Raw genomic sequence first — 57,671 nt, 5'->3', positions numbered from 1 at the left:
GTAGGGCCGCACCACGCTGGCCTGGTCGAAGGGCTCCTGCACGAAGTGCACATAGGTGTCGCGCCCGCCCTCCACCTGGTTGAAGGTGGTGGCGGGCGCGCGACCGGCCATCAGCAGCACCGGCACGCGCGCGCGAAACAGGTTGTGCATGGCCATGGCCGAGTTGGCCGTGCCGGCATCCACATGCACCAGCACGGCCTGGCCACGGCCGGTGGCGATGGCGTAGCCGCCCGCCATGTGCAGGGCCGTGTTCTCGTGCGGACAGAGCACCACCTGGGGCAACGCGCGCCCTTGCTCCCGCCACCGGGCCATCTCTTCGATGAGGGGCGCGTGGTCCGTCCCGAGGTTGCAGAACAGGTATTCGACGCCATGGTCCAGCAGCGCCTGCAGCAGATGGTGCGACGCCGTGTGGGTGGGGGTGTGGTCGGGGGAGCGTTGGAGTTCCATGAGGGCGAGTTCAGTTGTTCTGCGCGGCCAGGCCCGCGGCCCGCACGGCCGGGGCAAAGGCGCTCTGCTCGGCCTGGATGCGTTGGCGCACGGCATCGGGCGCGGCGTAGTCGGCCTCGTGGCCCAGGCGCACGAAGGCCTCGCGCGTGGCGGTGTTGGAAAGCACCTTGTTCAGCTCGGCCGAGAGCTTGTCGAGCACGGCGCGCGGCGTCTTGGCCGGTGCGTAGAGCGCGAGCCACACCTCGAACTCGGTGCCCGGGAAGCCGGCCTCGGCCAGCGTCGGCACATCCGGCAGGAAGGGCGAGCGCTTCTCGGAGGCGACGGCCAAGGGGCGCAGCTTGCCGTCCTGGATCTGCGCGTTGAGCGGCGCCAAGTCGGCCATCACCATCACCGTCCGTCCGGTCACCAGATCGGCGATGGCGGGCGTGAAGCCGTTGTAGGGCACGTGGATCATCTTGGCGCCCGCGCGCTGGATCAGCGCCTCGGTGCCGATGTGCGCCATCGAGCCGATGCCGTTGCTGGCATAGGCCAGCGAGCCGTCCCGCGCCTTCGGGTCGGCGAGCAGGTCCTTCGCGGACTTGTAGGGCTGGGTGGCCGAGACCGCGAGGAAGTAGGGCAGGCGCGACACCTGGCCCACCGGCGCGAAGTCGTTGAGCGGCACGAAGGGCAGCTTGGCCTGCGTGAGCGGCAGCAGCGTCATGGTGGAGCCGCCCGTCAGCAGCAGCGTGTAGCCGTCCGGCGCTGCGCGCGCCACGGCCTCGGCCGCGATCACGGTGTTGCCGCCGGGCTTGGACTCCACGACGAAGTTCTGGCCCATCGCCGTACCCAGCGACTGGGCCACGAGGCGGGCCGCGGCGTCCACACCGCCGCCCGGGGCGTAGGGAATGAGGATGCGAACGGGCTTGGACGGGTAGGCCTCCTGGGCCAGGCCGGCCCCCGCGACCACGGACAGCGCGGCCGCGAGGACGCAACGAAAGAGCTTCATCATGTCTGTCTCCTGAGTCGTGACTGCCTGGGGCGTCGCTCGGGGGGCAGATCACTAATATGTGAGCGATTTGGGGATGCTAGGGGGGAAGGGGGGGAGGGGGGTCAGCAGTTACCCGCAGAGCCCGACGTGCGGCGGCTGAGCCGGCGGCGTTGGTTCTCGCTGTCGTGAACGAGGACGCGGCGCGGTCACGGGGTTAGAGCCTTGGCAGGGGTGTGAGGCGTGCTGTGGGCGTGACTGGCGATTGAGCCGAAACGTTACGAGTTGGGTCGCCAGCTTCGGCATCAATGGCGTCACTCCACTGCTGGAGCCAAGGTGGGCGTGCGGCAAAGCGTCGGTGCCTGGTTCCGAGACTAAGTGATGATGAAAATCATCAAACGCAGCGAAAAATCTACATAATGCCTTCCCGCCTACCGTTAGGCTTTTTGCGTCGGCCGGAGATCCCAGCCAACCGCTCTCTCGGAGCATCGCGTGATTCGGTTCAAGCTTGCTGAGCAGATTGAAAAGAAGCAGTTCAACGAGGCTCGCCGCATCACTATTCAAGAGGTGGCTGAGGCGTCTGGCGTCAATCGAATGACGCTCTCAAAGATCCTGAACCAGAAGGGCTACAGCACGGGGACGGACATTGTCGACAAGCTCTGTACCTACTTCTGCTGCCCCGTATCCGAACTGCTTGAGCACGTCGCCAGTAAGGGCTGATTTTTTCCCTAGCAAGTCTGGTCGAGTGACCAGCATCAACAACGAGCATGCCTCATGCCAAGCTGACGCTAGCGCGTCTTGAAAACCTATTGCTGACTGCGTGCGACGATCTTCGCGGCAACATGGACGCGAGCGAGTACAAGGAGTACATCTTTGGCATGCTGTTTCTCAAACGTGCGAGCGATCTGTTCGATCAGCGGCGCGGCGAAATTCGGCGCCAAGGGCAAGTGGAGGGTCTATCGGACAAGGACGTGAGCAATCTGCTGGAGGATCCTGATCAGTACTCCGGCAAGTACTTCTTCGTTCCTCCCCGCGCCCGCTGGAATGAGCCTTGGATTGAATGGGTGAACGGAGAACCCCAGTTGCGCCCGGCACTGAAGCACGTGAAGGAGAACGTCGGCTCCGCACTGAACAAGGCGCTCGCCGCGCTGGAAGAGGCCAACTCCGACGCGCTGGAAGACGTGTTGAAGGAGACCATCAACTTCAACCGCAAGATCGGCCAGAACACGCTGGATGACGACACGCTGGTCGACTTCATCCAGAACTTCGAGAAGATCCCGCTGCACGATGACGACTTCGAGTTCCCCGACCTGCTGGGTGCGGCCTATGAATGGCTGATCAAGCACTTCGCCGATTCGGCCGGCAAAAAGGCCGGTGAGTTCTACACACCGGCCGAAGTGGTGCGGGTGTGCGTGGAGATCTGCGACCCGACCGACAACATGCGGGTGTATGACCCAACGGTCGGCTCTGGCGGCATGCTGATCCAGGCGCGCGACTACGTGCGCGAGTGCGGTGGAGACTCCCAAAACCTCTCGCTGTTCGGCCAGGAAAAGATGGGCACCGTGTGGTCCATCTGCAAGATGAACATGCTGCTGCATGGCATTTCGCACGCCGACATCCGCAACGCCGACACGCTGGCTGACCCCCGACATCTGGACCCCACCACCGGCGAGCTGATGCGCTTTGACCGCGTGCTGGCCAACCCGCCCTTCAGCCAGAATTACGCCAAGACGAAGTTCAAAGACGATGGCAGCGGCGCCAAGAAGAAGGAGCCCATTGCCTTCCCCGGCCGCTTCCACGTGTGGATGCCGGAGAAGGGCAAGAAGGCCGACCTGATGTTCGTGCAGCACATGCTGGCCGTGCTGAAGAGCGACGGCCGCATGGCCACAGTGATGCCGCACGGCGTTCTGTTCCGCGGCGGCGAAGAACGCGAGGCGCGCCAATACATCATCGACAAGGGCTATCTGGAGGCGGTGATCGGCCTGCCTGCCAACCTGTTCTATGGCACAGGAATTCCCGCCTGCATCCTGGTGCTGAACAAGGCAGGCGCCCAGGATCGGAAGCACGTGCTCTTCATCAATGCCGATCGGGAGTACCGCGAAGGCAAGGCCCAGAACCACCTGAGGCCCGAAGACGTGGACAAGATCGTCAACGCCTACCGCACGGGCCAGCGCATCGAGCGCTACGCGGAGTTGGTGGCCGTCGAGCAGATTCGGGCCGAGGACTACAACTGCAACATCCGCCGCTATGTGGACAACGCACTACCGCCGGAACCGCATGACGTGCGGGCCCACCTGCACGGTGGCGTGCCCATGCCCGAGGTGGATGCCCTGGCCCACTACTGGGACAACTACAGCGGCCTGCGCGACGCCTGCTTCACGCCCCGCGCCGCGCCCGAGCACGGCACCTTGTATGCCGACTTCACCGCGGCCATCGCTCAAGACAAGCGCGCCATTGCCGAGCTGGTGAAGCAGCACCCCGGCGTGCAGCGGCGCCACGCCCAGTTCATGCGCGAGCTGGAAGTCTGGTGGCGACAGCACCTGCCGCTGGTGGAAGCACTTGCACCCGATGCCGACAACCAGCATGCCCGGCCACACAACGTGTACGAGCTCCGCGCCAAGCTGCTGGAGAGCATCGAGCGCACCTTCGCCCAGCAGCATCTGTTGAACCGCTTCCAGGTGCGCGGTGCATTCGCCAACTTCTACAACCTGCTGGCGTCAGACTTGAAGTCCATCTTCGCAAGCGGCTGGGGCCCGGAGCTGATTCCCGACGACGACATCCTGCAAAGCCAGTTCCCGCAGGTGCTGGCTGAGCTGGAGCAGCAGCATGCCCGCTTGGCTGAACTGCAGGGGCTGTTCGCCGCAGCCAGCGAAGAGGGCTACGACGACACCGACGACACGGGCGTGCTGCCGGCGGATGAGGTGAAGACGCTCAAGGACGAGCTGAAGGAAGCCACCGCCGAATGGAAGACCCAGCTCAAGACACTCAAGGGTGCCGTCACCGATCTGTTCACCGAGATCAAGGCGGCTGGCCTGCTGCCCAAAGGCACTGACAAGGCCCACCACTGCACCGACGGCTTCGCGGTCAAGGATGCACAGTTCGCCAATGGGCAGCGGGTGCTGAACCTAGCGCAAGAGGTAGGTCACTCATCGGGAATTGCCCTAGTGGTTGAAGCCGCGATGGCTGCAGGCCAAGTGGCCAAGGCAACGGCCAAGCGGCTGGAGGCCAAGCTGGAAGCCCATAAGACTCTCGAAGACGAGGCCAAGACGCTGAAGGCAGCCATCAAGTCCACGCAGGCCAAGAAGGACGAGTTGGTGGAGCAGGCGCGCCTGAAGATCAGTGCAGACGAGGCGCGGCAAGTGATCGTGTCGCGGCTGGGAAGTGTGCTGCTGAACAGCTATCAGCACTATCTCCGCGCCGATCAGCGCACTTGTGTCGCCGCTGTCGAGAACCTTTGGGACAAGTACGCAGTGACGGCGCGGCAGATCGAGGCCGAGCGCGATCAATCGGCGGCAGAGCTGCAACGGTTTCTGGTGGAGCTGGGGTATGAGTGATTGGCGCGAAAGCTCGGTTGCCGACCTCGCAGATATCGTTAGCGGAGGAACGCCGTCGCGTGATGTCTCAAGCTTCTGGAATGGAGGCATCCCGTGGGTTACGCCGACCGACATCACGGCAAGCGCCACCAACTACTTGTCAATTACGGCAAGCTCACTAAGCCGATTGGGTTTGCTGAGCTCGTCGGCCAAGATGCTGCCGTCGGGAGCCATCCTGTTCACGTCGCGGGCCTCTGTGGGTCTCGTGAAAATGGCTGCGATGCCTGTGTGCACGAATCAAGGCTTCAAGTCTTTGGTACCCGGCCGCAAGGTGGATGGACCCTTCCTCTTCTACCAAGTAGAGCGCTTGAGGGGACTGTTCCAGCGATATGCGGCGGGCAGCACGTTCCCGGAAATCAACAAGGGAGACACGGGCCGTGTTCAGATTCCGCACCCGGTCAGCCGGGATGAGCAGCGCCGAATAGCATCGGTACTGGAATCAGTCGACGCAGCCATTGAGTCGACGAGCGATCTGATCGCCAAACATCAGCAGATCAAGGCCGGGCTGATGCACGACTTGTTCACTCGCGGGGTGCTGCCCAACGGCCAACTCCGCCCACCGTTCAGTGAGGCGCCGGAGCTGTATCAGGAAACGGCTATGGGTTGGATTCCAAAGGATTGGCGTTTTACGACTTGCGAGTCCGTTTGCGAGAAAGTTATCGACTGCAAGAATCGTACGCCTCCCGAGACACCAGATGGCTACCCCGTGATTCGAACACCGAACGTTCGAGACGGCGAGTTTGTGGATGCCGAACTAGCGTTCACAGACGAAAAGTCATATGCCGTTTGGACCATGCGCGGCAAGCCGAAGGTAGGAGACATCGTGATCACGAGAGAAGCTCCGGTTGGCGAGATTTGCATGATTCCCGAGCGGCATCCGCATGCGTGCCTGGGTCAGCGGATGATGCTGTACCGCCCCAACCAAGATCTGATCTTCCCTCGGTACTTCCTGTATGCATTGCAGTCGCAGCAGATCAAGAACCGCCTTGAGCTCATATCAGGCGGCTCTACCGTCGGACATGTAAGGGTCGGGGATATCAGAACCTTGTGGATGTTCATGCCCGAGAGCGGCCGAGAGCAGAGACAAATCGCGGATGCTTTGGACGGGATAACGACTCGCCTGAAGCGGGAAACTGCTCAGCTGGAGAAGCTGCGGCAGCAAAAGCTTGGCCTCATGCAAGACCTGCTCACCGGCCGCGTCTCAGTCGACCATCTCGTCCCGGAGCCAGTAGATGCCTAGCCACTACGCCGAGCTCAACCCCGAGAAGGCGTTGATCTTCCGCATCATCCACCGCGACAACTTGCCGTGGGTGCTGGACAATGGCTTGTACTGCGGTAACAGCGACGTACGCGCGCCCAACTGGATCAGCATTGGCAACCCGGAGTTGATCAGCAAGCGCGCCACCCACCCGGTGCAACCTCCACCTGGCGGCCGGCTGAACGACTACGTGCCGTTCTATTTCACGCCGTTCTCGCCCATGCTGCTGAACATCAAGTCCGGCCGGGCGGGCATTACGCAGCGCCGCAATGACGAGATCGTGATCCTGGTCTCCAGCCTGCGTCGAGTGGCAGCTGATGCCAACCTGCGCTGGCTGTTCACCGACAGCCATGCCTACTACCAGTGGGCCAACTACTACGACAACCTGCAGCATCTGGACCAGATCGACTGGCCCATATTGCAGGCACGCGACTTCAAGCGCGATCCGGACGACCCGGCCAAGTTCGAGCGCTACCAGGCCGAGGCGCTCGTCCATCAGCACATGCCCGTCAGCGCCCTGCTGGGCGTCGTGTGCTACACCTCTGCTTTGAAGCAGAACATCGAACAACAAGTGGCGGCGCGTGGGTTGAACCTCGCGGTGCACGCCCGACCCGGCTGGTACTTCTGATGCCGAGGACCACACCATGATCACATTCACCGAAGGCAATCTGCTGGAGTCCGGCGCCGAGGCGCTGGTCAACACCGTCAACACCGTGGGGGTGATGGGCAAGGGCATCGCGCTGATGTTCAAGGAGCGCTTTGATGACAACTACCGCCAGTACGCCGCCGCTTGCAAGGCCAAGCAGGTGCGGGTGGGCAAGATGTTCGTCACGCCCGTCCATGAGTTGGGCGGACCGCGCTGGATCGTCAACTTCCCCACCAAGCAGCACTGGCGCAGCCCCTCCCGCATGGAGTGGGTGGTCGAAGGCCTGCAAGACCTGCGTCGCTTCTTGGTTGAAGAGCGGGTGAAGTCCATCGCCATTCCGCCGTTGGGTGCCGGCAACGGGGGGCTGGACTGGGCCATGGTGCGGCCGCAGATCGAAGCAGCCCTGGGCGACTTGGACATCGAGATCTTGGTGTACGAGCCCACGCGCCAGTACCAGAACGTGGCCAAGCGCGCCGGCGTGGAGAGGCTGACGCCCGCCCGCGCGTTGATCGCCGAGCTGGTGCGCCGCTATTGGGTGCTGGGTATGGAATGCAGCCTGCTGGAAATCCAGAAGCTGGCCTGGTTCCTGGAACGCTCCATCGAACGCGTGAGCCCCGAACACAACCGGTTGGACCTGAAGTTCGTGGCCCACAAGTACGGGCCTTATGCCAACCGCCTCGACCACCTGTTGAACAACCTGGACGGCAGCTACCTGCACAGCGACAAGCGCATCAGCGATGCGGATCCCTTCGACGTGATCTGGTTCGACGACAACCGAAAGACCCTGGTGCAGGCCTACCTGAAGAGCGAAGCCAAGGAGTACCTGCCTGCCCTCGAAGCCACGGCCAGCCTGATCGACGGGTTCGAGTCGCCCTTCGGCATGGAGCTGCTGGCCACCGTGGACTGGCTGCTTGCGCGTGACGGCGTGGAACCCACGGTGCCGGCACTACGTGAAGGCTTGCGCCACTGGGGCGGCGGTGCGGGTGCGGCTGCGCGCAAGGACAAGCTGTTCGATGACAAGGCGCTGGGTATTGCCCTGGACCGACTGACCCAGGCTCCCGCAGCCGTGCAGTGAAGGTCTGGCGCGGTGAGCGAATGCACCGAGGTTGAGCAGCCGTTCCTCGATCAATTGGCCCAACAGGGCTGGACGGTGATCGACCAGGGCAGCGGTGTGCCGCAACAGGCAGGCCCCAGCTTGCGGAACCACTTCCGAGAGTGGTTGCTGCCTGGGGTGTTTGACGAAGCGGTGCGAAGCCTCAACCGCACCAACGACGGCCAGACCTGGCTGACCGACGCTCAACTGGACGAGTTGCGCCACGAGCTGACACGGCACTCCAACCGGTCGCTGCTGGAGGCCAACGAGGCCGTGCAAGCGCTGTTGTTCAAGGCGCAGGTGGGCAGGAACGAACTGACCGGCGAATCAGACCCGGTCGTGCGGCTCATCGACTTCCACCGCCCCGAGAACAACCGCTTCCATGCCATCAACCAGTTCAGGGTGGACACGCCGGGCTGCGTGAAGGCCTTCATCATTCCGGACATCGTTCTGTTCGTGAATGGGATCCCCCTGGTGGTTGTGGAGTGCAAGAAGGGGTCTGAGGTCTGTGCCAACCCGATGCAGGAGGCTTTCGTCCAGCTGCAGCGCTACATGCGGCGCCGGGCGCAGACTGAGCTCGATGGACTCAAGGAGGGCGAACCACGGCTGTTCCACACCAATCTGTTCGTGGTGCGCAGCTGCGGCCTGGAGGCCGACTACGGAACCATCACCTCAGGCGAGGAGCACTTCTATGCCTGGAAGACCTTGTTCCCGCAGGATGACGCTGGCCTGAAGGGGATGAATGCGCAGCAGCTGTTGATTGGCGGCATGCTGACACGCTCAAATCTGCTGCAGATTCTTCGCACCAGCTCGGTGTTTATGGACACCGATGGTGGCCCACGCGTCAAGGTGGTCTGCCGCTACCAGCAGTACCGAGCAGCCGGCCGCATCATGACTTGTCTGCGCGAGGGCCAGACGGCTGCCGAGCGCAGCGGCGTGGTCTGGCACACCCAGGGTTCCGGCAAGTCTCTGACGATGGTGTTCCTCGCGCGAATGATGCGCGCCAGCCGCGACCTCAGCGACTACAAGATCGTCCTGGTCAATGACCGGCAGGACCTGGAAGAACAGCTGGGTGACACGGCCACCCTGATCGGCGGCCGCGTCAACGTCATCGAGAGCCGTGCCGGGCTGCGCAGCCACCTGGCTACCGACAGTTCCGATGTCAACATGGTGATGGTGCACAAGTTCCAGGACCGGAAGGAAGCGCTCAGCAATGCGGTGGCGGAGGCGCTGGGCACCTATCGCGCTATCCCGGCTGGCAAGACATTTGGGGTCGTCAACACCTCCGATCGCATCATCCTGATGATCGACGAGGCCCATCGGACCCAGAGCTCAGACCTGGGCGACAACCTCTTTGAGGCATTCCCCAACGCAGCGCGTATTGCCTTCACGGGAACGCCCTTGATCACCGAGCGCCACGGCGAGAAGAAGACCCACAAGCGCTTCGGCGAGTACATCGACACCTACCGCCTGATGGATGCGGTGAACGATGGCGCGACGCTGCAGATCCTCTACGAAGGCAAGACGGCCGACAGTGCGCTGAACGAGAAACATGCTTTCGACACGGCATTCGAGGATCTGTTCCGAGACCGGTCTGACGAGGAACTGCTGGCGATCAAGAAGAAGTACGGCGCCACGGGCGATATCCTGGAAGCCGAACAGCGCATCAACGCCATCGCGCGCGACCTGGTCGCGCACTACGTGGACAACATCCTGCCCAATGGTTTCAAGGCTCAGGTGGTGTGCCACAGCAAGCTGGCATGCGTGCGCTATCAGGCGGGTATCGAAGCCGCGCTGGCCGAGCGTGTGGCCAAGGAGGAGGCGCGCAACACGCCCGATGCCGACTTGATCAAGCGGCTACGCTTTCTCAAAACAGCCGTGGTGATCTCCAGCGATGGAACGAACGAACCGGCCTATGTGACGCATGCGCGCAAGCAGGCCCAGCGCATGAACGCGGTGGACAACTTCTGCCGCAGCTTCGACCTGGACGACCCTGACAAGGCTTACTCCGGCATCGCCTTCCTGATCGTGTGCGACATGCTGCTCACCGGCTTCGACGCGCCCATTGAGCAGGTGATGTACATCGACAAGAAGCTGCGCGAGCACACCCTCCTCCAAGCCATTGCGCGGACGAACCGTGTGAAGAAGGGCAAGAAGCGTGGCTACGTGGTGGACTACATCGGCTTGGCCAATCACCTGACCGAGGCCCTCACGGTTTACGCTGCCACCGAGGAACAGCAGGAGCTGACGGACGGCCTGAAGAACATCACGTCCGAGTTGCCGGTGCTCGAAGAGCGCTACCAGCGACTGCTGCAGCACTTTGCAGGAATGGGCGTGAAAGACATCGAGGCCTTTGCAACTGGTCGCCTGCCGACGCAAGAGGTTGATGCCGCGGTCGTACACCAAGCTGTCACCGCCCTCAAGGATGAACGACAGCGCGCCGACTTCGAGGTGTATCTCAGGAAGTTCTTGATCAGTCTGGACATCATCCTGCCCGGCGCCCAAGCGCAGCCCTATCGCGTGCCGGCACGGCGCTTCGGCTACATCCTGCAAGTGGCCAAGGAACGCTACAAGGACGAAAGCCTGAACCTGGGTGATGCCGGCGAGAAGGTGAAGGCGCTCATCAACGAGCACTTGGTCAGCCTGGGTATCAACCCCAAGGTGCCGCCGGTGGAACTGCTGTCTGCGGACTTCATGGAGCAGCTGAGTGCTCACGCTTGCGGCAGTGCGGAGGCCAAGGCAAGCGAGATGGAACATGCCATTCGCAAGCACTGCACCGTTCATCACGACGAGGATCCGGCGTTCTACAAGAGCCTCTCACAGAAGGTGGACGCGTTGATCGAGCGCCACAAGGATGAGTGGGACCTTCTGGTCGAGAAGCTTGCAGAGCTCAGGCATGAGGCCGTGGTCGGCCGCCAGCAAGGCCAACACGGCATGAGCAAGGAAGTTTCGGCATTCTTCGAGCACGTCGTGCAGGTCAGTTTCGCCGGCGGTGAGTTGCCTGATGCCGACCGCTCCGCGTTCAAGGCCTTCATGGAGGCCGTGGTGGAGCTGCTGCAGGACACGATTGGCAGCATCGACTTCTGGCAAAACCCAGACAAGCAAAAGCGTGTGCGAGCACTGATCAAGACCGAGATTGCCAAGACATCCATCGAGGAAATGAAGCAGAACCGCGAGCGAGTGGCGGTCGAGATCATGAAGCTGGCCAAGAACCGGCACGGCGAGCTGACCAAGGCGCCGCGAGCGGCCGCCAAGCAGGAGACCTGAATGCAAGTTCGCCAGGTCCACGACATCGAGTACCACCTGTTGCCCGGCACTGCCCGGATGACGACGGACATCGTCATCGAACGCGACGGCGTGGTGACGGTACGTCCACCCGCTCGAATGACACCCGAGCAGATTGACCAGACCGTGCTATCCAAGCGCATGTGGATCTACCGTAGCCTGGCGGAGTGGCGCGAGCTGAACGGCGGCCGCGTCAACCGCGAATGGGTCAGCGGCGAGTCGTTCATGTACTTGGGCAGCAGCTACCGGCTGGAGCTGGTGCCTGAACAAGACGAGCGACTGAAGTTGAAGGACGGCCGCTTCTGCCTACTGAAGAGTGTCGTCACCGAACTCGGAACTGATGGTGCCAGCAAGGCCTTCGCAACCTTCTATGCGGACAAAGGGCAGCCGCGTCTGACGCGCCGGGTGGACTACTTCGCCCCCAAGGTTGGTGTCGCGGCTGGCCGCGTGGAGGTCAAGGATCTGGGCTACCGCTGGGCCTCATGCCTGAAGAACGGCGACTTGCACTTTCACTGGAAGTGCCTGATGGCTCCCCTGACCATCATCGACTACATCGTCGTCCATGAGCTCTGCCACATGCGCCACCGAGACCACTCCAGCGCGTTCTGGAACGAGGTCGACAAGGTTTTGCCGGACTACCAGCGCCGGAAGGAATGGCTTAGATTGCGCGGCGTAGAGTTGGACCTCTGATTGGTGCCCAAGGCCGAGCACCTTGAATACCGACTCGGTTTTGCGCACTGCCCCTAGAATCGCCCCCGCTCCGGGGTGCACGTATGGCGTGCTGAGACGGCGGACCTGACCGCCGGAACCGCGAACTTGATCTGGTTAGTACCAGCGTAAGAAGAGCTGCAGCGCCAAGGCGCGTGTGTCCGTCCATCCGTCCGTGTATCCATCGGCGGGGCCGGGCCCACCCGCATCCCCTTGGCGCCGATGGCGGGGCATCCATCCACCCATGTGCTTTGGAGAGTCCGCCCCATGAACGCCCCCGACAAGTTCGCCCATCTGCTCGCGCTGACGCGTGAGCCCTTTCCCGCTTCCACCAAAGGCCGCATCGCTGGCAGCCGGCCCGACCTGCAGGTGCCGGTGCGCGATGTGCGCCTGACCAACGGCGAGACGGTGTCGCTCTACGACACCTCCGGCCCCTACACCGACCCCAACGCCGAGATCGACGTGCGCCGCGGCCTGGCCGGCCTGCGCTCGGCCTGGATCGACGAGCGCGGCGACACCGAAAGCTACGAAGGCCGCATCCGCCAGGCGCTGGACGATGGCGCCAAGCATGCCGAGCAGCAGGCCCCGCAGGAGCACGAGCGCATCACTCAGCTGCGCGCCGAAGCGGCAGCCTTGCAGCGCCAGCCGCGCCGCGCCAGAAGCGGCATGAACGTCACGCAGATGCACTACGCCCGCCGCGGCATCGTCACGCCCGAGATGGAGTACGTGGCCCTGCGCGAGAACGGCCGGCGCGAATGGATGGCCGAGTACCTGGCCGACGAGGAGCGCGCGCGCCGCGTGGCGGGCAACCCGCTCGGCGCGGCCATCCCCAAGATCATCACGCCCGAGTTCGTGCGCGACGAAGTGGCACGGGGCCGCGCCATCATCCCGGCCAACATCAACCACCCTGAAGTCGAGCCGATGGCCATCGGCCGCAACTTCAAGGTCAAGATCAACGCCAACATCGGCAACTCGGCCGTCACCTCCAGCATCGAAGAAGAGGTGGAAAAGCTGGTGTGGGCCATCCGCTGGGGCGCGGACAACGTGATGGACCTGAGCACCGGCAAGAACATCCACACCACGCGCGACTGGATCGTGCGCAACTCGCCGGTGCCCATCGGCACGGTGCCGATCTACCAGGCGCTCGAAAAGGTGGGAGGCGTGGCCGAAGACCTGACCTGGGCCATCTTCCGCGACACGCTGATCGAGCAGGCGGAGCAGGGCGTGGACTACTTCACCATCCACGCCGGGCTGCGGCTGCCCTTCATTCCGATGACGGCCAAGCGCATGACGGGCATCGTCTCGCGCGGCGGCTCGATCATGGCCAAGTGGTGCATCGCGCACCACCGCGAGAGCTTCCTCTACGAGCACTTCGAGGAGATCTGCGAAATCATGAAGGCCTACGACGTGAGCTTCTCGCTCGGCGACGGCCTGCGCCCTGGCTGCGGTGCCGACGCCAACGACGAGGCGCAGTTTGCCGAACTGCGCACGCTGGGCGAGCTGACGCAGATCGCCTGGAAGCACGACGTGCAGACCATGATCGAAGGCCCGGGCCACGTGCCGCTGCACATGATCCAGGCCAACATGGACGAGCAGCTCAAGCACTGCCACGAGGCGCCGTTCTACACGCTGGGCCCGCTGACCATCGACATCGCCCCCGGCTACGACCACATCGCCAGCGCCATCGGCGCGGCCATGATCGGCTGGATGGGGACGGCCATGCTCTGCTACGTGACGCCCAAGGAGCACCTGGGCCTGCCCGACCGCGACGACGTCAAGCAGGGGATCATTGCGTACAAGATCGCGGCCCACGCCGCCGACGTGGCCAAGGGCCACCCGGGCGCCCGCGCACGCGACGACGCGCTGAGCAAGGCGCGCTTCGAGTTCCGCTGGGAGGACCAGTTCAACCTGGGCCTGGACCCGGACACGGCCCGCGACTTCCACGACGAGACGCTGCCCAAGGATTCGAGCAAGGTGGCGCATTTCTGCTCGATGTGCGGGCCCAAGTTCTGCTCGATGAAGATCACGCAGGAAGTGCGCGAGTACGCCGCGCAGGGCATGGACCAGAAGTCGCGCGAGTTCCGCGAGGGCGGCGGCGAGTTCTACGTGCCGATCCAGCCGGCCAAGGGGTGAGGCCGCGGGGCGGCGGGCCCCGCGGCCCTGCCGCCCTGATTGCTGCAATGGCCGACAGTGGCGTAGGACGCGTCCCACGACATGCGGCCCGCAGTGAGGATCACGGTCGGTGCATGACACATCCCGCCCTCAAACTCATCGTGGAGGAGCCGCAACCCGGCGCCTTCGTCTGGAAGCTCCAGCAGACCGATGCCGACGGCCAGCCGACACGCACCGTGCGCGAAGGCGAAGCGCCGGCCGACAGCTACGAGGTGGCACTGGCCAGCGGCACGCGCGCGCTGCAGGCGGCCCTGCGCGAAGGCGAGACCTCGCACGCCTGACTTCAGTGCGGCGCCCGGTCGCGGAATGTCCTGACCGGGCGCGGCGCTCGCTGATGGGTTCACGTGCTGCGCGCCCCGAGAAGGGGCGCGAACTGCGACGGATTGTCCCCACGCGGGAGACAAAGTAGTTCCTTTTGCGGGATTTATCTGCGGACGGCTCTGCGGCACACTTTTGCATGCCCGCGCGCGGCCAGTTCCAGGCCGTTTCGTCGCCACGAAAGCGCGAGGCGTCACCGCCCGGGGCCCGTCCATGCACATCGCTTCTGTTTCCGTCTACGCCCGCCGTGGCAGCGGCCTGCTGCTCGGCGCTGGCCTGGCCCTCGCGCTTGCCACGCCGCATGCGCGGGCGCAGGAGCCGAATGCGCTCACGCCCTTCTCGGCCGCGGCCGGTGCCACGCCGCCGACGGCCTGGCACTTCAGCACGCTGCCCAACAAGACACCCACCCGCTTCGACGTGGTGTCCCAGGAGGGGCGCCGCGTCCTCAAGGTGGAGGCCGACGATTCCTATGGCCTGCTGTCGCACCGCGTGCAGATGCCGTTGAGCGAGTCCACGGTGCTGAGCTGGCGCTGGCGCGTCGACCAGTTCGTCGATGGCGCCGACCTGCACACGCGCACGGGTGACGACGGGGCGGCCAAGCTGTGCGTCTTCTTCGACTTCCCCGCCGACCGCCTGCCGCTGCTGGAGCGCACGCGCCTCGGGGTGGCCCGCAGCGTCTCGGGCGAGGACGTGCCCAGCGAAGCGCTGTGCTACGTGTGGGACGCCAAGGAGGGCAAGGGCCAGATGCTGGTCAACGCCTTCACCCACCGCATGCACATGGTGGTGCTGGAGTCCGGCCCCGCCGCGCAGCCCGGCACCTGGATGAGCGAGCGCCGCAACCTGCTGGCCGACTACCGCCGGGCCTTCGGCGACGAGGCGAAGGGCGCGACGCCCGGCGTGGCGGCGGTGGTCATCTCGGCCGACGCCGACAACACGCATGGCCACGGCCTGGCCTACTTCTCCGATCTGAGCCTCGTGGGCCCCGCCGGCGTGCGCCCCGAAGCGCGGCCAACGGCCAGCGGCCCGGCCGAATAGGGGGACTGCCATGAACGACCTCATCTCGCTGCTTGCCACCCAGGGCCCCGCCGTGGTGCTGGTGGTGACGCTGGCCGCCCGGCTCGGCGCACCCGTCCCGGCCGTGCCTTTCCTGGTGGTGGCGGGCGGCCTGGCGATGGGCGGCACGGTGCTGAATGCCGTGGCCATCGTCATCGCCTCGCTGCTGGGCAACATCCTGGGCGACGGCGCCTGGTTCCTGGCCGGCCGGCGCTGGGGCTATGCCGTGATGCGGCTGCTGTGCCGCGTCTCGCTCTCGGCCGACACCTGCGTGTCGCGCAGCGAAGCCATCCTCGGCCGGTGGGGCGGGCTGTCGCTGATCGCGGCCAAGTACGTGCCCGGCGTCTCGGTGGTGGCGCCGCCCATGGCCGGTGCATTGGGCATGTCGAATGCGCGCTTCCTGGCCTTCGAGACGGCCGGCGCCCTGGTCTGGACCCTGGGCTACCTGTTGCTGGGGGCCGTGTTCCACGCCGCCATCCGCGACGTGCTGGCCGTGCTGGCCAACATCGGGTTGGCCGCCACCGTGGTGGGCGGTGTGCTGCTGGTGGCCTTCCTGCTCTGGCGCTACCACCAGCGCCGGATGGCCCGCCGCGCCGACGACATCGTGACGATCAGCGTCGACGCCCTGCGCACGGCGCTGGCGCAGGGGCGTGCGCCGACGGTGCTCGACGTGCGTGGCGATCAGGTGCGGGCGATCGACCCGCGGGCCATCCCGGGCGCGGTGGGCTTCGCGCTGGCCGAGCTTCCGCATGCGCTCGGCCCCTTGGCCGATGGCCGCGACCTGGTGGTGTTCTGCGACTGCCCGGCCGATGCATCGGCCATCGCGGCGGCACGGGTGCTGATGGCGGCCGGGCTGCCGCGGGTGCGCGTGCTGGAAGGTGGCCTGTCGGCTTGGGCGGCCGCCGACATGGGCGATGGCGTGGCGGTCGAGGCGGCGCCGCCTGTTCCCGCATCGCTGGGCGCGACCGGCGCTGCTTGAGGCGTTGGCAAGGCGGCGAGGTTTTCGTGGCAACCTCGCCGGCTCATGCAAGCCCTTTTCGACGCCATCCATTCCTTGACGCCCGCCCCTGACGCGCGGCGGATCTTCCACGGCCGCGGTGGCCTGCACGCCGGCTGCGAGCACCTGGTGCTCGACGCCTATCCCCCGGTCTTCGTGCTCACCAGCTTCAAGTCGCTGGCCGATGAGGACCTGGCCCGCATCGGCGAGGCCCTGCAGGCGCGATGGGCCGAGGTGGCGCCCGGCGAGCCGCTGAACTGGGTCTACCAGTGCCGGCACGAGGGGCGCAGCGAAACGCAGCTCATGGCTGGCGCAGTGCCCGACCCGCATGTGGTGACCGAGGACGGCGCCCGCTACCGCGTGCATGTGCTGCGCGGCCAGAACCACGGCCTGTTCCTCGACATGGCCGGGGGCCGGCGCTGGGTGCGCGCGCATGTGGCCGCACGGCCGGGCGCGGCGGTGCTCAACCTCTTCGCCTATACCTGCGCCTTCTCGGTGGTGGCGCTGCAGGCGGGCGCGGGCCGCGTGGTCAACGTGGACATGAGCGCGGGCGCCATCGCCATCGGCCAGCAGAACCACCGGCTCAATGGCGTGGAAGGCGGCGCCAGCTTTCTGCCGCACGACCTGTTCAAGACCTGGGGCAAGGTCACGCGCGGTGGGCCCTACGAGCTGGTGGTGGTCGACCCGCCCAGCTACCAGAAGGGCAGCTTCGTGGCGACCAAGGACTATGCGCGGCTGATGCGCCGCCTGCCCGATCTGCTGGCGCCGGGCGGCCATGCGCTGCTGTGCCTCAATGCGCCGGAGCTGGGCGTGGCCTTTTTGCAGGACCAGATGCGCGAGCTGGCGCCGTCGCTGCAGTTCGTCGAGCGCGTGGCCAATCCGGCGGCGTTCGCGGACGTGTCGGACGAGCGGGCCTTGAAGGTGCTGGTGTACGCGGCGCCTGAGATCGAATAGCCCTCGGACGTTCAGCCTGCCACCGGATGAGGAGGGCAGGGGGCCCTGCGGCCTTCGATCAGGCCCCAGGCCCCGGCTGCGCCGCCGCGGCCCGGAACGCGCCCGGGCTCTGACCCGTCCATTCGCGAAAGGCCCGCGAAAAACTCTTCTCGTTGCGAAAGCCCACCGCCAGCGCCACCTGCTTGACCGGCCGCGCCGTGCGCTGCAGCAGCTCGATGGCCTGCTGCCGGCGCACCTCGTCCTTCAGACCCTGCAGGCTCAGCCCTTCGGCCAGCAGCTGCCGGTGCAGCGTGCGGCTGGAGATGTGCAGCAGCGCGGCGAGGCCCTCGGCGGTCGAGGCCTGGGCGCCATGCGTGCGCAGCACCTCACGCACGCGCTGGCCCAGCAGCCGGTCGCGCCGGTACTGCAGCACCGTCAGCGGCAGGGCGCGGCGCAGCATGGTGCGCAGGGCCGCCTCGTCGCGCAGCAGCGGCAGCGCCAGGTAGCGCGCGTCGAAGCGAAAGCCGGCCTGCGCGGCGCCGAAGTGCAGCCGCCCGCTGAACATCAGGCCGTAGGCATCGGCATGCGGCGGGGCCTCGAAAGGAAAGTGCGCCTCCTGCAGCCACAGCCGCGAGTCGATGGCCCAGCTGGCAAAGCCGTGCAGAAAGCGCAGGCTGGAGACCAGGCAGAACTCGCGGAAGCTGCCGAGCGGGCGCCGCTCCTCGATCCACACCGAGGCCACCTCGCCCGCCACCTCCAGCCGCAGCGCGATGTCGTCCACCAGCAGCCGGTGGTGGCGGCACCAGCGCTTGATGGCCACGCCCAGGTCGGGCGCCGTGATCGACGCGCGGCACAGCATGCCGTGGCTGCCCCAGGGCAGGCGGCGGCTGAACCAGCCCAGGGCCTCGTCGTCCAGCTCCTGCATCGCATGCTCGTTCAGCGCCTCGAACTGCGCCGCGGTGACGCGCGCCTCGGGCCGCCACAGCTCGCGCGGCGTGATCTGTGCCGCGCGCAGGGCCGCGCCCGGGTCCACGCCGTAGCGGGCATAGCCCTGCACGATGGCTCGCACGAAAGCCATCGGCGTGGCCGCGCGCTGGGGTTTGAGGAAGCGGGGAGAGGGCATCTAGTGGATAACCCGAGGCATCGGTCGATGGCGGGATTTGCAACCATTGTGTCGCCAAATGCGAATCCCCCGGGCGTAAGCTGGACCGGCTTTCGCACACCTTCCACGGAGACGACGCATGTCCGCACAACGCCTGCCCGGCCTGGACTTCGGCCTGGGCGACACCCTCGACGCCCTGCGCGAGGCCATCGCCGATTTCTGCGCCCACGAGATCACGCCGCGCGCCGCGGACATCGACCGCGAGAACCTCTTCCCCCGCGACCTGTGGGCCAAGCTCGGCAGCCTGGGCTTGCACGGCATGACGGTGAAGGAGGAATTCGGCGGCACCGAGCTGGGCTACCTGGCCCACATCGTCGCCATGGAAGAGGTGTCGCGCGCCTCGGCTTCGGTGGGCCTGTCGTACGGCGCGCATTCCAACCTGTGCGTCAACCAGATCCACCGCAATGGCAGCGAGGCGCAGAAGAAGAAGTACCTGCCCAAGCTGGTCAGCGGCGAGCATGTGGGCGCGCTGGCCATGAGCGAGCCCAACGCCGGCTCCGACGTGGTGAGCATGAAGCTGCGCGCCGACAAGAAGGACGGCTACTACGTCCTCAACGGCAGCAAGATGTGGATCACCAACGGCGGCGATGCCGACACGCTGGTCATCTACGCCAAGACCGAGCCCGAGATGGGCGCGCGCGGCATGACGGCCTTCCTGGTCGAGAAGGGCTTCAAGGGCTTTTCTGCCGGGACCAAGCTCGACAAGCTGGGCATGCGCGGCAGCAACACCTACCCGCTGTTCTTCGACAACTGCGAAGTGCCCGAAGAGAACGTCCTGGGCGGCGAAGGTAATGGCGCCAAGGTGCTGATGAGCGGTCTGGACTATGAGCGCGCGGTGCTCTCCGGCGGCCCGCTGGGCATCATGGCCGCCTGCATGGACGCGGTGCTGCCCTTCGTGCACGAGCGCCAGCAGTTCGGCCAGAGCATCGGCGAGTTCCAGCTCATGCAGGGCAAGATCGCCGACATGTACAGCACCTGGCAGGCCTGCCGTGCCTACGTGTACGCCGTGGGCCGCGCCTGCGACACGGCCGACCATGCGCGCACCTTCCGCAAGGACGCGGCCGGCGCCATCCTGTATTCCGCCGAGAAGGCCACCTGGATGGCCGGCGAGGCGATCCAGGCCCTGGGCGGCGTGGGCTACACCAAGGACTTCCCGGTCGAGCGCCTGTGGCGCGACGCCAAGCTCTACGAGATCGGCGCCGGCACCAGCGAGATCCGCCGCATGCTGATCGGCCGCGAGCTCTTTGCAGAGACGGCCTAGCCTTTTCTCCCTCCGCCTCTGGGGGAGGGCAGGGGTGGGGGCAGCGACATTCGAATGTGGCGCCGTGCTTGAAGTCGTGGCAGGCCCCCATCCCAACCTTCCCCCAGAGGGGGAAGGAGAAAGACACAAGGAGACCCGCAATGAATGACAGCTACGCCCGCGGCGCCACCGAGCCCGCCCTGATCGAGCAGACCATCGGTGACTTCTTCGACGCCATGGTCGCGCGCCAGCCCGAGGCATTGGCGCTGGTGAGCCGGCACGAGGGCGTGCGCCTGTCGTACGGCGAGCTGCAGGCGCAGGCGACGTGCCTGGCCAGCGCCCTGCTGCGCGCCGGCTTGCAGCCGGGCGAGCGCATCGGCATCTGGTCGCACAACAACCTGGCCTGGGTGTTGATGCAGATCGCCACCGCCAAGGCGGGCCTGGTGCTGGTCAACATCAACCCGGCCTACCGCACGTCCGAGGTCGAGTACGCGCTCAACAAGGTGGGCTGCAAGGCGCTGGTGACCATGCCGCGCTTCAAGACCAGCGAATACCTGGCCATGCTGCGCGAGCTGGGCGCGGCCCGGCTGCCCGACCTGAAGAACATCTGGTGGATCGACGCCCCCGGCACCGCCGACGAGGCGGGGCTGGACATCGCCACCGCACGCTTCTCGCAGCTGCTGGCGAGCGGCGACGCGGCCGACCCGCGCGTGGCCCAGGTGCAGGCCACGTTGAAGGCCACCGACCCCATCAACATCCAGTTCACGAGCGGCACCACGGGCTTTCCCAAAGGAGCCACGCTCACGCACCGCAACATCCTCAACAACGGCTACTTCATCGGCGAATGCATGAAGCTGGGCCCCGAGGACCGGCTGTGCATCCCCGTGCCCATGTACCACTGCTTCGGCATGGTGCTGGGCAACCTGGCCTGCCTGACGCACGGCAGCGCCATCGTGTACCCCAACGACGGCTTCGACCCGCTGCTCACGCTCGAAGCGGTACAGGCCGAACGGTGCACGGGCCTGCACGGCGTGCCCACCATGTTCATCGCCGAGCTGGACCATCCGCGCTTCGGCGAATTCGACCTCTCCAGCCTGCGCACCGGCATCATGGCCGGCACCGCCTGCCCCATCGAGGTGATGAAGCGGGTGGTGGACCGCATGCACCTGGGCGAGATCACCATCGCCTACGGCATGACCGAGACCAGCCCGGTGAGCTGCCAGAGCAGCACCGACACGCCGCTGGAGCGGCGCGTCTCCACCGTCGGCACGGTGCAGCCGCACCTGGAGGTGAAGATCGTCGACCCCGAATCGGGCGCCACCGTGCCGCGCGGCCAGCCGGGCGAGCTGTGCACCCGCGGCTACTCGGTGATGCACGGCTATTGGGGCGACGAGGCCAAGACCCGCGAGGCCATCGACACCGAGGGCTGGATGCACACCGGCGACCTGGCCACCATGGACGACGAGGGCTACGTCAACATCGTCGGCCGCATCAAGGACATGGTGATCCGCGGCGGCGAGAACATCTACCCGCGCGAGATCGAGGAGTTCCTGTACCGCCATCCGCAGGTGCAGGACGTGCAGGTGGTCGGCCTGCCCGACCGCAAGTACGGCGAGGAGCTGTGCGCCTGGATCATTCCCAAGCCCGGCCAGCAGCCCACCGAGGCCGACATCCGCGCCTTCTGCCAGGGCCAGATCGCCCACTACAAGGTGCCCAAGTACATCCGCTTCGTGGAGGCCTTCCCGATGACGGTGACGGGCAAGATCCAGAAGTACCGCATCCGCGACCAGATGGCCGACGAGCTGGGCCTCAAGGCCGAGAAGACGGCATGAGCCTGCCGCGGGTTGCAGGCAGGGCCGGTGCGTCAGTGGCGCCCTGCGCGTCAGTCGCGCGAGGCCGGGCCGTGCGGTGCCAGGCCCGCGGCCTGGCGCGCGGCGCGCAGGCGCTTGCGCAGCGACACCTCGGCCATGTCCAGCTCACCCACCAGTTCGCGCAGCGAGGCGTCGTTGATGCGGTGCACATGGCGCTCGGCATACAGCGCGTGCCGCTCGGCCTGCAGGCAGGACAGGCGCAGTTCCAGTTCGTGCACGAAGCCCTCCTTGCGCGCCCGTACCGCCTCGGCCTCCTCGGCGCGCGTCTCCGGGGTGGAGGCGGTGGCGCTGGCGTCGTCCAGCAGTTCCAGGCGGACCCGGTACTGCTGGGTGATGCGGCCGACCATCTCCTGGCGCTGGGCGGCGGTGTCGGCATCGAGGCCGTCCAGCGCCTTCTGGCTGCGCACCAGGCTGGCGATGGCGGCATGGCAGGCCGCGATGCGGGCCTCGCGTTCCTCGCGCACCTCGGGCGGTTCGGCCGGCTGGGGCAGCTTGCGCAGCACCAGCGGCAGGCCGATGCTGCCCACCAGCAGCGTCACGAGGATGGTGCCCGTGGCCAGGAAGACCAGCAGGTCGCGCGAGGGGAAGGGCGTGGTCTCGTCCACCATCAGCGGGATGGACAGCGCGCCGGCCAGCGTCACCGCGCCGCGGATGCCCGCCAGCGTGATGGCCAGGGTCAGCCGTCCGGAGGGGGCCTCGGGCATGCGGCCGTCGCGGTGCGCCCGGCGCAGGCCGCCGCGTATGGCCAGCTGCAGCCATACCCAGCGCAGCGCCAGCAGCGCGGCCGAGATCGCCAGCACATAGCCCACCAGCGTCCAAGCGCCGTGGTGCTTGCTCTCATCCACCGTGCGAAGGATCGAGGGCAACTGCAGCCCCAGCAGCAGGAAGATGGCGCCGTTGAAGGCCGACTCGATCATGGTCCAGGTGCCCTCGGCCTGCATGCGCTCGGCCACGAACTCGCTGCGCTCCAGGTCGGCGAAGTTGGTGGCGATGCCCGCCGCCACCGCGGCCAGGATGCCCGAGACGCCGATGCGCTCGCCCACGATGTAGGCCGCAAAGGGCAGCAGCACCAGCAGCAGCACCATCTGCGTGGCGGCCACGTCGCCCAGCCGGCGGGTGACGGCGGCGCGGGCATGGGCAAAGCCCCAGCCCAGCAGCGTGCCGGCGCCCACGCCGCCCAGGGCGATCCACAGGAACTCGCGCGTCACCTGCGCCCACGAGAACAGGCCGGTCAACGTGGCGGCCACGGCGAACTTGAGCGCCACCAGGCCCGACGCATCGTTCAGCAGCGATTCGCCCTCCAGCACATGCATGGTCTTGGCCGGCATGCCCAGCCGCCGCGTGATGGCCGAGACGGCCACGGCGTCCGTGGGCGAGACCACCGCGGCCAGGGCGAAGGCCACGGGCAGCGGCATCTCCGGAATCATCCAGTGCACCAGCCAGCCCAGGCCGAACACGGTGAAGGCCACCAGGCCGAAGGCCAGTTTGAGGATCGGCCGGTGCAGCGCGAAGAACTCCCGCTTCGGGATTCGCCAGCCGTCCGCGAACAGCAGCGGCGGGATGAACAGCAGCAGGAACAGCTCCGGATCGAAGGCGATGTGCAGCCCCTGCTGCGGCCACGAGAGGGCGGCGCCCAGGGCGATCTGGATCAGCGGCAGCGGAATGGCGCGCAGGTAGCGGGCGGCAATGCCGGTGAGGGCGCCGAGCATCAGCACCAGCAGGACGGTTTCGACGGTATGCAATTCGAGCGATTCTTGAGTAACGCGGGGGGCCGGGCCAGGAGTGTCCGCCGCCGCCGAGGGTTCGCATCATCTTCGCGCGGCGAGCGGCCGCGCGTCATGCTCCAAGGACATTCATGAGCAAACTGGTCTCCCAACTCAATCCCAGATCCGAGGCCTTCCAGGCCAACGCCGCCGCCATGCGCGCGCTGGTGGACGACCTGCGCGCCCAGTTTGCGCGGGTGGAGCAGGGCGGCGGCGAGGCCGCGCGCGCCAAGCACACGGCCCGCGGCAAGCTGCTGCCGCGCGACCGCGTGCAGCAGCTGCTGGACCCGGGCTCGCCCTTCCTGGAGATCGCGCCGCTGGCCGCGCATGCCATGTACAACGGCGACGCGCCGGGCGCCGGCCTCATCGCCGGCATCGGTCGCGTCAGTGGCGTGGACTGCATGGTGGTGTGCAACGACGCCACCGTGAAGGGCGGCACCTACTACCCGATGACGGTCAAGAAGCACCTGCGCGCGCAGGAGATCGCGGCGCAGAACCGGTTGCCCTGCATCTACCTGGTCGACTCGGGCGGCGCCAACCTGCCCAACCAGGACGAGGTGTTCCCCGACCGCGACCACTTCGGCCGCATCTTCTACAACCAGGCCAACATGAGCGCCGACGGCATCGCGCAGATCGCGGTGGTCATGGGCTCGTGCACGGCGGGCGGTGCGTACGTGCCGGCCATGAGCGACGAATCGATCATCGTCAAGGAGCAGGGCACCATCTTCCTGGGCGGCCCGCCGCTGGTGAAGGCCGCCACCGGCGAGGTGGTGTCGGCCGAGGACCTGGGCGGCGGCGACGTCCACACCCGCCTGTCGGGCGTGGCCGACCACTTGGCGCAGAACGACCTGCACGCGCTGGCGCTGGCGCGTGAGGCGGTGAAGAACCTCAATGCGCAGCGAGGACCAAGTGGCTGGGGTGAGTCTGGTGCCCACCGATCCGTTCGCACTGAGCCTGTCGAAGTGCCGGCCCAGGCTTCGACAGGCTCAGCCCGAACGGTCGGGGGCAACCCAAGCTTCGAAAACCCCGCCTACCCCCCCGAAGACCTCTACGGCGTCATCCCCACCGACACCCGCAAGCCCTTCGACGTGCGCGAGATCATCGCCCGCATCGTCGACGGCAGCGCGTTCCACGAATTCAAGGCCCGCTTCGGCACCACGCTGGTCTGCGGCTTCGCGGCCATCGAAGGCATGCCGGTGGGCATCGTGGCCAACAACGGCATCCTGTTCTCGGAGTCGGCGCAGAAGGGCGCGCACTTCATCGAGCTGTGCGGGCAGCGGAAGATCCCGCTCGTGTTCCTGCAGAACATCACCGGCTTCATGGTCGGCCGCAAGTACGAGAACGAGGGCATCGCCCGCCACGGCGCCAAGATGGTGACGGCGGTGGCCACGGTCAACGTGCCCAAGTTCACGGTCATCATCGGCGGCAGCTTCGGCGCCGGCAACTACGGCATGTGCGGCCGGGCGTACTCGCCGCGCTTCCTCTGGATGTGGCCCAACGCCCGTATCAGCGTGATGGGCGGCGAGCAGGCCGCCAGCGTGCTGGCCACCGTCAAGCGCGACGGCATCGAGGCCCGCGGGGGGCAATGGAGCAAGGACGAGGAAGAGGCCTTCAAGGCCCCCATCCGCCAGCAGTACGAGGACCAGGGCCATCCCTACTACGCCACCGCCCGCCTGTGGGACGACGGCATCATCGACCCCGCCGACACCCGCCGCGTGCTGGCGCTGGGCCTGGCGGCGGCGCGGCATGCGCCCATCCCCGAGCCGAAGTTCGGCGTGTTCCGCATGTGATGGGCGATGTGTATGATTTTCCGTTTTCATACACACAGGGGGTGCGATGCGGACCAACATCGTGATCGACGACGCGCTGATGGAGGCCGCCATGCGGGCCGGCGGCTTCAAGACCAAAAAGGAGGCGGTGGAAGAGGGCCTTCGGCTGCTGGCCCGGCGCGAGGCCTACCAGAAACTGCTGGCATTGCGCGGCAAGCTGCATTGGATGGGCGACGAAAGCATCGACTGGACGCGCCTGCCGGCCGAGCCGCGGGCCGTCCAGGAGCCGGCGCCTGCGCCGTACGTGTCGAAGAGGCGCTCGCGGCCATGATGACGGTCGATTCCAGTGTCTGGATCGACTTCTTCCGTAACCGGGAGACGGCCCAGACGACAGCGCTGCGGTCGCTCATGGAGGGCAACGAGGACCAACTGGTCTTGCTGGACCTCGTCCTCATGGAGGTGCTGCGCGGCTTTGCCCACGACCGCGAGTGGCGCCTTGCACGCGAAGCTCTGGCGGCCTTGCCCATCGCCACGGCCGGCGGTGAAGCCGTGGCCCTGCGCGCCGCCGACATCTATCGCCAGCAGCGGCGGCGCGGCATCACCGTACGAAGCCCCATCGACCTGATGGTCGCCGCCTGGTGCGTGGAGCATGGCTGTGCGCTCCTGCACGGCGACCGCGATTTCGACGGCATCGACGGCCTGAACGGCTGGAAGAACTGAAGCCGTGCACCCACGCGACCGCCATCCGTCTCGCACTGGCCGCCTGCCCGTTGGGCGCGGCCCTGTGTGGCGGGCGTTGGTGCGGAAGATTGCCAGTGCCCTCCGGCGTGCATGGCTGGCCCTGCCGCTGGCGGCTTTCTTTCTTCCTGCTCATGCGGTGCTGCGCGAAACCCAGCTCGACGTGCCCGTCGCCGTGCAGGACATGCAGGGCCGCCGCGTCGCCCAGACCATCCGCGTCACCGTGTTCGACGACGACGCCAATCCGCACCCCGCCCCGGTGCTGGTGCTCAACCACGGCCGGGCGGTCGACGCGGCCGGCCGCGCGGCGCTGGGCCGCGCGCGCTATCACGAGGCCTCCCGCTTCTTCGTGCGCCACGGCTTCATCGTCGCGGTGCCCACGCGCGTGGGCTACGGCGTGACGGGCGGGCCGGACGTGGAGGACAGCGGCGCCTGCCAGCGGCGCGACTATCCCGCGGGCTACGGCGCCGCGGCCGACCAGGCGCTCGCGGCGCTGGCCGCCGTGCGCGCCATGCCCGGCGCGGACCCGGCGCGCGCCGTCATCGTGGGCCAGTCCTATGGCGGGGCCACGGCCATCGCCGCCGCGGCGCGGGCCACGCCCGGCGTGGTGGCCGCGATCAACTTCGCCGGCGGGGGCGGCGGCAATCCGCGCACCCATGCCGGCCAGCCCTGCTCGCCGCAGCAGATGGGCGAGCTCTTCGCCAGCTACGGCCGCAGCGTGCGCATCCCCACGCTGTGGCTGTATGCCGAGAACGACCAGTACTTCGGTGCCGACTGGCCGCGGCAATGGTTCTCCGCCTTCCGCGCGGCGGGCGGCACCGGCGAGTTGCTGCAGTTTCCGCCCCAGGGCGAGGACGGCCACAGCACCTTCACCCGCGCACCGCAGGCCTGGCAGCCGGTGGTGTCTGGCTTTCTGCAGCGGCTGGGCTTTCCGGCGTTGCGCGACTGAGCGCCCCTTTCAACGACACGACGAGACACGCCATGACCGACTTCACCACGCTCGAACTGACCATCGACGGCCCTGTCGCGCGCATCTGGCTCAACCGGCCCGAGATGCGCAACGCCATCGACGACGTCTTCATCCGCGAGCTGGCCGAGGCCGTTGCGCAGGCCCAGGCCGCGAACGGCGTGCGTGCCGTGGTGCTGGGCGGGCGCGGTCCGGCCTTCTGCGCCGGCGCCAACCTCAACTGGATGAAGCGCGCCGCCAGCTTCACGCCCGAGCAGAACCTGCAGGACGCCGCCGGCCTGCCGCGCATGCTGCGCACCCTGGCCGACAGCCGCCTGCCGGTCATCGCGCGCATCCAGGGCGACGTGTACGCGGGCGGCATGGGCCTGGTGTCGGTGTGCGACGTGGCCATCAGCGCCGACAGCGCGCACTACTGCCTCAGCGAGGTCAAGATCGGCCTCATCCCCGCCACCATCAGCCCCTATGTGATCCGGGCGATGGGCGCACGGGCCGCGCAGCGCTACTTCCTCACCGCCGAGCGATTCACGGCGGCCGAGGCCCACCGCCTCGGTCTCGTGCACGAGGTGGTGGCCGCCGACGCGCTGGACGCCAAGGTCGACGAGGTGCTCAAGAACATCCTGGCCGCCGCACCCGGCGCCGTGGCCGAATCCAAACGCCTGCTGCGCGACGTGACCGGCCAGCCCATCGACGACGCGCTGACGGCCGAGACGGTGCGCCGCATCGCCGCCCTGCGCGCCAGCGAGGAAGGGCAGGAAGGCCTGCGCGCCTTCCTGGAAAAGCGCAAGCCGGCCTGGACCCAGGCGCGCTGATCGGTCGCTGATGGAAGGCCTGGACTTTCCCCAGCTGCTCGCGCTGGCCGCTGCCCTCGGCTGGGCCAGCGGCGTGCGGCTGTACCTGGCGGTGCTGCTGGTCGGCCTGGCTGGCTGGCTGAGCTGGGTGCCGCTGCCGGCGGGGCTGCAGGCGCTGTCGCATCCGGTGGTGCTGATCGTCAGCGGCTTCCTGGACTTCGTCGAATTCTTCGCCGACAAGATCCCGGGGCTGGATTCGCTCTGGGACATGGTCCACACGGTGATCCGCATCCCGGCCGGTGCGGCGCTCGCGGCCTCGGTGTTCGGCGCCGATCATGCGGCCATGGCGGTGGTGGCGGCGCTGGTGGGCGGCGGCTTCGCGGCCACGGCCCATGCGGCCAAGGCCACCACGCGGGCGGCCATCAACACCTCGCCTGAGCCCTTCACCAACGTGGGCGCCTCGCTCGCCGAGGATTCGCTGGTGCCCGCCGGCCTGTGGCTGGCGTTGGCGCATCCGCTGGTCTTCCTGGTGGCGCTGGTGGTCGTGCTCGTCCTCAGCGTGTGGCTGATCCGCAAGAGCTGGCGCTTTCTGCGCGCGCTCGTCGGCCGCCTCACGCGCATCTTCAGCGGCCGGCCCGACCCGGGTGTCGCCCCTGCCTTCGCCCGCGGTCGCCGCGGCACAACATCGTCCGGAGACCTGCCTCATGTTCAAGAAGATCCTCATCGCCAATAGAGGCGAGATCGCCTGCCGCGTGGCGGCCACCGCGCGCCGCCTGGGCGTGCGCACCGTGGCCGTGTATTCCGACGCCGACGCGCAGGCCAACCACGTGCGCGCCTGCGACGAGGCCGTGGCCCTGGGCGGCAACGCGCCCAAGGAGAGCTACCTGCGCTGGGAGCGCATCCTCGAAGCCGCCCGCGCCACCGGCGCCGAGGCCATCCACCCCGGCTACGGCTTCCTGTCCGAGAACGAGGACTTCGCCCGTGCCTGCGCCGAGGCGGGCCTGGTGTTCATCGGCCCGCCGCCCTCGGCGATCCAGGCCATGGGCCTGAAGGCCGAGTCCAAGCGGCTGATGGAGAAGGCCGGCGTACCGCTGGTGCCCGGCTACCACGGTGCCGACCAGGACCCGGCCCTGCTGCAGCGCGAGGCCGACCGCATCGGCTACCCCGTGCTCATCAAGGCCAGCGCGGGTGGTGGCGGCAAGGGCATGCGCATCGTCGAGAAGAGCGAAGACTTCGCCGCCGCCCTGGCCAGCTGCCAGCGCGAGGCGATCAACAGCTTCGGCGATGACGCGGTGCTGATCGAGAAGTACGTGCAGCGCCCGCGGCACATCGAGATCCAGGTCTTCGGCGACACGCAGGGCCACTACGTGCACCTGTTCGAGCGCGACTGCTCGGTGCAGCGCCGCCACCAGAAGGTGCTGGAAGAGGCGCCCGCGCCCGGCATGCCGCCCGCGCTGCGCCAGCGCATGGGCCAGGCCGCCGTCGATGCGGCCCGCGCCGTGGACTACGTGGGCGCCGGCACGGTCGAGTTCATCGTCGAGCAGACCGGCGGCTACGACGCGCCCGAGGCCATGACCTTCTACTTCATGGAGATGAACACGCGGCTGCAGGTGGAGCATCCGGTGACCGAGGCCATCACCGGCCTGGACCTCGTGGAATGGCAACTGCGCGTGGCCGCCGGCGAGCCGCTGCCGCTGGCCCAGGACGACCTGCGCATCCACGGCCATGCCATCGAGGCGCGCATCTGCGCCGAGAACCCGGACAAGGGCTTCCTGCCCGCCACCGGCCCGCTGACCGTCTACCGCAAGCCGGCCGCCGCGGCCTTCGCGCGGGCCGATGTGCGCATCGACGATGGCGTGCGCGAGGGCGGCGAGATCTCGCCCTACTACGACTCCATGATCGCCAAGCTGATCGTGCACGGCGACACGCGCGAGCAGGCGCTGGCCCGGCTCGACGCCGCGCTCGCGCAGGTGCAGATCGTCGGCGTGGCCACCAACGTGCAGTTCCTGCGCGGCGTGCTGGCCACCGAGTCCTTCTCGAAGGCGCGGCTGGACACGGCGCTGATCGAGCGCGAGCGGGCGCAGCTCTTCGACCGCGATCCGCTGGGCCTGCCGCTGCTGGCCGCGGCCGTGGTGGCCCGCCAGCTGGCCGACGAGGCGGCGCAGGCCGCGGGCGGCCCCTTCGGCCGTGCCGACGGCTGGCGCGGCCTGGGCCTGGCCACGCGGACCTTCGCCTTCGACGCCAACGGCCAGGGCGCCACGGCGCTGCTGCGTTATGGCCCGGGCGCCATGCGGCACCTGAGCGTGGGCGAGGGCGAGTCGCAGGTCGCGGGCGACCTGGCCTGGCAACTGCTGCCCGACGGCCGCCTGTCGCTGGACTTCGCCGGCCGCCGCGAGGTGCTGGCCGTGCACCGCCACCAGGACCAGTGGCATGTGTTCGGCCAGGCCGGCGCCGGCCGCATCGATGCCGTGGACCGTCTCGCCCATGCGGGCGACACCCAGGCCGAAGGCGGGCGCCTGACGGCACCGATGCCGGGCAAGGTGGTGTCCTTCGCCGTCAAGGCGGGCGACACGGTGAGCAAGGGCCAGCCGCTGGCGGTGATGGAGGCCATGAAGATGGAGCACACCATCGCCGCGCCGGCCGATGGCACCGTCGCCGAGCTGCTGTTCGCGCCCGGCGACCAGGTCACCGAGGGGGCAGAGCTCCTGCGCTTGGCCGCGTAGCATCGCGGGCTGTCTTCCACAGCCTTCTTGCACGCCCTCATGCGCATCGCCCTCTGCCTGACCGACACCAAATCCGCCCCATGGATCGAGGGCCTGCACGCCGCCCTGCCGGATGCCGAGATCGTCGACTGGACGCCCGGCAGCCCGCAGGCCGATTACGCCGTGGTGTGGGCACCGCCCCAGCAGATGGTGGACGAGCAGCCGGGCCTGAAGGCCATGTTCAACATCGGCGCGGGCGTGGACGCGATCACGAAGCTCGACCTGCCGCCCACCCTGAAGATCGTGCGGCTGGACGATGCCGGCATGTCGGTACAGATGGCCGAGTACGTGTGCCATGCGCTGATCCGGCACTTTCGCGAGTTCGACGTCTACGAGGCCGAGGCGCGGCAGGGCCGCTGGGTCTACCGCAAGCCGCTCGCGCGGGCCGACTTCCCGGTCGGCATCATGGGTCTGGGTGTGCTGGGCGAGCGCGTGGCGCGCGCGGTGCAGCAGTTCGAGTTTCCGGTGCTGGGCTGGAGCCGCACGCCCAAGTCCATCGAGGGCGTGCGCACCTTCGCGGGCGAGGCGCGGCTGGGCGACTTTCTGGTCAACACGCGTGTGCTGGTCAACCTGCTGCCGCTGACCGATGCCACGCGCGGCATCCTCAACCGCACCACGCTGTCGGCCCTCAAGCCCGGCGGCTACCTGATCCACATCGCACGCGGCGGCCATCTGGTGGAAGAGGACCTGATCCCGCTGATCGACAGCGGCAAGCTGGCTGGGGCCACGCTCGACGTGTTCCAGCAGGAGCCGCTGCCCGCCGACCATGCCTTCTGGCGGCATCCGAAGATCACCGTCACGCCGCACGGGTCGGCCCGCACGCTGCGCAGCGAGTCCATCGCACAGATCGCCGGCAAGATCCGCGCGCTGCAGGCCGGCCAGCCCATCGCGGGCGTGGTCGATCCGCAGCGCGGCTACTGAGCATCGCCGCGCGCGGGCCGCAGCCGGCCCGCGGCAGCGCTCTTTCAGCGCACGGTCAGACTCACCGGCTTGGCGACGATCACGTAGCTGTAGGTGCCGTCGCCCATCTTGTGGCGGTAGCCGGGCAGAACCACGGCGGTGCCGGCGCCGGTGAAGCGCAGGTCGCCTTCCGCGCTCTGCACGAAGGGGGCGGTGCCGTCGATCATGGCCATCACGTTGCTCTGCGCGGCGATGCTGCCGCCCACCTGCGTGGTCAGCGTCACGGGCAGCGTCACCGCGGTGTTGACGCCGACGGTGGCCGTGGCCGCCGCGGCGATCTCCACCGGAAAGTCCTTCGCCCAGAAGGCGTAGTCGGTGGTGATGCCGTGCGTGCCGTAGCTGTAGTAGCGATGGAACGCCGCCTGGTCGTTGACGGTCCAGGGCCAGAAGGTGATGCCGCGGTGCTTGCCTGCTTCCATCGTCGCCTGGCTCAGCCCGCCGTAGGCCGGGTTGTAGGTGGACGAATAGGGCTGCACGGCCGCCAGGATGTTGCGCACCGCCACCTGCGGATCGCTGGCGTCGGCATTGCTGTTGAGGAAGCCCGTCGAGAGTTCGGGCAGCGTCTGGCCCGCGCGGTTGAGCTGGTCGCCCAGGAAGGAGATGGCCACCGCCTGGTCGCGCGTGCCCGCCGCGTCCAGTTCGTTCTTGAGTTGCGCCACCAGGCCGGTGTTGCTGCTCTTGAGCTCGATGAAGTGCGTGATCGGCCGGCCCTTGAAGGCGCTGAAGTATTCCTGCAGCGTCGGCACCTCGCGGTTGCCCACCTTCGTGCGCAGCTGCTTGACCTGGGCCAGCGTCATCGACTCGATGCGGCCGGTGCCGTTGGTGGTCCGGTCCACCGTGTCGTCATGCATGATGACCAGGTGCTTGTCGCTGGTGAGGTAGATGTCGTTCTCCACCACGTCGGCGCCCGCCGCCACGGCGGCCTGCGCGCTGGCCAGCGTGTTCTCGTCGCCTGTGCCCTGCGGCATGCCGCGGTGGCCGATCACCAGCGGCTTGCGCAGCAGCGTGTTGGCGGGCAGCTTGCGCATCACGCGGGCGAAGACGGCACCGTCGCTGGCGAGCACGCCGTTCACGCCGGTGGTCAGCACCTGCGCGGCCTCGGTGGGCGTGCTGGCGCTGCTGGCGGCCCAGGCCGTGATCAGCAGGCGCTGCAGCTGGGCCACGGTGGCGCGCTGCGTCATCGCGGGCGGCAGCACGGCGATCTTGGCGCGGGCCTTGTTGGTGGCGCTCACCACCTGCATCACGCTCTGCGTGCTGGCGTCGAGCAGGCCGGAGCCCGAGAAGTCCACCGCCGCACGCACCATCGGCATCAGCGTGCGCGCACGGGCCAGCAGGCTCACCTGGTCGGACAGCAGGGTCACGTCGCTCAGGTCGTTTTCCTGCGCGTAGCGGGCCAGGGCGTCCACCGTGGCGTCGTCGGCGATGCGCAGCACTGGCGCCGTGGCCCGGTTGCGGTCGGCCAGGTACTGGGCCAGGCTGCCCAGGCTTTCGCCGCTGGCGCTGCGCAGGCTCAGCGTGCTGTCGATGCGGAACAGCGCATGGCTGGCACCGGTGGCGGCCAGGTTGGTGCTGGCGGCCATGGGCTGTACCAGCGTCGGTGCCATGGCGGCTGCAGTGCCCGTGTCCTGCAGCGCGGCGGGCGTGCTGATCTCGGGCAGGGGCTTGAGCTGCTCGCTCACCTTGATGCTGTCCACCCGCATCAGCAGGCCGGCCGTCTGCAGGCCGATGCCGCCCTTGGCGGGCGCGGCGGCGTCCAGCGTGACGTCGTGCATCAGCACGTTGTCCAGGTACTGGCGGGCGCGGTTGCCGTGCACGATCACGGTGGCGGTGTAGGTCTTGCCGCTGTCGATGGCCGAGCCGAAGGCCTTGGTGGACTGCACCGTCCACGCGCCCGCCTTGCGCAGCGCGAACTCGGTGCCGTTGCTGGCGGTGGCGTTCTGGCGGATCGCGAACTGGTGGTAGGGCTCGTAGGCCGGCGTGGCCGCGGCGGCCGAGCTCCGGTACATCACGCTGCCCCAGCGCGCATTGTTGTTGGCCGCCTCGAAGGTGAAGACCACGTCGATGCGGTAGTCGGACAGCTCGGCGAGCGCTGGCGGCAGGGCGACGGCGGTCATGGCGAAGCTGTCGGCCCGTCCGTCGATGTAGAGGCTGCCGTCGCGCACGCTCACGGTGCCCTTGTTGGCCGCGGGGCGGGCCCAGTTGGCGGGCAGGTCGCTCAGGCCGGTGAAGCTTTCCTCCAGCAGCACCTTGGCGGCGGGTTCCGGCTCGGGCGCGGGAGTGGGCGCGGGCGTCGTCCCGGGTGCCGGAGCCGGGGATGCGCCCGGTGCAGGGCTGGGTGCGGGCGATGGGGCCGGCGTGGGCGATGGGGCAGTGCCCGTGCCCAGGCCCGTTCCGGGCACGAAGGTGGCGCCGCCACCTCCACCCCCGCCGCAGGCGGCCAAGGCCAGGCTCATGGCGATCGCGGCTGCGATGCGTGTCTGTTGCATGAAGAAACTCCGACTCTGTTTTTTAATGGAGGCCGCAATCTAGGCAGCCCCTGTGACGTCGGTATGTCGTGCGCGCCCCGTGGGTCGCGCACAGGACGGGGATGCGTGCATTTGCACGCGCTCCCGCTGCTTCTCGATTTCCTTTTTCCGGAGACCCCATGAACCTTCCTTCCCGCGTCCGCATCGTCGACGTCGGCCCGCGCGACGGGCTTCAGAACGAAAAGCAGCCCGTGCCCGCCGAGGTCAAGGTCGAGCTGGTGCACCGCCTGCAGGCCGCCGGCCTGGCCGAGATCGAGGTCACCAGCTTCGTCAGCCCCAAGTGGGTGCCGCAGATGGCCGACAACGCGCAGGTGATGCATGGCATCCAGCGCAAGAGCGGCGTGCGCTACTCCGTGCTCACGCCCAACATGAAGGGGCTCGAAGCCGCCCTGGCCGCGCCGCGCGAGGAATGGCCCGACGAGATCGTGGTCTTCGGCGCCGCCAGCGAGGCCTTCAGCCAGAAGAACATCAACTGTTCCATCGCCGAGAGCATGGAGCGCTTCGCGCCGGTGGTGGCGGCGGCCAAGGCCCAGGGCATCGCGGTGCGCGGCGCCATGAGCTGCACGGTGGGCTGCCCCTACGAAGGCGACATCGCGCCCGAGAAGGTGGGCTACCTGGCCGGGCTGATGAAGGGCATCGGCGTGGCGCGGGTGGACGTGGCCGACACCATCGGCGTCGGCACGCCGCGCAAGGTGCAGGCGGCGCTGGAGGCCACGCTGGCGCATTTCGCGGTCGATGCCGTGTCGGGCCACTTCCACGACACCTATGGCCAGGCCCTTTCCAACACGCTGGCAGCGCTTCAGCTGGGCGTGTGGAATCACCAGTCTTCCATCGCCGGCCTGGGCGGCTGCCCCTATGCCAAGGGTGCGACGGGCAACGTGGCGACGGAGGACGTCGTGTACATGCTCCACGGCATGGGCATCGACACCGGCATCGACCTCGATGCGCTGATCGACGCCGGCGTGTTCATCAGCCAGGCCCTGGGACGCGAGCCGAACTCGCGCGTCTCCAAGGCCGTGCGCACCAAGCGGGCCGGCTGATGGCGGCCGGCGACGACCTGCCGCCGCTGCCGGCGATCCGTCTCGGCCGCTACCGGCACTACAAAGGCCTGGACTACGAGGTGCTCGGCGTCGTGCGCCACAGCGAGACGCTGGCGCCGATGGTGCTCTACAAGCCGCTCTACGACGACCGCGGCCTCTGGGTGCGGCCCTTTGCCATGTTCGAGGAGCGCATCGTGCACGAGGGGCGCGAACAGCCGCGCTTCGCCTTCATCGGTTGAGGCCTTGCGCCCGCGCCGACAATCGCTGCCACTTATGTGCGGTTCCGAACTCCATTCCCTTCCCGACGGCGTGCAGCGCGTGGCGCGCCACCTTCTCGACGCGGGCCACCCGCATGCCCCGCGCATGCTCGATGACGCCTGCCGCACGGCCCAGGAAGCGGCCGATGTGCTCGGCGTGGCCGTGGGCCAGATCGCCAAGAGCATCATCTTCCGCCGCAAGGCCGACGACGTGGCGGTGCTGGTCGTCACCTCGGGCGACCGGCGCGTGGACGAGAAGAAGGTCGACGCGCTGGTGGGCAAGACCGGCCGGGCCGATGCCGACTTCGTCAAGTCGCGCACCGGCTTTTCCATCGGCGGCGTCTCGCCCGTCGGCCATGTGACGAAGCCCGTGGTGCTGATCGATGCCGAGCTGTTCCGCTTCGAGACCGTGTGGGCCGCGGCCGGCCATCCGCATGCGGTGTTCCCGCTGCGGCCGCAGGACCTGCCGGCCCTCACCGGCGGCGCGCCGGTGGCGGACGTGGTGCAGGCGGTGGCGGCATGAGCGCCGGAGCGACAGCGCCGGACAAGACGGCGCCCGTGGCCGAAGAGGCCGTCGCGCCCGCGACCAGCCCCCTGGCGGCCCGCGCCTCGCTGATGCGCGAAGCCGTGCGCCAGGGCCTGGAGCCGGTGCCCTCGCCCTGCGTCAACGTCTGCCGCATGTCCGCGGCCAGCGGCCTGTGCGAAGGCTGCTTTCGCACCATCGAGGAGATCCGGCACTGGAGCCGCACGCCCGATGCGGGCCGCCTGGCCGTGTGGGATCAGGTGCTCGCGCGCAGCGCCACGGCCCCCTCAAGCAGGCCGGCTGAGCGCACCGGGCGCCGGGACGAACCCTAAGGAGACATCGCCATGAAGCACATCGACTTCTACCTGGACTTCATCTCGCCCTATGCCTACCTGGCCTTGGAGCACCTGCCCGAGGCCCTGGCCGGCCTGAGCTACAGCGTGGCCTACAAGCCGGTGCTGCTGGGCGCCATCGTGCGCCACCACGGCCACAAGGCGCCGGCCGAAGTGCCGAGCAAGCGGCAGTGGACCTACCGCCACATCCTCTGGCTGGGCCATTCGCTGGGCGTGCCCATCGAGATGCCGGCCACCCATCCCTACAACCCGCTGCCGCACTTGCGCCTGGCGGTGGCCGCCTCGCGCAGCGGCGAGATCAGCCGGCACCAGGCCGAGCAGCTGTTCCGCGAGGTGTGGCGCGGCGGCCAGGACGCCAGCGATCCGGCGCGATTCGATGCGCTCAAGGCCCGCCTGCAGCCCGCGCGCGACGTGGCCGATGCCGCCGTGAAGGCCGATCTCAAGGCCAACACCGACGCCGCCATCGCGCAGGGCGCCTTCGGCGTGCCGGCCTTCGTGGTGGACGGCCGGCTGTTCTGGGGCTTCGACAGCCTGCCCATGCTGCGCGCCTACCTGCAGGGCGACGCGTGGTTCGCTGGCCCGCAGTGGGCGAGCGCCGACCAGCGGCCGTCGGCGCTGGCGGGCTGAACCCGCCTGCCGGGCGCAATGCCCACCGGCAGTGCAATGCCAGTCAGATAACCAAAAGTCCGTTCGGGCTGAGCTTGTCGAAGCCTGGCGCAAGCCCTTCGACCCTTCGGCGAGCTCAGGACAGGCCAAGCTCAGGGCGAACGGGTTAACTGACTGGCACCGCACCGGCAGTGGGCTTTCGCGACGACGGCGCATCCGGCGCCGTTCTTCGACGCCCCGAATGTGCTCAGGGTCTTCCCGATGCGACCGCAGCTGTGCCCCGTATTCCTGCCACATGAAACCCGCGGCGCGGGTTAGTCCCTAAATCGTCAGAATCGGTTCAGTTTCACGCAAGCCAACGGTCAGTCGCCCCCCAAAGAATCCGCCCACGGTCCCGATCCGGCGGCCGATTCAACAATCAGGAGACAGACACATGGCAGCCACACTGGATTCCCGCGGGGTGCACGCGGCACCCCGGCCGATGTCGCAGGAGGAGAAGAAGGTCATCTTCGCCTCGTCCCTCGGCACCGTGTTCGAGTGGTACGACTTCTACCTGTACGGCTCGCTCGCCGCGATCATCGCCAAGCAGTTCTTCAGCGGCCTTGATGCGGGCGCGGCCTTCATCTTCGCGCTGCTGGCCTTCGCGGCCGGCTTCCTGGTGCGGCCCTTCGGCGCCATCGTGTTCGGCCGCCTGGGCGACATGATCGGTCGCAAGTACACCTTCCTGGTCACCATCCTGATCATGGGCCTGTCGACCTTCATCGTCGGCATGCTGCCCAGCTACGCCACCATCGGCGTGGCCGCCCCGGTGATCCTGATCGCGTTGCGCATGCTGCAGGGCCTGGCCCTGGGCGGCGAGTACGGCGGCGCGGCCACCTATGTGGCCGAGCACGCGCCGCACGGCAAGCGCGGTGCCTACACGGCGTGGATCCAGACCACGGCCACGCTGGGCCTGTTCCTGTCGCTGCTCATCATCCTGGGCGTGCGCACGGCGGTGGGCGAAGAGGCCTTCCAGGCCTGGGCCTGGCGCATTCCTTTTCTGGTGTCCATCCTGCTGCTGGGCGTCTCGGTGTGGATCCGCCTGTCGCTGAACGAGTCGCCGGCCTTCCAGAAGATGAAGGCCGAGGGCAAGACCTCGAAGGCACCGCTGGCCGAATCCTTCGGCCAGTGGAAGAACCTGAAGATCGTGATCCTGGCGCTGGTGGGCCTGACGGCCGGCCAGGCGGTGGTCTGGTACACGGGCCAGTTCTATGCGCTGTTCTTCCTGACGGCGCAGCTGAAGGTGGATGCCACCACGGCCAACCTGATGATCGCGGCCGCCCTGCTGATCGGCACGCCCTTCTTCATCGTGTTTGGCTCGCTGTCGGACCGCATCGGCCGCAAGCCCATCATCATGGCCGGCTGCCTGCTGGCGGTGGTCACGTACTTCCCGGTCTTCAAGATGCTGACCGAGGCCGCCAACCCCGACCTGGCCCGCGCCCAAGCCAACGCGGCCGTCACCGTCACGGCCGACCCGGCCACCTGCTCCTTCCAGGGCAACCCGGTGGCACGCGAGATCGACTTCAAGAGCTCCTGCGACATTGCCAAGCGCTACCTGGTGCAGAACTCGGTGAGCTACGAGAACGTGTCCGCGCCCGCCGGCGCGCCCGCGGTGGTGAAGATCGGCGACAAGACCATCACGGCACCGGCCGGCAACGTGGTCAATTCCAAGTTCGACGAGGACTCGGCCAAGTCCATCGCTGCGTTCAAGAAGGAAGTGGGCGACGACCTGAAGTCGGCCGGCTATCCCGCCAAGGCCGACCCGGCCAAGATGAACAAGATCATGATGGTGGTGCTGCTGACCTACCTGGTGATCTTGGTCACCATGGTCTACGGCCCCATCGCCGCCATGCTGGTGGAACTGTTCCCGACGCGCATCCGCTACACGTCCATGAGCCTGCCGTACCACATCGGCAACGGCTGGTTCGGCGGCCTGCTGCCCACCACGGCCTTCGCCATCGTGGCCTCGACGGGCAACATGTACAACGGTCTGTGGTATCCGATCATCATCGCCGGCATGACGCTGGTGATCGGCACGCTGTTCATCCGCGAGACGAAGGACGTGGATATCTACGCAGCGGATTGAGCGGCAACCCGCGGGCCGGCAAAGCCGGTTCCGCGGGTGCCCTGGCTTGGCCTGCTGCGCGGCTTTTCGTTTCTCGTTCACCCTTTCAGGAGACCTTTTTCATGTGGAAGATTGCCATCGGCTTCGTCGTGTTCGCCGCCGTTTCGCTGTTCGTGCTGATGCAGGCCGGCGATAAGGTGGACATGGGGGGCGAGAAGCACGGCGGGGATGTGCAGCACGCACCGGCCCAATAAACGCATATGAGATGCAGCCTGGCCCTTGGGCAGGCACCAACGACAAGGCCCGGCATTGCCGGGCCTTCTTCATGGGCGGGATGCGCGCTGCACGCTGTTCCGGGTGACCTCCGGTCGACACATCTTGGCATGGTGCCGCAGCCGATGGAAGCGGATGAATGCCCTTCACCAAATAGATGTAGGTCTCCGCGATACGCAGGCTGCAATGCATCAACCGCAGGCGTTTTCGCAACTGGTGCAGCGCTCGCATGGTGCGCAGTGTCGGCAGATCCACATTGGGCCGCGGGCGCAGGTATTTCTGAGACGCCGCAAAGACCGGCACAACTGGCATCGTGGGCGCTCCTCGGGCAGCCGGCCAACCTCGGCGAGGCAGTCGTCGGTGTGCCCTCTTATCGGAAATTGAACACTGTGAACGCACAGTCAAATGGGGGAATCTGATGGCGCGTCAGCGGCTTAAAGTGAAGAGGGCATGCCGATCTACGGCGTAGTGTTTCTGCCTAGTCCGCGTTAGTTTCCTGAGAACCCGTAAGAGCCTACCTTCCCTATGCGCCTCCTCATTCCTTGCATGAAGTGTCTTCAGGAACTCGGGCGACCAGATGAGTGGTTTGGCCGCGTCGAGTTCCGAGACGATGGTTGCTATGAGGTGGTTTGTCGCCGCGGTCACTGCACAGTTACCGTCCTTCAGGAAGAGAAATACGAAATCCTGTTTGAGATCGGCGTCAACGCCATTCTCGACGGTTGCTACCGAGAGGCTGTCGCCTCCTTTGCCGCATCCCTTGAGCGCTTCTACCAATTCTCAATTTTTGTTCTGCTGGAAGAGCAGAAGGTGGAACGCGACCAGGCTCTTCTTAGTTGGAAGCTCGTAGCGTCGCAATCGGAGCGCCAGCTTGGCGCATTCATATTTCTATGGCTCAGTAGGTTCCAAAAGGCTCCCTCAGTTCTCAACGGCAAGGCCGTAGAGTTTCGCAACGAGGTTGTTCATAAGGGAAAGATTCCGTCCAAAGAAGAGGCCCTGCATTTCGGCGACAACGTACTGGCCATCATTCAGCCAAAGCTGCTGCGTTTACGCGCGGCCCTTAAGGAGTCGATGCAGAATTGCATCTTCTATACGATCCGAGAGCGATCCCAACAGGCCCAAATAGAGTCACAAGTTTCCACAATGTCTGTACGCACCGCGTTTCAACCCGCAGAGCGTCAATCTGTTCTTCCGATGACGGTTGCCGAATACCTTGCGCAAGTCAAGCAAGCCCGTGACGTTGTACTGGCTCCAGGGGTCTAACCCCTCACCGAGCGGACGTCCTACCACTAGCTGCGCCATCAGAAAACCGCCGCTTATTGTCGAACGTTAGCCCTTGATGCCAGTAATGACGATTAAGACGCCAATACTTATCGCGAACCCTCGGCCGTTTCGGCTTATTTTAAGGACGGCAGATGACTCATGGTCTCCATCCATTGAACAAATCAACACCGCAAGGTATGACTATGTAAAGTTACACCGAGCTACAAAATTCTTCGATGCCGAGATAGTAACCCCTTTTCCCTTGTGTGTGGGATTTGATGGAAGCTTTATTCTTCCTGCCGTGCGGGAATATCGAACGATTGACGCTACCCTTGATGAGTTCAACCGCATCTTCGCTTCCATTCTTGTCGGCGGAATCTATATCGAAAGCGTTGAACCCGAAGATTTATCTCAAGGCGAAATGACAGAGTTTGGGTACTTCCGCCACACTATCTCTCGCGGTGGCAATGGTGACTTGCATAAATCGCTCGGGAATAAAGACGCAGGAAGTACCAGCGCGATTATTCTCTTAAATCCACCGACGATTCTTGCTGATGAGCTTGAGGCGGCTTATCGTGAGGGTGCGCGCGTATTGAAGGTGCTGGACAACGTCTCGCCGTCATTGCTGATAACGGGATTTACATATTTCCTTAATGGTCAAACAAGAGAGTCTCTTAGTCACGCTTGGATTTGCATCGAACAAATTCTGGATCAAATGTGGCGTGTTCGAGTTATTGAAGAACTGAAATCCTCTCACATTGCAAAGCGGAAAAGGTTTCTTGAGTCACAGCAATGGTCTGCCGCTCATAAAGTCGAGCTGATGCACCAGAAAGGTCTGATATCAGAGGACATGTACGAAAAGCTCACATGCGCTAGAGATGCACGAAACCACTTCATCCACCGGGGTAGCTCACCGTCTCGTGAGGAGGCCAAAACAGCATTGGATGGACTGGTCGACCTGTTGAAGAGTGCGTCGGATCACGCCCGACTAGGTTTTAAAGACGAGCGAATGAGAAGCTACCTCAAACCGCAATTGGCGAATGCTCCAAGTACAATTGTGGCTACAGCAGATAAAGTGGATTGGACTAAACCATTGTACTGGAAGGCAATCGCAGCAATTCCAGGAGAAGAGCAGTGGGAAGGTGAATTCGAGCGGTTTGATGACATTACTCTTCAGCGCATCGAAAGTAGATCAAATGCCGGTTAACCCTTTTGTCAAGCGGGACTGCAGAACCTGCGTGATTTTTCGCGGCAATCGCTTTCGCGCTGTAGCCCCTTACCTCCAACGTTAGGCCGCACAACCGTTGCCCCGTCCAATGAATAAACCTACGTCAAAGCACTCCACGATGCCCGCAGATTGGCGAATCGGCATGTTTTGGCCCATCGGGCCGCGGGTGGAGGACCCAATACGGCTGAAGGAGTTTTCTGACGCTCTGAGTGCCTTGCGCTGGGAGGATTCGGCACGCCGGACTTCACTCATTGCTGTATTCGATCAACTTAGCCGACTAGCTCATGCTGAACTCAGGTACTACTACATAAGGCGAAAGGCTGCCAGTCGACGCGCTACTGCCTTCCGTTTCATGGCTTGGCTCCTAGGAACGCTAGGCGTGCTTGCGCCAGTGGTAAATCCACTGTTCGGTACTCCTCCGCCAAAGCTGCTGTCTTGGGGATTTCTTGCGATTGCCCTTGCTGGTGCCTTTGTAGTAGCTGACACGGTGTTCTCTGGAACAGAGGGCCATGCGCGCTATGTGACCACTCAACTCAAGCTTGAAGGGCTATTCTCAAAATTCGCTCTTGAGTGGCAAGCTTTACTGGTTTTATATGATGATCAACCAACCGCTGAGACCGCAGCAAACCTCATTGAGAGAGCCATTGTCTATGCCAATAGCTTTCACGAGTCACTCAATTCTGAAACGGCTGAGTGGCAGGCCACCATGCAGCGGGTACGAGAGGAACTTGCAAAATCAGCGTCCGCGGGTAACGGGCAAAATGCGGCTTAACCCTTCGCTTACCGAAGCCCACTGGCGGGGCCTAACTGGTTGGTCAAGCCCACGCCCACAAGCTCCGCTTATGGGTTCCTTTTGTACTGGGCATTCCGGTGCGGCTTACCGTGAGTGATCGCCGTCTTACAACTCCCTCAGGGCGCCGAATGGGATCAATTGCATGGAATGAGGCGCTCCGCCAACTCGACGAAAGCGGTGTCGTAGAGTTCGGAATTCACCAGATGAACGAGAAGACCGGAAGTCCAAAGTGGAGGAGGCACAGAGGTGGCCCTAGCTTTCGCTTCGACAGCGTTCGGTCAGCTCTTTTCTCCCCATCAAAAGGGGCTCGCGCAGCATGCTTGGGAACGTCAACGTACGCTCGAGACCGCTATTCCGCCGGATCAACCTCAGTGGTGCCGTACGTTGCAACCTGGTTGCAGGGTGAGAGCCTCGCCTTTCTTGCTCGCGCCAGCGCAACTGAGCCAGAAGTCACGCTAGTTCTAGCAAGGGCAGTCGAGGCGATAAATAGTGCAGAGCATGGGGAGCTGCTGGCACAACTTGCGCACTTGTTCGGAGAAGGAGCGCAATTGTATGGCATTCGTCATCTTGTCAGCGGAGCCGTGCAAGTTGCCTAAGACGGCTAACCCTTAGTGAACAGGATACACAACGGCATTCCACGCTTGGGCCTCATTAGCCGCACGACTCAAAGACCACCAAAATTCTCCGTTAAAGAGTAAGCATGTCCATTAGTGGCGCAATAGCAGGAAAAATCGTCGCCCTAACTGTCAATCTCGAAATAGCTGTTGAATCGAAGTACTCACCAGTAATTGTTGAGCAGCTCGTCAAAATAGTCTCCGGCAATAACTCGCACATCACCAATCACGCAGCTAAATACTCCTTAGCCTCGCTTGAAAAATTTACAGAGTTAGGTGGGCCGAATTTCACCATAGTCATATTATCCCAACCCACTATTCAAACGAATCTGTGCGGAAAACCGCGCACGCCGGGGAATTCAAACGTTAGACCGATGAGGACAACCATGCCAGACATTCAGCAGTTTGATGCGATAAAGTGGCTCGCCGAAAACACTCATGGTGGAACAGAAATTTCACCGGCGGCGCGAGAAGCTGTAGCTAACTTCACGACAATGTGGAACTTCTTCGAAAGTACCCTGTGCGAAAACCGCGCGTCCGTAGCAGCGCTCACGCGAATCAGCGAGAGGTCTAACGCCGACAGAATTGCTCCAGAAAAAATCAAGTGCTGGGGGAATGTCTGGCATTCTGGCAATTTCGGTATCGCACACCTCAGGGATTTGGGCGCCGCTTCGAAGGCTTGTACTTTCGCCCCAATGACAAGCGTGCTCACGTTGAGGCGGTGCTCAACGGCGGCACGGACAATCCACGAGACAGGTTGCTTGCGCTAATGATCATCGTCTTTCGCTTGCGCAACAATCTCTTCCATGGGCTGAAGTCCCTTGAAATGCTGAATGACCAAGTCGAGAACCTAGCAACAGCAAGTCGGTGCCTTGCAGCAGTGATGGAATCAGTACCGTCCCGCTTTGTTTGGGCTCAACGTCAACGACCAGCAGGTCGCAGGCGAGCATGAATCCCGGCCTAGCTGGGCGGCCAAGGGGCGCCGACAAGTCCACGCCTTCAGCATTCTGATGGCCTGTGTTTGGGCCCTCCGCCCTGCCGGGCTCCGGCTCCGCTACTTTGGCCGTTGCCCCGCATCAGTGGGATGAGCCCGCGCTGAGGTACCGCCCGCGCGGCGGCGGACCACTACGCGGCGGTGCGCAGCCGCCCAGTGGCCAGAAACTCTTCCACATTCGCCAGCACCAGGTCGCCCATGGCGCGGCGGGTCTGCGCGGTGGCGCTGCCGATGTGGGGCAGCAACACAACGTTGTCCATCTCCATCAGCGCGTCCGGCACCTGCGGTTCCTGGTCGAACACGTCCAGTGCTGCCCCACCGAGGCGCCCTTGCTGAAGGGCCAGCACCAGCGCGGCTTCGTCGATGACCGAGCCGCGCGCGATGTTGACCACGATGCCCTGCGGGCCCAGTGCATCGAGCACCCGCGCATCGACGAGATGGCGCGTGGCCTCGCCGCCGGCGCAGGCCACGATCAGGAAGTCGGCCCAGCGGGCCAGTTCCACCAGCGAGGGCTCGTGCGTCCAGGCCACGCCCTCGCGCGGCGTGCGCGTGTGGTAGCGGATGTCCATGTCGAAGCCGGCGAAGCGGCGGGCGATGGTCTGGCCGATGCGGCCCAGGCCCAGGATGCCGAGCCGTCGGCCACTGACGCGCGTGCCCAGGGCGCCGGGGCCGATGCGCGGCCAGTCGCCGCGGCGCACCAGGCGCTCGGCCCGGCCCATGCCGCGGGCGGCGTCGATCAGCAGGCCCACGGCCAGGTCGGCCACGCAGTCGTTCAGCACGTCGGGCGTGTAGCTCACGGCCACGGCGCGGGCCTTGGCGGCCTCCAGGTCGAGCGCGTCCAGGCCCACGCCCAGGCTGCAGATGGCGCGCAGCTTGGGCAGGGACTCGATCAGCGCGGCATCGGCGCCGTCGGTGGCGGTGGTGACGACCATCTCGATGCGCTCGGCATGCGCTTGGGCGGTGGCGAGCATCTGCTCGCGCGTCGGGGCCACCACGCAGGCATGGCGTTCCTGCAGCACCGCCTTGAGCGGCGGCGGCAGTTGTGCAGAAAGCAGCAGCAGCGGCGTGTCGGCCGATGCGGCGCTGGTTGCGGGTCCGTTCGCGGGCGAGTCCTTCGGCATGGATGGCGCGCCGCTCATGCCTTGCCCCCGCTGGCCGCGACGAGCGCCGCGAAGTCCACCTCGCGCAGGATGGCGGTGGTCTGCTGCTGCACATGGTCGTCGGCCAGGCTGCGGCGCTTGTAGGCCAGCCAGCGCGGATCGGCCTCCAGCGCGGCGCGGCGCGCGTCGCGGTCGGCAAAGTCGCGGTAGCGCCAGGCATGAACCACCTGGTTCTGCTCGCCGATGTCGCTGACGGCATAGAGCGCGGGCTCACCCAGGTGCTCGACCTGGACGTCGCGGCCTTCGGCGGCATAGCGGGCGACGAAATCGCGCGTGGTGGCGATGCGCAGGGTGTAGGTACGCAGTTCGATGATCATGGGTCGAAGAAGAAGAGGGTCGGTCAGGCGGCGCCGGGCAGGCAGCGTTCGATCAGCTCGTCCAGCGAGGCATCGGCGCGGAAGCCGAGCGAGCGGGCGAGGGCGGTGTCCACGGTCGGCCAGCGCGCGAACTGCGGAATGATGGCCGGGTCGGGCGCGTAGCTCAGGCGCTGCGACACCTCCACGCCGAAGCGGCGCATCAGCGCGGCCACCACTTCGGCCACCGAGGCGTGCAGCGAAGGCAGCGTCCACGCGCGGGTGGCGGGCAGGCGGTCGGCGTCGAGCGTGGCGGCGTGGATCAGCGCCTCCACGCAGGCCGGCAGCGAGATCAGCCACAGCGTGCCTTCGGCATCGACGGGGGATTCGTAGCTGCGGCCCGCGGCCAGTTCGCGGATCAGGTCGCTGGCGAAGGCCGACAGCGCGCCGTTGGGCAGGCCGGGCCGGGCCACCACGCTGGGCAGGCGCGGCGAGCGCCCATCGATCCAGCCGCGGCGGCTGTAGTCGGCCAGCAGGATCTCCAGCATGCGCTTGTGGGCGCCGTAGGACATCGTGGGCACGATGGGCGTGGCGTCGTCGATGTGCGGCGGCAGCGGCAGGCCGAAGACGCCGATGGAGCTGGTCTGCACCAGGCGCGGCGCCTTGCCGGTGGCGTCGTGCTGGCGCCGCAGGTCTTCGAACAGCTCCAGCGTGCCGCGCAGGTTGACGGTGTGGCCCAGCTCGAACTCGCGCTCGGCCTGGCCGCTGGTGACGGCCGCCAGGTGGAAGACCACGTCGGGCGGCTCGGCCAGCGCCTGGGCGCGCACGGCCGCGTCGGCGACGGAGCCACGCACCTGCGTGAGCTGGGGATGCGCGGGCAGGTCGAGCGCGATGTCCACTGCCACGAGCTGCGTGAGCGGCAGCGCGTCGACGCCGGCCAGCAGTCGTTGCACGAGGGCCTGGCCGACGAAGCCGCCGGCGCCGGTGACGAGGATACGGGTCATGAGAGCAATCCTTGTTGGCGCAGCGGCGCCGCCCAGGCCAGGCCTTCGGCGGCGGTGCTGCGGGGTTTGTATTCGCAGCCGAGCCAGCTGTCGTACCCGGCAGCGGGCAGCGCGGCGACGGTGGCGAGCAGGCCGTCGCGCGACAGGTCGGGCTCGTGGCGGTCGGGCGCACCGGCCAGCTGCACATGGCCGATGAAGCCGCGGCAGCGGTCCAGCTCCTGTGCCAGATCCAGCCCTTCCTTCACGCAGTGGTAGAGGTCGAACTGCAGGCGCAGCCGGGGCGTGTCGAAGGCGCGGATCACGTCCAGCGCCTGCTCGGGCAGCCAGTAGAAGTAGCCGGGCATGTCGGCGCGGTTCAGCGGTTCCAGCATCAGCACCAGGTCGTCCGATTCGGCATGCCGCAGGGCCCAGGCCAGGTTCTGGTCCAGCGCCTGGCGGCAGGCGCGTGCCTCGTGACCGCGGCAGTCGCCGGCCATCACGTGGATGCGGCGCGAGCCGGTGGCCTCCGCCACGGCGCGGGCCCGGTCGAAGCATTCGCGGAACTCGGCCTGGCCGCCAGGGATGGCCGCCCAGCCCAACCGGCCCGGGCTGTCGGGGCGGATGGGCGTGTTGTGCAGCACGGCGGTGAGGCCCTGGGCCCGCAGCGCCTCGGCATACGCGGCGGGTGCCTGCTCGTAGGGCTGCAGCATCTCGACGCCGGCAAAGCCGTCGGCCGCAGCGGCGGCGAAGCGCTGGTCGAGCGGAAGATGGCCGTAAAGCCACTCCAGATTGGCGTTCAGTTGCATGGGGTAGCGGTCGCGTGTGGGGTGTCGGTCATACAAAGAGCCGCGGAGCAGGCCACGCCGGAGCAATCGAGGATGTGGCTGGGGCAATGCGTCATTGCTTCCCTGCCTGAGCGAGGAAAGGACCGAGCCGCTGCGGCGTCATCAGCGCGACCACGGCCGACAGCTCGGCCTCGCCCAGGCCCATGGCGTCGGCCATGCGCAGCACCTGCTGCACCGCGCCGGTCACGGGCATGGGCGCGCCGCTGTCGCGGGCCACGGCGGCCACGGTGTCGATGTCCTTCAGCATGGTGGCCAGCGCGCCGATGATCTGCGGCTGGGCCTGCGCCATGCGGGGCGCGAAGACCTGCAACGGCTTGGAGTCGGCCCAGCCGCCGGCCAGCGCCGGTGCCAGCCGCTCGATGGCGATGCCGTTGCGCTCGGCGAAGCCGATGGCCTCGGCCAGCGCGACGACGGCGGTGGCCACCAGCGTCTGGTTGCACAGCTTGGTGGCCTGACCGGCGCCGCTGGAACCCATGTGCGTGATGTTGCCGGCATAGGCGCGCAGGGCGCCGAAGGCTTCGTCGAGGTGATCGGTCTCGCCGCCGACCATGATGGCCAGCGTGCCGGCCTCCACCCCGCCGATGCCGCCGGAGACGGGCGCGTCGAGCCAGTGGGCGCCGCTGGCGGCCTCCAGCCGTGCGGCGAAGTCGCGGGTGCGCTGCGGATGGATGCTGGAATGGTCGGCCAGCCAGCGCAGGCCGTGCACCTGCGCCAGGCCGTTCTCGCCGAAGACCACGGCTTCGACCGCGTCGGCATCGAACAGGCACATCAGCGCGCCGTCGGCGCCCTGGGCCGCCTCGGCCGGCGTGGCGGCCACCTGCGCGCCCAGGGCGGCCAGCGGCGCGGCCTTGGCGGGCGAGCGGTTCCAGACGCGCACCGTGTGGCCCGCGGCCAGCAGGCGGCGGACCATGGGGGCGCCCATCAGGCCCAGGCCGCAGAAGGCGAGGGTCAGCGGGCGTGGAGTTGCAGCGGCGCTCATCGGCGGGCCTTTTGATGCATGCGCTTCGTCATTCGCTGGGCCGCGCTCATTTCTGAAGGTCCTTGCCGCCCAGGCCCTCTTCGATGGAAGGCACCTGATCGTCCTCCGGGTACGGCCAGTCCACGCAGCCCGAGTGCGTCACGGCGCCCAGGTGCGTCGGCCCGACCAGCTTGGCGTACTTCTCCAGCGCGCCGGCCAGGCGTTCGCGCTGGAAGGGCTTGGCCGCGGCGCGGCGGCGCGCGAGTTCGGCCTCGTCCACGTCCAGCACGATGCTGCCGGCCGCCGCATCGATGCGGATGCGGTCGCCGTCCTGCACCAGCGCGATGGGGCCGCCGGCGGCCGCCTCGGGGCTGGCGTAGCCGATGCACATGCCGCGCGTGGCGCCGGAGAAGCGGCCGTCGGTCAGCAGGGCGACCTGCTCGCCGCGGCCCTGGCCGTAGATCGCGGCCGTGACGGCCAGCATCTCGCGCATGCCGGGGCCGCCGCGTGGGCCTTCGTTGCGGATCACCAGCACGTCGCCCGGCTCGTAGGCCTGGGCGGCGACGGCCTTCATGCAGTCCTCCTCGGTCTCGAACACGCGGGCGCGGCCGTCGAACTGCAGCGACTTGAGGCCGGCGATCTTGATGAGCGCGCCGTCGGGGCAGAGGTTGCCCTTGAGCACCACCAGCCCGCCCGAGGCGTGGATGGGCGTGGCTGCCTCGCGCACGATGCGCCCGTCCGGGCCGGGGAAGGCGGCCAGCTCTTCGGCCAGGGTGCGGCCGGTGACGGTCATCGTGTGGCCATGCAGGTGGCCGCCCTGAAGCAGCGCGTTGAGCACCACCGGCACGCCGCCGATGACGTTCAGGTCCTTGGCGAGGTAGCGGCCGCCGGGCGACAGGTCGCCCACCAGCGGCGTGCGCTGGAACACGCGCGCCACGTCGTCGAAGGTGAAGACGATGCCGGCCTCGTGCGCAATGGCCGGGATGTGCATCGCCGCATTGGTGCTGCCGCCGGTGGCGGCCACGGCGGCGCAGGCGTTCTCCAGGCTTTCGCGGGTGATCAGGTCGCGCGGTAGCGGCCCGCCGTTTTCGAGGATCTGCATCACGCGCAGGCCGGCGCGGCGGGCCAGCGCCAGGCGCTCGCTGTAGACGGCCGGGATGGTGGCGGTGCCCAGCAAGGAGAGGCCCAGCGCCTCGCCCACCATCGCCATCGTGTTGGCGGTGAACTGGCCGGGGCATGCGCCCACGGTCATGGCGCAGGTGCGCTCGATCTGGTCCAGCTGCTTGAGCGTGATGGCGCCGGTCTGGCGACGGCCGGTGCCCTCGATGGCGGTGAGCACCGTACGCTCCTCGCCCTCGGGCGAGTAGCCCGGCAGCATCGAGCCGCCGTAGACGAAGACCGAGGGCACGTTCAGCCGCACCATCGCCATCATCATCCCGGGCAGCGTCTTGTCGCAGCCACCGAAGGTGACCAGGCCGTCGTAGGCATGGCCGCGCACGGCCAGCTCCACGCTGTCGGCGATCAGTTCGCGCGACAGCAGGCTCATGCGCATGCCGTCGTGGCCCATGGAGGTGCCGTCGGAGACCGAGATGGTGGTGAAGCTCACCGGATGCCCGCCGCCCTCGGCCACGCCCAGGCGGGCGTAGTCGGCCTGCGGGCCGAGTGACTTGGAGCAGGGCGTGTTGTCGCCGGCGGTGCTGACGATGCCGACCATCGACTTGGCGAGCGTCTCGTCGTCCATGCCGGTGGCGCGCAGGAAGCCGCGGTGGGCGGCGCGGCCCGGGCCTTCGGTGACGGCGCGGGAACGGTGCTTGTGCAGGGAGCGGGGGGTGTCGGTCATGGTGTGGGGCGGATCTTCAAGGGCGTGGAAGGGGGGTGATCGGGCAGTTCGGGGTCGAGGCGGTCGAAGACCCAGGCGATGTCCTGCTCCATGCAGCGTCGCGCCGCGGCGGCGTCGCCCGCGCGCAGGGCGGCCACGGTCTGTTCGTGCAGATGGTCGGAGGGCTGCTCGTCGGTGTGCAGGTACGCGCGGGTGGCGCGCAGGTAGGCGCCCGATTGCAGCCACAGGCTTTCGATCATGGCGATGAGCACCGGCGACTGCGCGGCCTGGTAGATGGTGAAGTGGAAGACCAGGTTCATCTCCAGGCTGGCGGGCAGGCTCTCGGGGGCGTGCCGTGCCCGCGTGATGCGCCGGGCCATGTCGTCCAGTTCGTCCAACTGGGCGGGCAGGAGCCGCGGCGTGGCCCATTCGGTGGCCTGGCCTTCCACCAGCATCCGCACGCGGCGGATGTCGACCAGCTTGTCGCGGGTGATCAGGGGCACGCGCGTGGTGCCGTTGGGCAGCGGCTCCAGGCCCTGCTGCGCCACCAGCCGTCGCAGCGCCTCCCGCACGGGCATGGTGCTGGTGCCCAGCGCATCGGCCAGGTACTGGATGCCCAGCGGCTGGCCGGCGCGGAATTCGCCATTCATGAGCTTGTTGCGCAGCGCTTGGTAGACCGACTCGTTCACGGACGAGCGCGTGATCGGCTTGAGCAGGCCCAGGGTGTCGGTGGCCGACGCGTCGGACGGGGAGCCGAGAGCCATGCGGGTCAGGGTTTTGATGTTTGATCAAATCTTAGTCGCCATGCTGACGTTTGTCATCGGCGTTATCCCGCGCGGCGGTGGCCGCGTCCGGGGCAAGGTCCTGTCCGCGACCGGTGCAGCACGCCTGCACCGACCCCGCTCCGCACGGCGCGGACCTGCCTCCGGCGATGGTCGTGGGGCTGGATTCCGGCCAAAGCCTTGCGCCGGTGCGGGTGGGTTCGCGTTCCTAGAATCTCTGCCCCCATCCCCAAGGCACGCATGACACAGGGTTCCATCCGCATCCGCGGCGCTCGCCAGCACAACCTCCGCAACATCGATCTGGACATCCGCACGGGTGAGATGACGGTGGTCACCGGGCCCAGCGGCTCGGGCAAGTCCAGCCTGGTGTTCGACACCCTGTATGCCGAGGGCCAGCGCCGCTACGTGGAGACCTTCTCGGCCTACGCCCGCCAGTTCCTGGACCGCATGGACAAGCCGGCGGTCGACAAGGTGGAAGGCGTGCCGCCCGCCATCGCGATCGACCAGACCAACCCGGTGCGCAGCTCGCGCTCCACGGTCGGCACGATGACCGAGCTGAACGACCACCTGAAGATGCTCTTCGCGCGGGCGGGCCGGCTGTTCGACCGCGAAACGGCGCTGCCGGTGCGCCACGACACGCCCGACTCCATCTATGCCGAGCTGCAGGCGCGCGCGGCGGTGGCGGGTGACCCGCGCGTGGTGGTCACCTTCCCGGTCGAACTGCCGGGCGGCACCAGCGAGGCCGAGGTGGAGCAGTGGCTGTCGGCCAGCGGCTTCACCCGCGTGCATGCCCAGCGAGAGGTGGGCACGCCCACCGGCCCGCGCAAGGTGCTGGACGTGGTGGCCGACCGATTCCGCATCGCGGGCGCCGAGCGTGCGCGCGTGATCGAGGCGCTGGAGGTGGCGCTCAAGCGCGGCACCGGCCGCGTGATGGTTCATGCGCTGCCGGCGGAAGAGGGCGGCGAGGCCGAGACCTGGAAGTTCTCCACCGGCCTGCACTGCCCCGAGAGCGACATCCGCTACGCGGACCCAATTCCGTCGATGTTCAGCTTCAACTCGGCCGTGGGCGCCTGCGAGACCTGCCGCGGCTTCGGCCGGGTGATCGGGGTGGACTTCAACCTGGTCATTCCCAACGACAAGCTCACGCTGCGCGCGGGTGCCATCAAGCCGATCCAGACGCCGGCCTGGCAGGAAGCGCAGGACGACCTGATGCGCCATGCCGAGTCGGCCGGCATTCCGCGCGACACCCCCTGGAACAAGCTCACGCCCGAGCAGAAGCACTGGGTGATCGAAGGCACGCCCAACTACAAGGAAGGCAACTGGAACAAGCAGTGGTACGGCATCCGGCGCTTCTTCGGCTACCTGGAGAGCAAGGCGTACAAGATGCACATCCGGGTGCTGCTGTCCAAGTACCGCAGCTACACGCCCTGCCCGGCCTGCGGCGGCGCGCGGCTCAAGCTCGAAAGCCTGCTGTGGCGCGTGGGCGGCAAGGACGATGCGGACGCCGCGCTCGCCCCCGCCAAGCGCTTCATGCCGGTCGGTGTGAAGTGGTCGCGCGAGCAGCTGGAGGCGCTGCCCGGCCTGTGCCTGCACGACCTGATGCTGATGCCCATCGAGCGGCTGCGGCAGTTCTTCGACCGGCTTTCGGCTCCCTCCACCAGTGGGGCTGAAGGCCGCGGCTCCAGTTCCGCGAGTGCGGAACTGGACGGCCTGAAGAGCGGCGGCGTCTCGCCGCCTGCACTGGGGCAGGGGTGGGGGCCCGCGGCGCTCGATGCGGCCGGCAGCCCTCATCCCGACCTTCCCCCAGAGGGGGAAGGAGAAAGACAGGCGCTCAAGCTTCTGTTCGAGGAGATCACCACCCGCCTGCGCTACCTGCACGACGTGGGCATCGGCTACCTCACGCTGGACCGGCAGAGCCGCACGCTCTCCGGCGGCGAGGTGCAGCGCATCAACCTGACGACCGCGCTGGGCACCTCGCTGGTCAACACGCTGTTCGTGCTGGACGAACCCAGCATCGGCCTGCACCCGCGCGACATGGACCGCATCACCCAGGCCATGCAGCGTCTGCGCGATGCCGGCAACACGCTGGTGGTGGTGGAGCACGACCCGGCCGTGATGATCGCGGCCGACCGTGTGATCGACATGGGCCCGGGCCCCGGCGCGCGCGGCGGGCAGATCGTGTTCGACGGCACCGTCGACGAGCTGCGCGGGGCCGACACGCTCACCGGCGAATACATGGGGGGCCGCAAGCACATCGGCATGGGCTTCAAACGCCTCGTCTCCGAGAACACGCCGCGGCTCATCCTGGAAGGCGCGCGCGAGCACAACCTGCAGGACGTGACGGTAGACATCCCGCTGCAGCGTCTGGTGGCCATCACCGGCGTCAGCGGTTCGGGCAAGTCCACGCTGATCCAGGACGTGCTGGCGCCGGCCCTGATGCGCCACTTCGGCAAGCCGACCGAGACGGCCGGCGCGCACGACCGGCTGCTGGGTGCCGATCACCTGTCGGACGTGGTGTTCGTCGACCAGTCGCCCATCGGCAAGACGGCGCGCTCCAACCCGGCGAGCTACGTGGGCGCCTGGGATGCCGTGCGCGAGATCTTCGCCACCGCGCCGCTGGCCCGGCAACGCGGCTACACGGCGGCCAAGTTCAGCTTCAACTCGGGCGACGGCCGCTGCCCGACCTGCGGCGGCTCGGGCTTCGAGCACGTGGAGATGCAGTTCCTGTCGGACGTGTACCTGCGCTGCCCCGACTGCGACGGCAAACGCTATCGGCCTGAGATCCTGGAAGTCACCATCGAACGCCCCAGGACCGTTCGGGCCGAGCAAGCTGCCGCCCACCGGGCTGCGCCCGCCCGCACCGATCAGGCTGAGCACGCCCCCTCCGCGCGGGCCGAGCACCCCCCCACCGTTCGGGCTGAGCCTGTCGAAGCCGGGTCAACCCGCTCGACCTCGCAGCCAACCCCGGACGCACCAAGCGCCGGCCGCATGGGCATGGGCGTCTACAACGTCGCCGACGTCCTCGACCTCACCGTCGCCGAAGCCCTGGCCGTGTTCGCCAACGACCGCGAGGTGCAGCGTGTGCTGCAGCCCATCGTGGACGTGGGTCTGGACTACGTGAAGCTGGGCCAGCCCGTGCCCACGCTGTCGGGCGGCGAGGCGCAGCGCCTCAAGCTCGCCGGGTTACTGGCCGAGGCGGCCGGCGGCGGCAGCAAGTCGCGCCAGCCGCTGGCCAAGAAGGGCACGCTCTTCCTCTTCGACGAGCCGACCACGGGCCTGCACTTCGACGACATCGCCCGCCTGATGCGCGCCCTGCGCAAGCTGCTGGACGCCGGCCATTCGCTGGTGGTGATCGAGCACAACCTGGACGTGATCCGCGCCAGCGACTGGGTGATCGACCTGGGCCCGGAAGGCGGCGACGGCGGCGGACGCATCGTGGCCCAGGGCACGCCCGAGCAGGTGCGCGAGATGCCAGGTACGCACACCGGCATGGCCCTCGCCGCCTACGAGACGGCGCTCGGGCCGGCGGCGCGTGTGGCGAAGGAATCGGCCGCGCGGTATCGCCCGGTGCCCGCGCCGGGCCGCGACGCCATCGAGATCGTCAACGCGCGCGAGCACAACCTCAAGAACCTGAGCGTGGACATCCCGCGCGGCAAGTTCAGCGTGGTGACGGGCGTGAGCGGTTCGGGCAAGTCCACGCTGGCCTTCGACATCCTGTTCAACGAAGGGCAGCGGCGCTACCTGGAGTCGCTCAACGCCTATGCCCGCAGCATCGTGCAGCCGGCCGGCAGGCCGGAAGTGGACGCCGTCTACGGCATTCCGCCCACGGTGGCTATCGAGCAGCGGCTGTCGCGCGGCGGCCGCAAGAGCACGGTGGGCACCACGACCGAGGTCTGGCACTTTTTGCGGCTGCTGTACGTCAAGCTGGGCGTGCAGCACTGCATCCGCGATGGCGCGGCCGTTCAGCCGCAGACGCCGGACAGCATCGTCGCCCAGGTCATGCGGCAGTTCCGCGGCCAGCACGTCGGCCTGCTGGCGCCGCTGGTGACCAACCGCAAGGGCGTCTACACCGAACTCGCGGACTGGGCGCGCCCGCGTGGCTACACCCACCTGCGCGTGGACGGCCAATTCCTGCCGACCACCGGCTTTCCGCGGCTGGACCGCTTCAAGGAACACAGCATCGAGCTGCCCGTGGCCAGCGTGGACGTGCTGCCGGCCGAAGAGTCGCTGCTGCGCCAGGCCGTGACTTCGGCACTGGAGCATGGCAAGGGCGTGGTGCAGGTGCTGTCCGACATCGGCGCGCTGCGCGCTGCGATGGAGGCGGGGCAGTCGACGGCGGGCATCGGCCATGCGCATGTGTTCTCCACGCTGCGCGCCTGCCCGGTGTGCGCGACCTCGTATGCGGAACTCGACCCGCGCCTGTTCAGCTACAACAGCAAGCACGGCTGGTGTCCCGACTGCGTGGGCACCGGCGTCAAGCTCACGCGCGAGCAGCGCAAGGTCTTCGACGACTCGGTGCTGGCCGACGACCAGCGTGGTCGCGAGCAGACCTTCGCCGAGCCCGAGGCGGAGGATGTGGGCGACACCGTCTGCCCCACCTGCGAAGGCACGCGACTCAATGCCACGGCGCGGGCGGTCAAGTTCGCGGGCGTCGGCATCGCCGAAATCGCGCGGCTGTCGGTGACGGACGTGCGGCGCTGGGTCGAGTCGCTGGCGCTGGAGGGCCGGCAGGCTGACATCGCACGGGATCTGATTCCCGAGATCGGCAGCCGGCTCGAATTCCTGGAGGAAGTCGGCTTGGGCTACCTGACGCTGGACCGCGGTGCGCCCACGCTCAGCGGCGGCGAGGCGCAGCGCATCCGCCTGGCGGCGCAACTGGGCAGCAACCTGCAGGGCGTGTGCTACGTGCTGGACGAGCCGACCATCGGCCTGCATGCACGCGACAACCAGATCCTGCTCGACGCCCTGCACAAGCTTGGGGACAAAGGCAACACGCTGGTGGTGGTCGAGCACGACGAGGACACCATCCGCCGCGCCGACCATGTGATCGATATCGGCCCCAGCGCGGGCAAGCGCGGCGGTCGCCTGGTCGCCCAGGGCACCGTGGACGAAGTCCAGCAGTCCGAGGAATCGCTGACCGGTCGTTATCTGCGCGACGCGATCCGCCATCCGCTGCATGCGCGTCGCTTGGTGTCGGAGACTGCCGAGGAGGGTGAGGGCGCCGTGTCCTGGCTTGCCGTGGCCGGCGCGAACCTGCACAACCTGCAGTCGGTCGACGTGAGCATTCCGCTCAACCGCCTGGTGGTGGTCACCGGCGTCAGCGGCTCGGGCAAGTCCACGCTGGCGCGCGACGTGCTGCTGGCCAACGTGCAGGCCATCGTGCAGCAGCGCATGACCAAGGCCGGTCGTGATGCCGATGCGGCGGGCAAGCGCCCTCGGTGGGTCGGCTGTACTGGCGTGGCCGGCTACGAGGAGATCGACCGCGTGCTCGAGGTCGACCAGACCCCGATCGGCAAGACGCCGCGCAGTTGCCCCGCCACCTACATCGGTTTCTGGGACACCATCCGCAAGCTCTTCGCGGACACCCTGGAAGCCAAGGCCCGCGGCTACGGCCCGGGCCGCTTCAGCTTCAACACCGGCGAAGGCCGCTGCCCCGGCTGCGAGGGCGCGGGCGTGCGCACCATCGAGATGAGCTTCCTGCCCGACGTGAAGGTGCCGTGCGAGGTCTGCCACGGTGCGCGCTTCAACCCGGAGACGCTTGCTGTCACCTGGCGCGGCAAGAGCATCGGCGACGTGCTGCAGATGGAAGTGGACGAGGCCGTGGCGTTCTTCGCCAGCATGCCGAACATCAGCCATCCGCTGCAGCTGCTCAAGGATGTGGGGCTGGGTTACCTCACACTGGGGCAGCCTTCACCGACGCTGTCGGGCGGCGAGGCGCAGCGGATCAAGCTGGTCACCGAGCTGAGCAAGGTGCGGGACGATGTCACGCGCCGCGGCAACAAGGCGCCCCACACCTTGTATGTGCTGGACGAGCCGACGGTCGGCCTGCACATGGCGGACGTCGAGAAGCTGATCCATGTGTTGCATCGGCTGGTCAACGCCAACCACAGCGTGGTCGTCATCGAGCACGACCTGGACCTCATCGCCGAAGCCGACTGGATCGTCGACCTGGGGCCGGAAGGTGGATCCGGTGGCGGACGGGTGGTGGCGTCGGCGCCGCCCGAGGATGTGGTCGCGCAAGGCACACACACGGGCGTCGCGCTGCGTCCAGTCCTGGAGCGCGGGGCTGTTCGGGTGTGACGCGGCTGGAAGTGCGGCAGCAAGGGCTGGCTTGTGCGGGTGACCGGCCAGTCGCTTCATCTCGGCTGCGGGGCCGCACGGAAGACGCGTGAGAAGGTACGTCTGGTGCTGGCCCCTGCTTTTGTGCATCTACTTCTATAAGGGGTGTGTCTCGACGGGCCGATGGCGGACGTGCTCCTGGGCCGTCGAACAGCCGTGGGACATGACATTCCGGAGAAACTCCCTGCCTCGTCGGTCGTCAGTCCCGTTTGCGTGCCCCTTGCTTGTCAGCCCCCGGTGGGCCCGGTCGCCCCCGAGTCGGGCATGCTCCCCGCCGTTTGAAAATTTTTGTAGGACGTCTCTTGCGTCCCTATCGAAAACCCTCGTATACTGGCGGGCTCGCTGACTGACACGCATCTTTGTTGTGAGTTTGGCTGGTGAGGGGTTTGAGAGAATGACGGCAGCTTCTGGAAAAAAGAAGTTGCGCTTTTAGAA

46 protein-coding genes and 1 riboswitch (1 of these 47 running past the window's edge) are annotated in these 57,671 nt (G+C 67.1%); of the genes, 34 read left to right on the top strand and 12 right to left on the bottom strand.

The features are described from left to right. Together L0984_RS28495 and L0984_RS28490 are read right to left on the bottom strand one after the other, a co-directional pair. Positions 1–447: the 5' end (the start) of a thiamine pyrophosphate-requiring protein gene (locus tag L0984_RS28495; protein WP_234197790.1), read on the bottom strand. 1,299 nt of this gene lie to the left of the window's left edge; the window shows 447 of its 1,746 coding nt (coding positions 1–447); it begins with the start codon at positions 445–447; its stop codon lies off the left edge, out of view. A 10-nt stretch (positions 448–457) separates the two neighbouring features. Then, positions 458–1,435, bottom strand: a complete 978-nt coding sequence (locus L0984_RS28490; RefSeq protein ID WP_234197789.1) for a Bug family tripartite tricarboxylate transporter substrate binding protein — start codon at positions 1,433–1,435, stop codon at positions 458–460. Between the two features lie 468 nt (positions 1,436–1,903). Between L0984_RS28490 and L0984_RS28485 the strand changes: the two genes are divergently transcribed. The 12 genes from L0984_RS28485 (at position 1,904) to L0984_RS28430 (ending at position 17,488) form a co-directional block, all read left to right on the top strand. Further along, positions 1,904–2,131: a helix-turn-helix domain-containing protein gene (locus L0984_RS28485; protein ID WP_234197788.1), complete on the top strand. Its 228-nt coding sequence runs from the start codon at positions 1,904–1,906 to the stop codon at positions 2,129–2,131. Positions 2,132–2,178: 47 nt separating this feature from the next. Next, the gene (locus L0984_RS28480) at positions 2,179–4,965 is read left to right on the top strand and encodes a type I restriction-modification system subunit M (protein ID WP_234197786.1); all 2,787 of its coding nucleotides are present in this window, start codon (positions 2,179–2,181) and stop codon (positions 4,963–4,965) included. Beyond that, entirely contained in the window at positions 4,958–6,244 is a 1,287-nt protein-coding gene (locus tag L0984_RS28475; protein WP_234197785.1) for a restriction endonuclease subunit S, read from the top strand. The genes L0984_RS28480 and L0984_RS28475 overlap by 8 nt, the downstream gene beginning before the upstream one ends. Next, the gene (gene darT, locus L0984_RS28470) at positions 6,237–6,890 is read left to right on the top strand and encodes a type II toxin-antitoxin system toxin DNA ADP-ribosyl transferase DarT (RefSeq protein WP_234197784.1); all 654 of its coding nucleotides are present in this window, start codon (positions 6,237–6,239) and stop codon (positions 6,888–6,890) included. The genes L0984_RS28475 and darT overlap by 8 nt, the downstream gene beginning before the upstream one ends. A 16-nt stretch (positions 6,891–6,906) precedes the next feature. After that, positions 6,907–7,983 (top strand): type II toxin-antitoxin system antitoxin DNA ADP-ribosyl glycohydrolase DarG, encoded by a 1,077-nt coding sequence (darG, locus tag L0984_RS28465; RefSeq protein ID WP_234197783.1) that lies wholly within the window; start codon positions 6,907–6,909, stop codon positions 7,981–7,983. A gap of 12 nt (positions 7,984–7,995) precedes the next feature. After that, on the top strand, positions 7,996–11,268 hold the full coding sequence (locus L0984_RS28460) for a type I restriction endonuclease subunit R (protein WP_234197782.1): 3,273 nt from the start codon (positions 7,996–7,998) through the stop codon (positions 11,266–11,268). After that, a complete protein-coding gene (locus L0984_RS28455; RefSeq protein WP_234197781.1) occupies positions 11,269–11,976 on the top strand; it encodes a M48 family metallopeptidase in 708 nt (235 codons plus the stop codon). Positions 11,977–12,037: 61 nt separating this feature from the next. Beyond that, positions 12,038–12,146, top strand: a riboswitch (TPP riboswitch). A 115-nt stretch (positions 12,147–12,261) separates the two neighbouring features. Then, on the top strand, positions 12,262–14,127 hold the full coding sequence (thiC, locus tag L0984_RS28450) for a phosphomethylpyrimidine synthase ThiC (protein WP_234197780.1): 1,866 nt from the start codon (positions 12,262–12,264) through the stop codon (positions 14,125–14,127). 113 nt (positions 14,128–14,240) lie between these two features. Continuing rightward, positions 14,241–14,447: a hypothetical protein gene (locus tag L0984_RS28445; RefSeq protein ID WP_234197779.1), complete on the top strand. Its 207-nt coding sequence runs from the start codon at positions 14,241–14,243 to the stop codon at positions 14,445–14,447. A gap of 250 nt (positions 14,448–14,697) precedes the next feature. Then, on the top strand, positions 14,698–15,519 hold the full coding sequence (locus L0984_RS28440) for a DUF3047 domain-containing protein (RefSeq protein WP_234197777.1): 822 nt from the start codon (positions 14,698–14,700) through the stop codon (positions 15,517–15,519). Positions 15,520–15,529: 10 nt separating this feature from the next. Next, positions 15,530–16,516, top strand: a complete 987-nt coding sequence (locus L0984_RS28435; protein ID WP_234197776.1) for a VTT domain-containing protein — start codon at positions 15,530–15,532, stop codon at positions 16,514–16,516. A 45-nt stretch (positions 16,517–16,561) separates the two neighbouring features. Further along, a complete protein-coding gene (locus L0984_RS28430; RefSeq protein ID WP_234197774.1) occupies positions 16,562–17,488 on the top strand; it encodes a class I SAM-dependent methyltransferase in 927 nt (308 codons plus the stop codon). Between the two features lie 58 nt (positions 17,489–17,546). Here the strand turns inward: L0984_RS28430 and L0984_RS28425 are convergent, their stop codons facing one another. Further along, complete coding sequence (locus L0984_RS28425) at positions 17,547–18,590, bottom strand: AraC family transcriptional regulator (protein WP_234197772.1); 1,044 nt, start codon at positions 18,588–18,590, stop codon at positions 17,547–17,549. A 118-nt stretch (positions 18,591–18,708) separates the two neighbouring features. Between L0984_RS28425 and L0984_RS28420 the strand changes: the two genes are divergently transcribed. Together L0984_RS28420 and L0984_RS28415 are read left to right on the top strand one after the other, a co-directional pair. Then, a complete protein-coding gene (locus L0984_RS28420) occupies positions 18,709–19,890 on the top strand; it encodes an isovaleryl-CoA dehydrogenase (protein WP_076511641.1) in 1,182 nt (393 codons plus the stop codon). A 140-nt stretch (positions 19,891–20,030) separates the two neighbouring features. Next, positions 20,031–21,701 carry an AMP-binding protein gene (locus L0984_RS28415; RefSeq protein ID WP_234197770.1) on the top strand — a complete coding sequence of 557 codons (1,671 nt, stop codon included), beginning with the start codon at positions 20,031–20,033 and terminating at the stop codon, positions 21,699–21,701. A gap of 50 nt (positions 21,702–21,751) precedes the next feature. On the opposite strand, the gene L0984_RS28410 is transcribed toward L0984_RS28415, so the two are convergent. Then, positions 21,752–23,482 (bottom strand): Na+/H+ antiporter, encoded by a 1,731-nt coding sequence (locus L0984_RS28410; protein WP_234197769.1) that lies wholly within the window; start codon positions 23,480–23,482, stop codon positions 21,752–21,754. A gap of 113 nt (positions 23,483–23,595) precedes the next feature. Between L0984_RS28410 and L0984_RS28405 the strand changes: the two genes are divergently transcribed. From L0984_RS28405 to L0984_RS28370, 8 genes are all read left to right on the top strand, one after another. Further along, positions 23,596–25,293, top strand: coding sequence for a carboxyl transferase domain-containing protein (locus L0984_RS28405; RefSeq protein ID WP_234197767.1), 1,698 nt, complete (start codon positions 23,596–23,598; stop codon positions 25,291–25,293). Positions 25,294–25,339: 46 nt separating this feature from the next. Continuing rightward, entirely contained in the window at positions 25,340–25,603 is a 264-nt protein-coding gene (locus L0984_RS28400) for a type II toxin-antitoxin system VapB family antitoxin (protein WP_255697661.1), read from the top strand. After that, complete coding sequence (gene vapC, locus L0984_RS28395; RefSeq protein ID WP_234197764.1) at positions 25,600–25,992, top strand: type II toxin-antitoxin system VapC family toxin; 393 nt, start codon at positions 25,600–25,602, stop codon at positions 25,990–25,992. The genes L0984_RS28400 and vapC overlap by 4 nt, the downstream gene beginning before the upstream one ends. A 157-nt stretch (positions 25,993–26,149) precedes the next feature. After that, complete coding sequence (locus L0984_RS28390; RefSeq protein WP_234197763.1) at positions 26,150–26,959, top strand: alpha/beta hydrolase family protein; 810 nt, start codon at positions 26,150–26,152, stop codon at positions 26,957–26,959. A gap of 32 nt (positions 26,960–26,991) precedes the next feature. Beyond that, positions 26,992–27,786: an enoyl-CoA hydratase/isomerase family protein gene (locus tag L0984_RS28385; RefSeq protein ID WP_234197762.1), complete on the top strand. Its 795-nt coding sequence runs from the start codon at positions 26,992–26,994 to the stop codon at positions 27,784–27,786. Positions 27,787–27,796: 10 nt separating this feature from the next. Continuing rightward, a complete protein-coding gene (locus L0984_RS28380; protein ID WP_234197761.1) occupies positions 27,797–28,498 on the top strand; it encodes a DUF4126 domain-containing protein in 702 nt (233 codons plus the stop codon). Further along, positions 28,470–30,488: an acetyl/propionyl/methylcrotonyl-CoA carboxylase subunit alpha gene (locus L0984_RS28375; protein ID WP_234197760.1), complete on the top strand. Its 2,019-nt coding sequence runs from the start codon at positions 28,470–28,472 to the stop codon at positions 30,486–30,488. The genes L0984_RS28380 and L0984_RS28375 overlap by 29 nt, the downstream gene beginning before the upstream one ends. 39 nt (positions 30,489–30,527) lie before the next feature. Next, positions 30,528–31,448 carry a 2-hydroxyacid dehydrogenase gene (locus L0984_RS28370; RefSeq protein WP_234197759.1) on the top strand — a complete coding sequence of 307 codons (921 nt, stop codon included), beginning with the start codon at positions 30,528–30,530 and terminating at the stop codon, positions 31,446–31,448. Positions 31,449–31,492: 44 nt separating this feature from the next. Here L0984_RS28370 and L0984_RS28365 read toward each other — a convergent pair whose 3' ends face one another. Beyond that, positions 31,493–33,973, bottom strand: a complete 2,481-nt coding sequence (locus L0984_RS28365) for a glycerophosphodiester phosphodiesterase family protein (protein ID WP_234197758.1) — start codon at positions 33,971–33,973, stop codon at positions 31,493–31,495. A gap of 158 nt (positions 33,974–34,131) precedes the next feature. On the opposite strand from L0984_RS28365, the gene L0984_RS28360 reads away from it, so the two are divergent. The 11 genes from L0984_RS28360 to L0984_RS28315 all read left to right on the top strand — a co-directional run bounded on the left by L0984_RS28360 (position 34,132) and on the right by L0984_RS28315 (position 43,833). After that, positions 34,132–35,052, top strand: coding sequence for a hydroxymethylglutaryl-CoA lyase (locus tag L0984_RS28360; RefSeq protein WP_234197757.1), 921 nt, complete (start codon positions 34,132–34,134; stop codon positions 35,050–35,052). Then, on the top strand, positions 35,052–35,291 hold the full coding sequence (locus L0984_RS28355; protein ID WP_234197755.1) for a DUF1653 domain-containing protein: 240 nt from the start codon (positions 35,052–35,054) through the stop codon (positions 35,289–35,291). Before L0984_RS28360 ends, L0984_RS28355 begins: the two co-directional genes overlap by 1 nt. A gap of 34 nt (positions 35,292–35,325) precedes the next feature. Next, positions 35,326–35,832, top strand: coding sequence for a YbaK/EbsC family protein (locus L0984_RS28350; RefSeq protein ID WP_234197754.1), 507 nt, complete (start codon positions 35,326–35,328; stop codon positions 35,830–35,832). Further along, on the top strand, positions 35,829–36,164 hold the full coding sequence (locus L0984_RS28345) for a DUF1289 domain-containing protein (RefSeq protein ID WP_370646224.1): 336 nt from the start codon (positions 35,829–35,831) through the stop codon (positions 36,162–36,164). The genes L0984_RS28350 and L0984_RS28345 overlap by 4 nt, the downstream gene beginning before the upstream one ends. 12 nt (positions 36,165–36,176) lie before the next feature. Continuing rightward, a complete protein-coding gene (locus L0984_RS28340) occupies positions 36,177–36,812 on the top strand; it encodes a 2-hydroxychromene-2-carboxylate isomerase (protein ID WP_234197753.1) in 636 nt (211 codons plus the stop codon). 412 nt (positions 36,813–37,224) lie between these two features. Next, positions 37,225–38,916: an MFS transporter gene (locus tag L0984_RS28335; protein ID WP_234197752.1), complete on the top strand. Its 1,692-nt coding sequence runs from the start codon at positions 37,225–37,227 to the stop codon at positions 38,914–38,916. 101 nt (positions 38,917–39,017) lie between these two features. Continuing rightward, the gene (locus tag L0984_RS29865; protein WP_255697660.1) at positions 39,018–39,149 is read left to right on the top strand and encodes a hypothetical protein; all 132 of its coding nucleotides are present in this window, start codon (positions 39,018–39,020) and stop codon (positions 39,147–39,149) included. 544 nt (positions 39,150–39,693) lie between these two features. Next, positions 39,694–40,428, top strand: coding sequence for a hypothetical protein (locus tag L0984_RS28330; RefSeq protein ID WP_234197751.1), 735 nt, complete (start codon positions 39,694–39,696; stop codon positions 40,426–40,428). A gap of 85 nt (positions 40,429–40,513) precedes the next feature. Continuing rightward, a complete protein-coding gene (locus L0984_RS28325) occupies positions 40,514–41,635 on the top strand; it encodes a DUF4145 domain-containing protein (RefSeq protein WP_234197750.1) in 1,122 nt (373 codons plus the stop codon). Positions 41,636–41,744: 109 nt separating this feature from the next. Further along, positions 41,745–42,428: an SLATT domain-containing protein gene (locus tag L0984_RS28320; RefSeq protein ID WP_370646223.1), complete on the top strand. Its 684-nt coding sequence runs from the start codon at positions 41,745–41,747 to the stop codon at positions 42,426–42,428. Positions 42,429–43,149: 721 nt separating this feature from the next. Next, complete coding sequence (locus L0984_RS28315; RefSeq protein WP_234197749.1) at positions 43,150–43,833, top strand: hypothetical protein; 684 nt, start codon at positions 43,150–43,152, stop codon at positions 43,831–43,833. Positions 43,834–44,188: 355 nt separating this feature from the next. Here L0984_RS28315 and L0984_RS28310 read toward each other — a convergent pair whose 3' ends face one another. From L0984_RS28310 to L0984_RS28280, 7 genes are all read right to left on the bottom strand, one after another. After that, positions 44,189–45,178, bottom strand: a complete 990-nt coding sequence (locus L0984_RS28310) for a 2-hydroxyacid dehydrogenase (protein WP_234197748.1) — start codon at positions 45,176–45,178, stop codon at positions 44,189–44,191. A gap of 14 nt (positions 45,179–45,192) precedes the next feature. Continuing rightward, positions 45,193–45,534 (bottom strand): NIPSNAP family protein, encoded by a 342-nt coding sequence (locus tag L0984_RS28305; protein ID WP_234197747.1) that lies wholly within the window; start codon positions 45,532–45,534, stop codon positions 45,193–45,195. 23 nt (positions 45,535–45,557) lie between these two features. After that, positions 45,558–46,514, bottom strand: a complete 957-nt coding sequence (locus L0984_RS28300) for an NAD-dependent epimerase/dehydratase family protein (RefSeq protein WP_234197746.1) — start codon at positions 46,512–46,514, stop codon at positions 45,558–45,560. Next, complete coding sequence (locus L0984_RS28295; RefSeq protein ID WP_234197745.1) at positions 46,511–47,299, bottom strand: hydroxypyruvate isomerase family protein; 789 nt, start codon at positions 47,297–47,299, stop codon at positions 46,511–46,513. The genes L0984_RS28300 and L0984_RS28295 overlap by 4 nt, the downstream gene beginning before the upstream one ends. Before the next feature lie 91 nt (positions 47,300–47,390). Then, a complete protein-coding gene (locus tag L0984_RS28290; protein WP_234197744.1) occupies positions 47,391–48,317 on the bottom strand; it encodes an NAD(P)-dependent oxidoreductase in 927 nt (308 codons plus the stop codon). A 46-nt stretch (positions 48,318–48,363) separates the two neighbouring features. Then, positions 48,364–50,136 (bottom strand): dihydroxy-acid dehydratase, encoded by a 1,773-nt coding sequence (gene ilvD / locus L0984_RS28285; protein WP_234197743.1) that lies wholly within the window; start codon positions 50,134–50,136, stop codon positions 48,364–48,366. Beyond that, positions 50,133–50,879: a GntR family transcriptional regulator gene (locus tag L0984_RS28280; RefSeq protein ID WP_234197742.1), complete on the bottom strand. Its 747-nt coding sequence runs from the start codon at positions 50,877–50,879 to the stop codon at positions 50,133–50,135. The genes ilvD and L0984_RS28280 overlap by 4 nt, the downstream gene beginning before the upstream one ends. Positions 50,880–51,137: 258 nt before the next feature. Between L0984_RS28280 and L0984_RS28275 the strand changes: the two genes are divergently transcribed. After that, positions 51,138–57,197, top strand: coding sequence for an excinuclease ABC subunit UvrA (locus L0984_RS28275; protein WP_234197740.1), 6,060 nt, complete (start codon positions 51,138–51,140; stop codon positions 57,195–57,197). The last annotated feature ends 474 nt before the right edge of the window (positions 57,198–57,671 follow it).

Origin of the sequence: Pseudacidovorax sp. NFM-22 (assembly GCF_021401245.1) — a bacterium.
GTDB lineage: Bacteria > Pseudomonadota > Gammaproteobacteria > Burkholderiales > Burkholderiaceae_C > Xenophilus.
This window is presented reverse-complemented; position numbering and strand designations above follow the sequence as displayed.

What these genes read in the sequence shown, in the direction of transcription:
- L0984_RS28490 (WP_234197789.1), bottom strand. Translation starts at nt 1,435, where the DNA reads ATGATGAAGCTCTTTCGTTGCGTCCTCGCGGCCGCGCTGTCCGTGGTC.
- L0984_RS28480 (WP_234197786.1), top strand. Translation starts at nt 2,179, where the DNA reads ATGCCTCATGCCAAGCTGACGCTAGCGCGTCTTGAAAACCTATTGCTG.
- L0984_RS28475 (WP_234197785.1), top strand. Translation starts at nt 4,958, where the DNA reads ATGAGTGATTGGCGCGAAAGCTCGGTTGCCGACCTCGCAGATATCGTT.
- darT (WP_234197784.1), top strand. Translation starts at nt 6,237, where the DNA reads ATGCCTAGCCACTACGCCGAGCTCAACCCCGAGAAGGCGTTGATCTTC.
- darG (WP_234197783.1), top strand. Translation starts at nt 6,907, where the DNA reads ATGATCACATTCACCGAAGGCAATCTGCTGGAGTCCGGCGCCGAGGCG.
- L0984_RS28455 (WP_234197781.1), top strand. Translation starts at nt 11,269, where the DNA reads ATGCAAGTTCGCCAGGTCCACGACATCGAGTACCACCTGTTGCCCGGC.
- thiC (WP_234197780.1), top strand. Translation starts at nt 12,262, where the DNA reads ATGAACGCCCCCGACAAGTTCGCCCATCTGCTCGCGCTGACGCGTGAG.
- L0984_RS28445 (WP_234197779.1), top strand. Translation starts at nt 14,241, where the DNA reads ATGACACATCCCGCCCTCAAACTCATCGTGGAGGAGCCGCAACCCGGC.
- L0984_RS28440 (WP_234197777.1), top strand. Translation starts at nt 14,698, where the DNA reads ATGCACATCGCTTCTGTTTCCGTCTACGCCCGCCGTGGCAGCGGCCTG.
- L0984_RS28435 (WP_234197776.1), top strand. Translation starts at nt 15,530, where the DNA reads ATGAACGACCTCATCTCGCTGCTTGCCACCCAGGGCCCCGCCGTGGTG.
- L0984_RS28430 (WP_234197774.1), top strand. Translation starts at nt 16,562, where the DNA reads ATGCAAGCCCTTTTCGACGCCATCCATTCCTTGACGCCCGCCCCTGAC.
- L0984_RS28425 (WP_234197772.1), bottom strand. Translation starts at nt 18,590, where the DNA reads ATGCCCTCTCCCCGCTTCCTCAAACCCCAGCGCGCGGCCACGCCGATG.
- L0984_RS28420 (WP_076511641.1), top strand. Translation starts at nt 18,709, where the DNA reads ATGTCCGCACAACGCCTGCCCGGCCTGGACTTCGGCCTGGGCGACACC.
- L0984_RS28415 (WP_234197770.1), top strand. Translation starts at nt 20,031, where the DNA reads ATGAATGACAGCTACGCCCGCGGCGCCACCGAGCCCGCCCTGATCGAG.
- L0984_RS28405 (WP_234197767.1), top strand. Translation starts at nt 23,596, where the DNA reads ATGAGCAAACTGGTCTCCCAACTCAATCCCAGATCCGAGGCCTTCCAG.
- L0984_RS28400 (WP_255697661.1), top strand. Translation starts at nt 25,340, where the DNA reads ATGCGGACCAACATCGTGATCGACGACGCGCTGATGGAGGCCGCCATG.
- vapC (WP_234197764.1), top strand. Translation starts at nt 25,600, where the DNA reads ATGATGACGGTCGATTCCAGTGTCTGGATCGACTTCTTCCGTAACCGG.
- L0984_RS28385 (WP_234197762.1), top strand. Translation starts at nt 26,992, where the DNA reads ATGACCGACTTCACCACGCTCGAACTGACCATCGACGGCCCTGTCGCG.
- L0984_RS28380 (WP_234197761.1), top strand. Translation starts at nt 27,797, where the DNA reads ATGGAAGGCCTGGACTTTCCCCAGCTGCTCGCGCTGGCCGCTGCCCTC.
- L0984_RS28375 (WP_234197760.1), top strand. Translation starts at nt 28,470, where the DNA reads ATGTTCAAGAAGATCCTCATCGCCAATAGAGGCGAGATCGCCTGCCGC.
- L0984_RS28370 (WP_234197759.1), top strand. Translation starts at nt 30,528, where the DNA reads ATGCGCATCGCCCTCTGCCTGACCGACACCAAATCCGCCCCATGGATC.
- L0984_RS28365 (WP_234197758.1), bottom strand. Translation starts at nt 33,973, where the DNA reads ATGCAACAGACACGCATCGCAGCCGCGATCGCCATGAGCCTGGCCTTG.
- L0984_RS28360 (WP_234197757.1), top strand. Translation starts at nt 34,132, where the DNA reads ATGAACCTTCCTTCCCGCGTCCGCATCGTCGACGTCGGCCCGCGCGAC.
- L0984_RS28355 (WP_234197755.1), top strand. Translation starts at nt 35,052, where the DNA reads ATGGCGGCCGGCGACGACCTGCCGCCGCTGCCGGCGATCCGTCTCGGC.
- L0984_RS28350 (WP_234197754.1), top strand. Translation starts at nt 35,326, where the DNA reads ATGTGCGGTTCCGAACTCCATTCCCTTCCCGACGGCGTGCAGCGCGTG.
- L0984_RS28345 (WP_370646224.1), top strand. Translation starts at nt 35,829, where the DNA reads ATGAGCGCCGGAGCGACAGCGCCGGACAAGACGGCGCCCGTGGCCGAA.
- L0984_RS28340 (WP_234197753.1), top strand. Translation starts at nt 36,177, where the DNA reads ATGAAGCACATCGACTTCTACCTGGACTTCATCTCGCCCTATGCCTAC.
- L0984_RS28335 (WP_234197752.1), top strand. Translation starts at nt 37,225, where the DNA reads ATGGCAGCCACACTGGATTCCCGCGGGGTGCACGCGGCACCCCGGCCG.
- L0984_RS29865 (WP_255697660.1), top strand. Translation starts at nt 39,018, where the DNA reads ATGTGGAAGATTGCCATCGGCTTCGTCGTGTTCGCCGCCGTTTCGCTG.
- L0984_RS28330 (WP_234197751.1), top strand. Translation starts at nt 39,694, where the DNA reads ATGCGCCTCCTCATTCCTTGCATGAAGTGTCTTCAGGAACTCGGGCGA.
- L0984_RS28325 (WP_234197750.1), top strand. Translation starts at nt 40,514, where the DNA reads ATGACGATTAAGACGCCAATACTTATCGCGAACCCTCGGCCGTTTCGG.
- L0984_RS28320 (WP_370646223.1), top strand. Translation starts at nt 41,745, where the DNA reads ATGAATAAACCTACGTCAAAGCACTCCACGATGCCCGCAGATTGGCGA.
- L0984_RS28315 (WP_234197749.1), top strand. Translation starts at nt 43,150, where the DNA reads ATGTCCATTAGTGGCGCAATAGCAGGAAAAATCGTCGCCCTAACTGTC.
- L0984_RS28310 (WP_234197748.1), bottom strand. Translation starts at nt 45,178, where the DNA reads ATGCCGAAGGACTCGCCCGCGAACGGACCCGCAACCAGCGCCGCATCG.
- L0984_RS28305 (WP_234197747.1), bottom strand. Translation starts at nt 45,534, where the DNA reads ATGATCATCGAACTGCGTACCTACACCCTGCGCATCGCCACCACGCGC.
- L0984_RS28300 (WP_234197746.1), bottom strand. Translation starts at nt 46,514, where the DNA reads ATGACCCGTATCCTCGTCACCGGCGCCGGCGGCTTCGTCGGCCAGGCC.
- L0984_RS28295 (WP_234197745.1), bottom strand. Translation starts at nt 47,299, where the DNA reads ATGCAACTGAACGCCAATCTGGAGTGGCTTTACGGCCATCTTCCGCTC.
- L0984_RS28290 (WP_234197744.1), bottom strand. Translation starts at nt 48,317, where the DNA reads ATGAGCGCCGCTGCAACTCCACGCCCGCTGACCCTCGCCTTCTGCGGC.
- ilvD (WP_234197743.1), bottom strand. Translation starts at nt 50,136, where the DNA reads ATGACCGACACCCCCCGCTCCCTGCACAAGCACCGTTCCCGCGCCGTC.
- L0984_RS28280 (WP_234197742.1), bottom strand. Translation starts at nt 50,879, where the DNA reads ATGGCTCTCGGCTCCCCGTCCGACGCGTCGGCCACCGACACCCTGGGC.
- L0984_RS28275 (WP_234197740.1), top strand. Translation starts at nt 51,138, where the DNA reads ATGACACAGGGTTCCATCCGCATCCGCGGCGCTCGCCAGCACAACCTC.